At 71.4% G+C, this 55,588-nt stretch carries 50 protein-coding genes and 6 pseudogenes (1 of these 56 cut by a window edge); 27 read left to right on the forward strand and 29 right to left on the reverse strand.

The window, feature by feature from the left end:
• Positions 1–121: 121 nt before the first annotated feature.
• Together ACWDX7_RS20445 and ACWDX7_RS20450 are read right to left on the reverse strand one after the other, a co-directional pair.
• On the reverse strand, positions 122–748 hold the full coding sequence (locus ACWDX7_RS20445; RefSeq protein WP_451491793.1) for a hypothetical protein: 627 nt from the start codon (positions 746–748) through the stop codon (positions 122–124).
• Positions 749–1,002: 254 nt separating this feature from the next.
• Positions 1,003–1,785: a bestrophin-like domain gene (locus ACWDX7_RS20450; protein WP_451491792.1), complete on the reverse strand. Its 783-nt coding sequence runs from the start codon at positions 1,783–1,785 to the stop codon at positions 1,003–1,005.
• 1,100 nt (positions 1,786–2,885) lie between these two features.
• Between ACWDX7_RS20450 and ACWDX7_RS20455 the strand changes: the two genes are divergently transcribed.
• Positions 2,886–3,752 (forward strand): SAM-dependent methyltransferase, encoded by an 867-nt coding sequence (locus ACWDX7_RS20455; protein ID WP_451491802.1) that lies wholly within the window; start codon positions 2,886–2,888, stop codon positions 3,750–3,752.
• 92 nt (positions 3,753–3,844) lie between these two features.
• Positions 3,845–5,986 carry a putative bifunctional diguanylate cyclase/phosphodiesterase gene (locus ACWDX7_RS20460; RefSeq protein WP_451491801.1) on the forward strand — a complete coding sequence of 714 codons (2,142 nt, stop codon included), beginning with the start codon at positions 3,845–3,847 and terminating at the stop codon, positions 5,984–5,986.
• Positions 5,987–6,188: 202 nt separating this feature from the next.
• Here the strand turns inward: ACWDX7_RS20460 and ACWDX7_RS20465 are convergent, their stop codons facing one another.
• Entirely contained in the window at positions 6,189–7,283 is a 1,095-nt protein-coding gene (locus tag ACWDX7_RS20465) for an FAD-dependent monooxygenase (RefSeq protein WP_451491791.1), read from the reverse strand.
• Positions 7,284–7,389: 106 nt separating this feature from the next.
• On the opposite strand from ACWDX7_RS20465, the gene ACWDX7_RS20470 reads away from it, so the two are divergent.
• Complete coding sequence (locus ACWDX7_RS20470; RefSeq protein WP_451491790.1) at positions 7,390–8,034, forward strand: TetR/AcrR family transcriptional regulator; 645 nt, start codon at positions 7,390–7,392, stop codon at positions 8,032–8,034.
• A gap of 395 nt (positions 8,035–8,429) precedes the next feature.
• Here ACWDX7_RS20470 and ACWDX7_RS20475 read toward each other — a convergent pair whose 3' ends face one another.
• Positions 8,430–9,308, reverse strand: coding sequence for a LysR family transcriptional regulator (locus ACWDX7_RS20475; RefSeq protein WP_451491789.1), 879 nt, complete (start codon positions 9,306–9,308; stop codon positions 8,430–8,432).
• 95 nt (positions 9,309–9,403) lie between these two features.
• Between ACWDX7_RS20475 and ACWDX7_RS20480 the strand changes: the two genes are divergently transcribed.
• The 4 genes from ACWDX7_RS20480 (at position 9,404) to ACWDX7_RS20495 (ending at position 13,652) form a co-directional block, all read left to right on the forward strand.
• Entirely contained in the window at positions 9,404–10,108 is a 705-nt protein-coding gene (locus ACWDX7_RS20480; protein ID WP_451491788.1) for a succinate dehydrogenase, read from the forward strand.
• 14 nt (positions 10,109–10,122) lie between these two features.
• A complete protein-coding gene (locus ACWDX7_RS20485; protein WP_451491800.1) occupies positions 10,123–12,108 on the forward strand; it encodes a fumarate reductase/succinate dehydrogenase flavoprotein subunit in 1,986 nt (661 codons plus the stop codon).
• The gene (locus ACWDX7_RS20490) at positions 12,105–12,845 is read left to right on the forward strand and encodes a succinate dehydrogenase/fumarate reductase iron-sulfur subunit (protein ID WP_451491787.1); all 741 of its coding nucleotides are present in this window, start codon (positions 12,105–12,107) and stop codon (positions 12,843–12,845) included. The genes ACWDX7_RS20485 and ACWDX7_RS20490 overlap by 4 nt, the downstream gene beginning before the upstream one ends.
• A 156-nt stretch (positions 12,846–13,001) precedes the next feature.
• Positions 13,002–13,652, forward strand: a complete 651-nt coding sequence (locus ACWDX7_RS20495; RefSeq protein WP_451491786.1) for a hypothetical protein — start codon at positions 13,002–13,004, stop codon at positions 13,650–13,652.
• 231 nt (positions 13,653–13,883) lie between these two features.
• On the opposite strand, the gene ACWDX7_RS20500 is transcribed toward ACWDX7_RS20495, so the two are convergent.
• Positions 13,884–14,882 carry an LLM class flavin-dependent oxidoreductase gene (locus ACWDX7_RS20500; protein ID WP_451491785.1) on the reverse strand — a complete coding sequence of 333 codons (999 nt, stop codon included), beginning with the start codon at positions 14,880–14,882 and terminating at the stop codon, positions 13,884–13,886.
• Between the two features lie 130 nt (positions 14,883–15,012).
• Between ACWDX7_RS20500 and ACWDX7_RS20505 the strand changes: the two genes are divergently transcribed.
• Positions 15,013–15,857 (forward strand): IS5 family transposase gene (locus ACWDX7_RS20505; RefSeq protein WP_451751235.1). Its coding sequence is split into 2 segments (ribosomal slippage): positions 15,013–15,343 and positions 15,343–15,857, totalling 846 coding nucleotides; the frame shifts between segments, so codons are not numbered across the junction.
• Between the two features lie 72 nt (positions 15,858–15,929).
• Complete coding sequence (locus tag ACWDX7_RS20510; RefSeq protein ID WP_451491783.1) at positions 15,930–16,109, forward strand: hypothetical protein; 180 nt, start codon at positions 15,930–15,932, stop codon at positions 16,107–16,109.
• Between the two features lie 69 nt (positions 16,110–16,178).
• Here ACWDX7_RS20510 and ACWDX7_RS20515 read toward each other — a convergent pair whose 3' ends face one another.
• Positions 16,179–16,589, reverse strand: coding sequence for a hypothetical protein (locus ACWDX7_RS20515; RefSeq protein WP_451491782.1), 411 nt, complete (start codon positions 16,587–16,589; stop codon positions 16,179–16,181).
• Positions 16,590–16,885: 296 nt separating this feature from the next.
• Between ACWDX7_RS20515 and ACWDX7_RS20520 the strand changes: the two are divergent.
• Together ACWDX7_RS20520 and ACWDX7_RS20525 are read left to right on the forward strand one after the other, a co-directional pair.
• A pseudogene (locus ACWDX7_RS20520) lies at positions 16,886–17,026 on the forward strand (IS5/IS1182 family transposase); the annotation flags it as partial.
• A 94-nt stretch (positions 17,027–17,120) separates the two neighbouring features.
• On the forward strand, positions 17,121–17,615 hold the full coding sequence (locus ACWDX7_RS20525) for a phosphatase domain-containing protein (protein WP_451491781.1): 495 nt from the start codon (positions 17,121–17,123) through the stop codon (positions 17,613–17,615).
• Positions 17,616–17,684: 69 nt separating this feature from the next.
• Here ACWDX7_RS20525 and ACWDX7_RS20530 read toward each other — a convergent pair whose 3' ends face one another.
• Positions 17,685–17,900, reverse strand: coding sequence for a dodecin (locus tag ACWDX7_RS20530; protein ID WP_451491780.1), 216 nt, complete (start codon positions 17,898–17,900; stop codon positions 17,685–17,687).
• A 408-nt stretch (positions 17,901–18,308) separates the two neighbouring features.
• Between ACWDX7_RS20530 and ACWDX7_RS20535 the strand changes: the two are divergent.
• Positions 18,309–18,698, forward strand: a pseudogene (locus ACWDX7_RS20535) (GNAT family N-acetyltransferase); the annotation flags it as partial.
• Positions 18,695–19,222: pseudogene (locus ACWDX7_RS20540) on the forward strand (lysophospholipid acyltransferase family protein); the annotation flags it as partial. The pseudogenes ACWDX7_RS20535 and ACWDX7_RS20540, both read left to right, overlap by 4 nt.
• A 260-nt stretch (positions 19,223–19,482) precedes the next feature.
• Here ACWDX7_RS20540 and egtD read toward each other — a convergent pair.
• The 4 genes from egtD to egtA are packed head-to-tail and all read right to left on the reverse strand — an operon-like array spanning position 19,483 to position 23,955.
• Complete coding sequence (gene egtD / locus ACWDX7_RS20545; protein ID WP_451491779.1) at positions 19,483–20,466, reverse strand: L-histidine N(alpha)-methyltransferase; 984 nt, start codon at positions 20,464–20,466, stop codon at positions 19,483–19,485.
• The gene (gene egtC, locus ACWDX7_RS20550) at positions 20,463–21,251 is read right to left on the reverse strand and encodes an ergothioneine biosynthesis protein EgtC (RefSeq protein ID WP_451491778.1); all 789 of its coding nucleotides are present in this window, start codon (positions 21,249–21,251) and stop codon (positions 20,463–20,465) included. Before egtC ends, egtD begins: the two co-directional genes overlap by 4 nt.
• Complete coding sequence (egtB, locus tag ACWDX7_RS20555; RefSeq protein WP_451491777.1) at positions 21,251–22,564, reverse strand: ergothioneine biosynthesis protein EgtB; 1,314 nt, start codon at positions 22,562–22,564, stop codon at positions 21,251–21,253. Before egtB ends, egtC begins: the two co-directional genes overlap by 1 nt.
• Positions 22,561–23,955, reverse strand: coding sequence for an ergothioneine biosynthesis glutamate--cysteine ligase EgtA (gene egtA / locus ACWDX7_RS20560; RefSeq protein ID WP_451491776.1), 1,395 nt, complete (start codon positions 23,953–23,955; stop codon positions 22,561–22,563). The genes egtB and egtA overlap by 4 nt, the downstream gene beginning before the upstream one ends.
• A 106-nt stretch (positions 23,956–24,061) precedes the next feature.
• Here egtA and ACWDX7_RS20565 point away from each other — a divergent pair.
• A pseudogene (locus tag ACWDX7_RS20565) lies at positions 24,062–24,901 on the forward strand (TIGR02452 family protein).
• A 255-nt stretch (positions 24,902–25,156) separates the two neighbouring features.
• On the opposite strand, the gene ACWDX7_RS20570 reads toward ACWDX7_RS20565, so the two are convergent.
• The 6 genes and pseudogenes from ACWDX7_RS20570 to ACWDX7_RS20595 all read right to left on the reverse strand — a co-directional run bounded on the left by ACWDX7_RS20570 (position 25,157) and on the right by ACWDX7_RS20595 (position 29,262).
• The gene (locus ACWDX7_RS20570; protein ID WP_451491775.1) at positions 25,157–25,468 is read right to left on the reverse strand and encodes a hypothetical protein; all 312 of its coding nucleotides are present in this window, start codon (positions 25,466–25,468) and stop codon (positions 25,157–25,159) included.
• Between the two features lie 50 nt (positions 25,469–25,518).
• Positions 25,519–25,632 (reverse strand): annotated as a pseudogene (locus ACWDX7_RS20575) (IS701 family transposase); the annotation flags it as partial.
• 184 nt (positions 25,633–25,816) lie between these two features.
• Entirely contained in the window at positions 25,817–26,608 is a 792-nt protein-coding gene (locus ACWDX7_RS20580) for an ABC transporter permease (RefSeq protein ID WP_451491774.1), read from the reverse strand.
• Complete coding sequence (locus ACWDX7_RS20585) at positions 26,605–27,615, reverse strand: ATP-binding cassette domain-containing protein (RefSeq protein ID WP_451491773.1); 1,011 nt, start codon at positions 27,613–27,615, stop codon at positions 26,605–26,607. The genes ACWDX7_RS20580 and ACWDX7_RS20585 overlap by 4 nt, the downstream gene beginning before the upstream one ends.
• 119 nt (positions 27,616–27,734) lie before the next feature.
• A complete protein-coding gene (locus tag ACWDX7_RS20590) occupies positions 27,735–28,580 on the reverse strand; it encodes a DUF4097 family beta strand repeat-containing protein (RefSeq protein WP_451491772.1) in 846 nt (281 codons plus the stop codon).
• A gap of 157 nt (positions 28,581–28,737) precedes the next feature.
• Positions 28,738–29,262 (reverse strand): toxin-antitoxin system HicB family antitoxin, encoded by a 525-nt coding sequence (locus tag ACWDX7_RS20595; protein ID WP_451491771.1) that lies wholly within the window; start codon positions 29,260–29,262, stop codon positions 28,738–28,740.
• A gap of 498 nt (positions 29,263–29,760) precedes the next feature.
• Here ACWDX7_RS20595 and ACWDX7_RS20600 point away from each other — a divergent pair, with 498 nt between their 5' ends.
• Positions 29,761–30,219, forward strand: a complete 459-nt coding sequence (locus ACWDX7_RS20600; RefSeq protein WP_451491770.1) for a hypothetical protein — start codon at positions 29,761–29,763, stop codon at positions 30,217–30,219.
• A gap of 98 nt (positions 30,220–30,317) precedes the next feature.
• A complete protein-coding gene (locus ACWDX7_RS20605) occupies positions 30,318–32,900 on the forward strand; it encodes a YfhO family protein (RefSeq protein WP_451491769.1) in 2,583 nt (860 codons plus the stop codon).
• Positions 32,901–32,906: 6 nt separating this feature from the next.
• Here ACWDX7_RS20605 and ACWDX7_RS20610 read toward each other — a convergent pair whose 3' ends face one another.
• The gene (locus tag ACWDX7_RS20610; protein ID WP_451491768.1) at positions 32,907–35,063 is read right to left on the reverse strand and encodes a PIG-L family deacetylase; all 2,157 of its coding nucleotides are present in this window, start codon (positions 35,061–35,063) and stop codon (positions 32,907–32,909) included.
• A 546-nt stretch (positions 35,064–35,609) separates the two neighbouring features.
• On the opposite strand from ACWDX7_RS20610, the gene ACWDX7_RS20615 reads away from it, so the two are divergent.
• Both ACWDX7_RS20615 and ACWDX7_RS20620 read left to right on the forward strand, forming a co-directional pair.
• Positions 35,610–35,999, forward strand: coding sequence for a hypothetical protein (locus ACWDX7_RS20615; protein WP_451491767.1), 390 nt, complete (start codon positions 35,610–35,612; stop codon positions 35,997–35,999).
• Positions 36,000–36,116: 117 nt separating this feature from the next.
• Positions 36,117–36,416 (forward strand): annotated as a pseudogene (locus ACWDX7_RS20620) (ArsR/SmtB family transcription factor); the annotation flags it as partial.
• A 116-nt stretch (positions 36,417–36,532) separates the two neighbouring features.
• Here ACWDX7_RS20620 and ACWDX7_RS20625 read toward each other — a convergent pair.
• The 3 genes from ACWDX7_RS20625 to ACWDX7_RS20635 all read right to left on the reverse strand — a co-directional run bounded on the left by ACWDX7_RS20625 (position 36,533) and on the right by ACWDX7_RS20635 (position 38,049).
• Positions 36,533–36,838 carry a hypothetical protein gene (locus tag ACWDX7_RS20625; protein WP_451491766.1) on the reverse strand — a complete coding sequence of 102 codons (306 nt, stop codon included), beginning with the start codon at positions 36,836–36,838 and terminating at the stop codon, positions 36,533–36,535.
• 87 nt (positions 36,839–36,925) lie between these two features.
• A complete protein-coding gene (locus ACWDX7_RS20630; protein ID WP_451491765.1) occupies positions 36,926–37,438 on the reverse strand; it encodes a putative immunity protein in 513 nt (170 codons plus the stop codon).
• Positions 37,435–38,049, reverse strand: coding sequence for a putative immunity protein (locus ACWDX7_RS20635; RefSeq protein ID WP_451491764.1), 615 nt, complete (start codon positions 38,047–38,049; stop codon positions 37,435–37,437). The genes ACWDX7_RS20630 and ACWDX7_RS20635 overlap by 4 nt, the downstream gene beginning before the upstream one ends.
• Before the next feature lie 88 nt (positions 38,050–38,137).
• Between ACWDX7_RS20635 and ACWDX7_RS20640 the strand changes: the two genes are divergently transcribed.
• From ACWDX7_RS20640 to tpg, 4 genes are all read left to right on the forward strand, one after another.
• The gene (locus tag ACWDX7_RS20640; RefSeq protein ID WP_451491763.1) at positions 38,138–38,875 is read left to right on the forward strand and encodes a MerR family DNA-binding transcriptional regulator; all 738 of its coding nucleotides are present in this window, start codon (positions 38,138–38,140) and stop codon (positions 38,873–38,875) included.
• 62 nt (positions 38,876–38,937) lie between these two features.
• Entirely contained in the window at positions 38,938–41,037 is a 2,100-nt protein-coding gene (tap, locus tag ACWDX7_RS20645) for a telomere-associated protein Tap (protein WP_451491762.1), read from the forward strand.
• Positions 41,038–41,109: 72 nt separating this feature from the next.
• The gene (locus tag ACWDX7_RS20650) at positions 41,110–41,505 is read left to right on the forward strand and encodes a hypothetical protein (protein WP_451491761.1); all 396 of its coding nucleotides are present in this window, start codon (positions 41,110–41,112) and stop codon (positions 41,503–41,505) included.
• A gap of 3 nt (positions 41,506–41,508) precedes the next feature.
• The gene (gene tpg / locus ACWDX7_RS20655; RefSeq protein ID WP_451491760.1) at positions 41,509–42,066 is read left to right on the forward strand and encodes a telomere-protecting terminal protein Tpg; all 558 of its coding nucleotides are present in this window, start codon (positions 41,509–41,511) and stop codon (positions 42,064–42,066) included.
• A 175-nt stretch (positions 42,067–42,241) separates the two neighbouring features.
• On the opposite strand, the gene ACWDX7_RS20660 is transcribed toward tpg, so the two are convergent.
• On the reverse strand, positions 42,242–43,177 hold the full coding sequence (locus tag ACWDX7_RS20660) for a DUF1963 domain-containing protein (RefSeq protein ID WP_451491759.1): 936 nt from the start codon (positions 43,175–43,177) through the stop codon (positions 42,242–42,244).
• Positions 43,178–43,214: 37 nt separating this feature from the next.
• The gene (locus tag ACWDX7_RS20665) at positions 43,215–43,718 is read right to left on the reverse strand and encodes a hypothetical protein (RefSeq protein ID WP_451491758.1); all 504 of its coding nucleotides are present in this window, start codon (positions 43,716–43,718) and stop codon (positions 43,215–43,217) included.
• 482 nt (positions 43,719–44,200) lie between these two features.
• Between ACWDX7_RS20665 and ACWDX7_RS20670 the strand changes: the two genes are divergently transcribed.
• From ACWDX7_RS20670 to ACWDX7_RS20680, 3 genes are all read left to right on the forward strand, one after another.
• On the forward strand, positions 44,201–44,407 hold the full coding sequence (locus ACWDX7_RS20670) for an FAD-dependent monooxygenase (RefSeq protein ID WP_451491757.1): 207 nt from the start codon (positions 44,201–44,203) through the stop codon (positions 44,405–44,407).
• A 120-nt stretch (positions 44,408–44,527) separates the two neighbouring features.
• A complete protein-coding gene (locus ACWDX7_RS20675; protein ID WP_451491756.1) occupies positions 44,528–44,770 on the forward strand; it encodes a hypothetical protein in 243 nt (80 codons plus the stop codon).
• A 392-nt stretch (positions 44,771–45,162) separates the two neighbouring features.
• Positions 45,163–45,486: a hypothetical protein gene (locus ACWDX7_RS20680; RefSeq protein WP_451491755.1), complete on the forward strand. Its 324-nt coding sequence runs from the start codon at positions 45,163–45,165 to the stop codon at positions 45,484–45,486.
• 30 nt (positions 45,487–45,516) lie between these two features.
• Here ACWDX7_RS20680 and ACWDX7_RS20685 read toward each other — a convergent pair whose 3' ends face one another.
• The gene (locus ACWDX7_RS20685; RefSeq protein WP_451491754.1) at positions 45,517–46,557 is read right to left on the reverse strand and encodes a vWA domain-containing protein; all 1,041 of its coding nucleotides are present in this window, start codon (positions 46,555–46,557) and stop codon (positions 45,517–45,519) included.
• A 904-nt stretch (positions 46,558–47,461) separates the two neighbouring features.
• Between ACWDX7_RS20685 and ACWDX7_RS20690 the strand changes: the two genes are divergently transcribed.
• Positions 47,462–48,520, forward strand: a complete 1,059-nt coding sequence (locus ACWDX7_RS20690; RefSeq protein WP_451491753.1) for a LacI family DNA-binding transcriptional regulator — start codon at positions 47,462–47,464, stop codon at positions 48,518–48,520.
• A 114-nt stretch (positions 48,521–48,634) separates the two neighbouring features.
• Here the strand turns inward: ACWDX7_RS20690 and ACWDX7_RS20695 are convergent, their stop codons facing one another.
• Positions 48,635–51,448, reverse strand: coding sequence for a glycosyl hydrolase (locus ACWDX7_RS20695; RefSeq protein ID WP_451491752.1), 2,814 nt, complete (start codon positions 51,446–51,448; stop codon positions 48,635–48,637).
• A gap of 682 nt (positions 51,449–52,130) precedes the next feature.
• Here ACWDX7_RS20695 and ACWDX7_RS20700 point away from each other — a divergent pair.
• Positions 52,131–52,613, forward strand: a complete 483-nt coding sequence (locus ACWDX7_RS20700) for a DedA family protein (RefSeq protein ID WP_451491751.1) — start codon at positions 52,131–52,133, stop codon at positions 52,611–52,613.
• Between the two features lie 617 nt (positions 52,614–53,230).
• Here the strand turns inward: ACWDX7_RS20700 and ACWDX7_RS20705 are convergent.
• The 4 genes from ACWDX7_RS20705 to ACWDX7_RS20720 form a co-directional block, all read right to left on the reverse strand.
• Positions 53,231–53,683 carry a hypothetical protein gene (locus ACWDX7_RS20705; RefSeq protein ID WP_451491750.1) on the reverse strand — a complete coding sequence of 151 codons (453 nt, stop codon included), beginning with the start codon at positions 53,681–53,683 and terminating at the stop codon, positions 53,231–53,233.
• Between the two features lie 515 nt (positions 53,684–54,198).
• Positions 54,199–54,639 carry a RidA family protein gene (locus tag ACWDX7_RS20710; RefSeq protein ID WP_451491749.1) on the reverse strand — a complete coding sequence of 147 codons (441 nt, stop codon included), beginning with the start codon at positions 54,637–54,639 and terminating at the stop codon, positions 54,199–54,201.
• 286 nt (positions 54,640–54,925) lie between these two features.
• Entirely contained in the window at positions 54,926–55,129 is a 204-nt protein-coding gene (locus tag ACWDX7_RS20715; RefSeq protein WP_451491748.1) for a hypothetical protein, read from the reverse strand.
• 444 nt (positions 55,130–55,573) lie between these two features.
• Positions 55,574–55,588: the 3' end of a hypothetical protein gene (locus ACWDX7_RS20720; protein ID WP_451491747.1), read on the reverse strand. 189 nt of this gene lie beyond the right edge of the window; 15 of the gene's 204 nt are visible here — the last part of the coding sequence; the start codon falls outside the window, past its right edge — the gene reads right to left on this strand; it ends in the stop codon at positions 55,574–55,576.

Genomic DNA, 55,588 nt, shown 5'->3' on the forward strand with positions numbered 1-55,588 from the left:
GCACCCGCACACAACCCCCCCCGCCCCGCGGCCCCAGGGGACGCCGGGCCGGCAGCCGGCCCCCCCGGGGGGCTTGCGGCTTGTCCCGACGGCGGAAGTCCCGGCTGAGGGACGGGAGCGCTCAGTGGCTGCGCCCGGCTCGCCGGCGCCGGACCACGTACACCGTGGCGCCCGCGGCGGTGAGGAGGAGACCGACGCCCGCGCCGAGCTCCAGAGGGTTCATTCCGGCCACGCTGCCGCCGAGTCCTCCGCGTACGCCGAGGGTGGTGGCGGTGGGGGTGGCGCCGGTCGTGGAACTCGTGGTGGGCATCGTGGCCGCGCCCCCGGCGATCGTCAGATCGGCCGAGCCGGTCTCCCCGTTGCAGGTGAAGGACACCGAATACAGGGCTCCGGGCCGCGCGTCCCGGTCAACGGTGACCTGCACCGTCTGGCCACGGGCGATGCTCACGGTGTCGAACACCCCGGAGGAGGCGGTGGCGTAGGCGGCGTTGCAGCCGGCCACGGACAGCACGACCTGCCCGCCCGGGGCGACCGTGGACGGGGTGATGGCGAAGCCGAACGAGGTGATGCGTTTGGCCTCGGTCCCCGCCCAGGCCCCGGCCCGGGCGGTGGAGGCGGCGCCGATTGCGGTGGTGGTCGTAGGGGTGGCGGCGGACGCGGCGGACGCGCCGAGCATGCCGAGCGCGAGTACGGCGCCCGTGGCGCCGGCGCTCAGCAGGGCTGTGGTGGAGGTACGTATCGCACCCATGATTGATTCTCCGGAATCCCGAGGAGCAGCCGCGGAATGGTTTCCGCACATGGGGGGTCGTGCGCCTCGACGTCCGCCACGCTAAGCGCGGGTCCGGTGACCCGCGATCAGGAGCGGGCGAATGGGGCATGGCTGTAGGCCGAACCGGGGAGAGGGGGCCCGTTCCCGGTTTGCCGCCGTGCGACTCGGTTCCGGTCTGGGGCCTGCGCGAGCGGGTCGCGCGCCGGTCTTGAGCCCGCCGGATGCCGGTCGGTTCAGCCGCCCCGGCCCATGCCCAGGGCCAAGCGGGGGAACTGGGCGAGGAACGGTTCGGCGGTCGCGGAGATGCCCCGCCCGAACGGTGCGTCGAAGTCCCAGATCAGGAACAGCAGGAAGGCGATGAGCGCGCTGAACAGGCCCGCCAGCAGCAGTTCCCGGAACGACCGCCGGATCTGCAGGGTGAAGATCAGCCCCACCGTCACGAGCGCTCCGGCGATCAGGCCGAACCACACCACGCCCGGCATGGTGGCCCCGGCGCTCTGCCCCCGCGCACTGCGGGCGTCGTCCGCCACCGCCACCTGGTCGACCAGCGGCTGGTACGCCTGTCCTTCGTGGTCGGTCCGGGGCTCGTAGTCCGTGACGTCCCGGCGGATCCGTTCCAGCAGTTCCCCGCCGCGGTCCGTCAGCCGGCCGTGGTCAGCCATCTCCTTCCACTCGGTCGTCACCACGTGCGTCACGTACGCGTCGACGTCCGAGCGGATCATCTTGCGCACGTCGGCCGGGTACACCTCGGAGCGGACGCTGATCTCGTGCAGCGCCTGCGCCTCCTGGCGTACGGATTCCTGGGCGGCCCCGCGGGCCTCCCAGACGCCGGCGATCGCCAGGCCCAGCACGATCGCGTAGATCACGCCGATCATCATCGTCATGTACTCGATGACGTCGGGTGTTTCGTTCGGATCGTCGTTCTCGCCGATCCTGCGGTGGTTCAAGACGGCGATGGACACCACCACGGCGCAGGCCGCGGCCATCGCGAGGGACAGGACGAGCCATTCCGACAAGATGACTCCCAATCGGTTGCGGGTTGCGGGTGGGGCGTCGGGGCTACCGGGGGCGCAGTGCGGCGAGCGCGAGCACCGCTGGCACCGAGGTCATCAAGGTGAAGGTCACCGGTGAGATGTGGCGCTTCGCGGGTTTGCGGGACGGTGCGTGGTACGCGGGACGGGCCACCGGTGGGGGAGGCGTCACCGCGGGGGCGGGCGACGGTGGAGGCGGCGGCGTGTACTCCCTAGGGGGCGCGGGCGTAGGCGGTTTCGGTGGGGGAGGGACGGGCTTCGGTACGGGCACCGGCGTCGGCTTGGGCGGCGCGGGGGCCGGCCTCGGGGGCGGCGGTTCAGGGGCCGGGGTCGGTGGCGGCGTCGGCTTGGGCGGAGGCGTCGGTTTGGGCGGAGGAGCCGGAGAAGGGGGCGGCGTGGGGGTGGGTGTGGGCGTGGGGCTCGGTTTCGGCGGGCACGGCGGTGGCGGTGGCGGACAGGGGTGCCCGTGGTGATGCCCCTTTCCGTGGCGGCCCCAGGAGCCGTTCCGGTGGCCGGTTCCTTTCCCCTTTCCGTCACCGTTTCCCTGCCCGCCGTCGTGATGTCCGCCTCCCGGGCCGCTGGCGCGAGCGCTGCTTCCGGCCACCGCGACGATCCCGGCGGCGATCGCGCCCTCGCGGGCGTCGATCGTCGCGTAGGCACAGCTCTCGGCCACGGCCGGCGTGGCGGACAAGGCCACCCACAGCAGGACCGGGACCGCCAGCAGGCGCCTGGTACAAGATCTCTTCACCCGGGGAGCATGGGCTCGCCTGCGGCGGCACACGCCGACCTCGGCCCTGGTTCGCCTGAACGAGTGGAGGCCGGCCAGCAGAGGTTTAAGGGCCGGATTCAGGCCAATCTTCAACCGACTGTGCGGGTATCGGAAGGGCATCGTCCAATTCCCGAGAAGAGCTGCCGGTATCGATCATTGCGCGGGCCGCGGGCGGCAGCTGCCTTTGGTGTGTGACCAAGAACGGATCGCCAATTTCCGCTTTCGCTCGCCCTGTTGGGCGATGATCAGTACATTCGGCTCGGACAGGAGTCCGACCCTGGACGGACCGCAGCAGGAACAAGGCTTGGAGACCCCGATGGAGCGCCCCTCCTGGGCCCCGCCAGGCATCGACATATCGGTGCCGAGCGTGTCCCGCATCTACGATTACTACCTGGGCGGCTCTCACAATTTCGAGGTAGACCGCCAGGCCGCCCGCCGCGCCATGGAATTCATGCCGGGCCTGCCCAAGATCATGCAGGCCAACAGGGCATTCATGCGCCGCGCCGTCCGGCACGCCGTCGCCGAGGGCGTCACACAGTTCCTCGACATCGGCTCCGGCATCCCCACCTTCGGCAACGTCCACGAGATCGCCCGGGCCGCGAGCCCCGAGGCACGCGTGATCTACGTCGACCACGACCCGGTGGCCGTCGCACACAGCCAGGCCGTCCTCGGGGGCGATGACCGAACCGGCGTCGTCGCGGCCGACCTGCGCAAGCCGCAGGACATCCTGACCGATCCGGAAGTCGGTCGGCTGCTCGACTTCGACCGGCCGGTCGCCCTGCTGCTCGTCGCCGTCCTGCACTTCCTGGAGGACGCGGACGACCCGTACGCCGCCGTGGCCGAGCTGCGCGACGCGCTGGCCCCCGGGAGCCTGCTGATCCTCACGCACGCCTCGTTCGAGGGCATCCCGCTGACGGAGGAGGTCGCGGGCGGAACCGTCCAGGTCTACCGGGACATCCGCAGCCCCCTCGTCATGCGCGACCGGAAGCAGATCAGCCGATTCTTCGACGGGTTCGAGATGGCGGCGCCGGGTCTGGTGTCCATGCCCGACTGGCGGCCGGATCGTCCCGGGGCCGGGGCCGGGGCCGGGGCCGGGGCCGAGGCCGAGGCCGCGGAGGACGGTGAGGCGCCGGAGGATCCGTACGCCTTCTCGGGCTTCGGCGGAGTGGGACGCAAGGCGTGAGACTCCCGGCACAGACGGCGGCTGCGCCGGACGTCGCCGGTGCGCCCGCGGGCGCACCGGCAGTTGAGCCCCCGGCGGAACCGCAGGGGGGTCTGGAGGACCGGATCGCCCGCTTCGCCACCATCTGGGGACGGGCGATCTTTCCCGTCACGGCGACCTCGCTGACCCGCGTCGAGTTCGAACGGCACCTCGTACCGCTCACCCGGACCCTCGCCGAGGCCCTGCACGCGCGGCCCTTCGACGCCACCGTCGGCCAGCGGGTCGGGGCCGAACTCGTCGCCGTGCACTGCACCGACCCCGAAGCGCTGGCCGGGACCCTCGGCGTGGTCGAGTCGTACCTGGTCCTCTACTGCGGCTCGGGCGGCCTGGACGGCTCCCGCGGGCAGGGCGCTGAGGAGTACCGGGCCCGCTGCGCGCGGCTCCAGCACGGCATCGCGGCGGGCTACGCCCGCGCCCTGCGCGAGCGGACCCTCAGGGAGCAGGAGGCCATCGCCCGCTCGGCGCTGACGGCCCGCATCGACGCCCAGCAGGCCCTGCACGCGAGCGAGGCACGCTTCCGGGCGGTCTTCGAGGGCGCGGCCATCGGCATCGGCATCGCCGACCTGGACGGCAACATCCTGGAGGTCAACGACGCGCTGCTGCAGATGTTCGGCGGCCTGGAGGGGCACGTCCGCGGCCGCAAGGTCAGCGAGTGGGGACACCCCGACGACACCCCGCACGTCTGGAGCATGTACGGGGAACTGGTGCGCGGTGAGCGCGAGCACTACCGCGTGGAGAAGCCGTACTACCGACACGACGGCACCGTCCTGTGGACCAATCTGACGGTGTCCCTGCTGCGTGACGCCGACGGGATGCCGCAGTACCAGCTGGCCCTGATGGAGGACACCACCGAACGCCGGCTGCTCAACCTTCGGCTGCGCTACGAGGCCACGCATGACGCCCTCACCGGGCTGCCCAACCGGACGCTGTTCTTCGAACGGCTGGAGAAGGCCCTGAGCGGGGCCGGCGGCAGCCGCTTCGGCCTGTGCTACCTGGACCTCGACGGGTTCAAGGCGGTCAACGACAGCCTCGGGCACTCGGCGGGTGACCGGATGCTGGTGGAGGTCGCCGACCGGCTCCAGAGCTGCGCGACCGGACCGGGCGAGGTGGTCGCGCGGCTCGGCGGCGACGAGTTCGTCGCGCTGACCACCGGCTCGGACACCGAGGAGAAGGTCACGGACCTCGCGGTCCGCATCCTGTCCGCCCTGTCCGCGCCGATCCGGCTGGAGGGCCGGGAGCTGACGGTCCGAGGCAGCATCGGCATCGTCGAGGGCCGGGCCAAGGAGCGCACCCCGGCGGAGGTCCTGCGCAGCGCCGACATCACGATGTACCGAGCCAAGGCGGCCGGCGGCAACCGCTTCGAATTCGCCGACGCCGAGGCCGACGCCCGGGCCATCACTCGCCACGGCCTGACCAACGCCCTGCCGGCGGCGCTGGAGCGCGGCGAGTTCTTCATCGAGTACCAGCCGCTGGTGCACATGCACGACGGTAGTGTGCACGGCGCCGAGGCCCTGGTGCGCTGGTCGCATCCGCAGCACGGCGTGCTCGGCCCGGACCGCTTCATCCCCCTCGCCGAACGCACCGGGCTCATCGTGCCGCTCGGCCGCTGGGTCCTGGAGGAGGCAGTCCGCCAAGCCCGCAACTGGCAGCGCCAGCTCGGCGGAGCCTCCCTGCGGATCAACGTCAACCTCTCGCCGACCCAGCTCCACCACCCCGGCCTGGTCGCCGACACGGTGGCCGTGTTGGAGAAGTCCGGCCTTGCTCCAGGCGCGCTGTGCCTGGAGGTCACCGAGTCAGCCCTCATCGGCGCCGACGACGAACTCCTGGAGCCGCTGCGCCGGCTCGCCGCCCTGGGCGTGGACATCGCGCTCGATGACTTCGGCACGGGGTACTCGAACCTCGCGAACCTGCGCCGCCTCCCCGTCAGCGTCCTGAAGCTGGACCGCTCCTTCACCAAGGGGATGCAGCACCACCCCGCCAACCCGGTTGACGTCAAGATCGTGGAGGGCATCGTGGCCCTGGCCCACAGCCTGGAACTCGCCGTCACGGTCGAGGGCGTGGAAACCGGCGCCCAAGCGGCCCAACTGCGAGACCTCGGCTGCGATACGGCCCAGGGCTGGTACTACGCCCGCCCCGGCGCCCCCGACCGCATCTACAGCCTCTCCCTCTCGGACGCCGTGCCCACCTCCTCCTGACCCCCCCCGCTCCCCGCGCTCCAACGAACTCCACGTCTGACCCGGGCTCCCGCGTACGACCGGCCCACCCGGGTCTCCTTCGCGTGTACGACCGGGCGTCCGGCGCCCGACCCGGCCGCCCGGGTCCTCCCCGGGTCCCGTGTACGAGCCGGGCGGGACCGGGTCAGCGGATGCTGTGCCTGCCGGTATCTGAGCTCTGTGGTCAGTCGAGCCCTGCCTCCGTTCCGGTGCCGGGCTCCCGGACGCCCGCCAGCACCCGCTTGAGCCGTCGACCCGTGTCGGCCAGCAACTCGGCGGCTGCCGGCAGCCGCTCGGCCTCGTACGCGTCCAGTACGTCTTCCCCGGCGTGACCGGTGGGGCCGCCGGGCTCGGCGGGCCGGGTGAGGGCGGCGGCCAGGGTCCGGCCGAGGGCGGCCGCGTCCTGGATACCGGCATTCATACCCAGGCCGCCGGCTATCGGGTGGACGTGCGCCGCGTCCCCGGCGAGGAAGGCCCGGCCCTGGCGTATCCGGGCGGCCATGCGGACATTGACCTGCCAGGAGGAGAGCCAAGTCGCCTTCGCCAGCCGGATCCCGGGCACCCGGGCGTGGCGGTCGAAGAGTCGCTGGAAGCTCTCCAGGGAGGGCGGAAGCGGCTCACCGTGCTCGTCCAGCTCCGGCGAGGCCTGTAGTTGGAAGGCCTCGGTTCCCGGTATCGGGCAGAGCATCATCGCGCCGCCGTCGGAAGTGAACCACTGGTGCCAGTACGCCCGGCTCAACCCGGGCGCCGCCACGTCCCCGACCACCATCGACTGCTTCTCCTCGGAGCTTCCCTCGAACGGGATTCCGAGGAGCCTGCGGGTGGTGCTGCGGCCGCCGTCGCACCCGGCGAGGTACCGGCTCCGGATGAGGGACCCGTCGCCCAGCTCCGCTGTCATCCCCTCCGAGTCCTGGGTCACTGCGCTGAGCCGGGACCCGTACTCGACGCGCACGTGGAACTGCGCGAGCCGTGCGCGCAGCACGTCCTCGATCTGCCACTGTGCGATGAAGAGGGCCTCGCCGTAGTGAGTGTCGGCCACGTGCGCGCCGTCGAAGTACTTGCGGAAGACCAGGTCCGCGGTGCCGATGGACGTCATCGCCTCCGCCACCTCCAGCGCCTCGAACACTGCAAGGCTGCCGCGGTGAAGGGTCTTGCCCCGCGACTCGCGGTGCGGGGCCAACCGCTGTTCCACGATTCGAACATCGATACCGCGGCGGGCCAGGTCACAGGCCAGGGTCAGACCGGTGGGGCCGGCGCCCGTGATCAGTACGTCGGTCATGGAAGTTCCTCTCAGTGTCGATGACTCAAGAAAAGCGGCTCCCGTCGCAAAAAGCAACCCAGTAAAAAAATTAACTTGGTCATGATCCTGTGCTACGCTGTGCGACATGGAAAACACGACGGGTCTGCGCGAGAACAAGAAGCTCCGTACGCGTCGCCAGCTGGCGGCCACGGCGCTCGAACTCTTCCTGGAACGAGGCTTCGACGCCGTCTCGGTGGCGGATGTCGCCGCCGCGGCGGAGGTGTCCAAGCCCACCCTCTTCCGGTACTTTCCGAGCAAGGAGGACCTCGTGCTCGACCGGTTCGCCGACCATCAAGACGAGGCGGCGCGGATCGTGCGTGAGCGGGCCGCCGGGCAGGGCCCGGTCGATGCCGTGCATGCGCACTTCATCGCCGCCCTCGCCGAGCGGGACCCCATCACCGGGCTCTGCGACCACCCGGACGTCCTTGCCTTCGAGCGGCTGCTCTACTCCACCGCGAGCCTGGAGGTCCGCCTCGCCCACTACACCGCCCGGGAAGTGGAACTGCTCGCAGCCGTCCTGGAAGGCGAGGCCGTGCCGGCGCTCACCGCCCGGCTGGCCGCCCTGCACCTCGTGGCGGTCCGCCAGGAGCTGGGCCGGGAGAACTGGCGCCGCATAGACGCCGGGCGAAGCGCCGACGAGGTCCACGCGGATGCCGTCGCGGATGCCCACCGGGCCTTCGGGATGCTCTCCGGCGGGCTGGACCAGGTCCTGCCCATACGCCCGGCCTGACGCCGGTCCTGGTCCTGGCCCGGATCCTGGTCTGCGGCCGTGCCCCGGGTGCCCGGTCTGGCGAGCCCTCCCGAGCCTCTGCCCTAGCCCGGCGTCCGATGCCCGCCGTGTAGGGCCCGCCCCTGCCGACGGCGAGCCGCGGCCCCGCCCCGCCGGCGCCCGCCCCGCCACGCGGTCCAGGCGCCCGCCCCTGCCGACGGCGAGCCGCGGCCCCGCCCCGCCGGCGCCCGCCCCGCCACGCGGTCCAGGCGCCCGCCCCGCCAGCGCCGCTGGAACCCTCCGGGCCCCGCAGCGCCGCGCGGTTCCGGGCTGGCCCCGTCGCGCTGCGCCGTACCACCCGCCGGGCTCGCCGTCCCGCCCGGGGCCGCCGACTGGATCGGGGGCGCGTCAGCCCGTCAGCCCGTCAGGATGCGTTTCAGTTCGCGGGCCGCGCGTGGGGGAGCGACGTCCGTGCGGTGGGCCAGGGCGATCGTCCGGCGCAGGGGGGAGCCTGCCAGGCGGGTGGCCCGTAGGCCGGGGCCGGCGTGGTCCACCACCATCGCCGGGACCACCGCGATGCCGAGGCCCGCCCGGACGAAGCCCAGTACCGCGTCCATCTCGCCGCCTTCCACGGTGAACACCGGCTCGAAGCCCTCCGCACGGCAGGCCGCCACGGTCAGCTCCCGCAGGTCGTAGCCGTGGCGGAACATCACCATCGGCTCGTCCCGGAGGCCGGAGATGGTCAGAGAATCGCCGCCGCCGGGCGCGGGGAGCTCCGCCGAGGAGACCACCACCAGGTCCTCCGTCAGCAGTTCCACCGTCGACAGCGCCGGTGCGGAAGGCGGGAGGGGCAGGGCGATCAGGGCCAGGTCCAGGGCGCCCCGCGCCAGCTCCCGTACGAGGTCGAGCGAACCGCTCTCCTCGATCAGCAGCTCGATGCCCGGATGCGCGGTATGGAAGGCGCGCAGCACATTCGGCAGCAGGCCCGTGCACACGCTCGGTGTGGCGCCCAGCCGGACACGGCCGCGCCGCAGCTGCGCCAGTTCCTGGACCTCCAGCCGGGCGGTATCCGCGTCCGCCAGAATGCGCCGGGCCAGCGGCAGCAGCGCCTCGCCCGCGTCGGTGAGGGCGATATTGCCCCGCGCCCGACTGAACAGTTCCGCGCCCAGTTCCCGTTCGAGCGCCTTGATCTGCTGGGAGAGCGAGGGCTGAGCCACATGCACCCGTTCCGCGGCGCGGGTGAAATGCCGGGTCTCGGCGACGGCCACGAAGTACAGGAGCTGCTGGAACTGCATCACCCCAGCATAAGCACGCACCATAGGCGGCCACTATCGAGATGAGCTCCATCATGTCTTGGACCTTTCGGCACCTTCCTCCTTACGGTCTGGACATGGCTTTGGCAACGCGGACGGGTCGACGGCCGTCCACCACGCGCACGCTCTGGGACTCCTCCGTCGGCAAGAAGGCCGTCATGGCCGGCTCCGGCCTGATCATGCTGGGCTACCTCGTCGCACACATGCTCGGCAACCTCAAGATCTTCTTCGGTTCGGAGGAGTTCAACGGGTACGCCCACTGGCTGCGCACCCTCGGCTCGCCCTTCCTGCACCACGAATGGGCCCTGTGGATCGTCCGCGTGGTGCTGCTCGCCGCAGTCGTCGCGCACGGGGTGTCCGCGTACCAGCTCAGCCGACGGGACATCAAGGCCCGCCCGGTGAAGTACGTCCACAAGCGCCGCCGGGCCGGCTATGCCACCCGCACCATGCGCTGGGGCGGCGTCATCCTCGCCCTCTTCATCGTCTGGCACCTGCTCGACCTCACCACGCTCACCGTCAACGAGCGCGCCTGGGCGGGCCATCCGTACGAGAACGTCCTCGCGACCTTCTCCACCTGGTACGGGAACGCCGTCTACATCGTGGCGATGGCCGCACTCGGCCTGCACGTGCGGCACGGGTTCTGGAGCGCCGCCCAGACCCTGGGCGCGGGCAGCGCCCGGCGCGACCGGACGCTGAAATTCCTGGCAAACGCCCTGGCCGTCGTCCTCTTCGCGGGCTTCGTCTCCGTCCCCGTCGCCGTGATGACCGGAGCAGTGAACTGACCATGAGCGAGCTCATGAACCCCACCAGCGACTACACCCGCTACACCACCGGCGACCCCATCGCCGACACCAAGGCCCCCCGCGGCCCGATCGCGGAGCGCTGGGACCGCCGCCGCTTCGAAGCCAAACTCGTCAACCCGGCCAACCGCCGCAAGCACACCGTCATCGTCGTCGGCACCGGCCTGGCAGGCGGAGCGGCGGGCGCCACCCTCGCCGAACAGGGCTACCACGTCGTCCAGTTCTGCTTCTCCGACTCCCCGCGCCGTGCCCACTCCATCGCCGCCCAGGGCGGCATCAACGCCGCCAAGAACTACCGCAACGACGGCGACTCGGTGCACCGCCTCTTCTACGACACCGTCAAGGGCGGCGACTTCCGCGCCCGCGAGTCCAACGTGCACCGCCTCGCCCAGATCTCCGTCGAGATCATCGACCAGTGCGTGGCCCAGGGAGTGCCCTTCGCCCGCGAGTACGGCGGCCTCCTCGACACCCGCTCCTTCGGCGGCGTCCAGGTCTCCCGTACCTTCTACGCCCGCGGGCAGACGGGCCAGCAGCTCCTGCTCGGCGCCTACCAGGCGCTCTCCCGGCAGATCGCCGCCGGAAACAGCGAGATGCACGCCCGCACCGAGATGCTGGACCTGATCGTGGTGGGCGGCGTGGCCCGCGGCATCGTGGCCCGCGACCTGATCACCGGTGAGATGTCCACGTACTACGCCGACGCCGTGGTCCTCGCGAGCGGAGGCTACGGCAACGTCTTCTACCTCTCCACCAACGCCATGAACTCCAACGCGACCGCCGTCTGGCGCGCACACCGGCGCGGCGCGTACTTCGCCAACCCCTGCTTCACCCAGATCCACCCCACCTGCATCCCGCGCACCGGCGACCACCAGTCCAAGCTCACCCTCATGAGCGAGTCCCTGCGCAACGACGGGCGCATCTGGGTCCCCAAGGCGAAGGGCGACACCCGCCCCGCGGCCGACATTCCCGAGGCGGAGCGCGACTACTACCTGGAGCGGATCTACCCGGCCTTCGGCAACCTGGTGCCCCGCGACATCGCCTCCCGCGCCGCCAAGAACGTCTGCGACGAGGGCCGCGGCGTCGGCCCCGGCGGGCAGGGCGTGTACCTGGACTTCGCCGACGCCATCCGCCGCATGGGCAGGGAGAAGGTCGCCGAGAAGTACGGCAACCTCTTCGAGATGTACGAGCGGATCACCGCGGAGAACCCGTACGAGGTCCCCATGCGGATCTATCCCGCCGTGCACTACACGATGGGCGGCCTGTGGGTCGACTACGACCTGCAGACCACCGTCCCCGGCCTCTTCGCGATCGGCGAGGCCAACTTCTCCGACCACGGCGCCAACCGCCTCGGCGCCTCCGCGCTGATGCAGGGCCTCGCCGACGGCTACTTCGTACTCCCCTCCACCATCAACGACTACCTCGCCCGCCACCCGCACCGGGACGCCGTGGACGACACCCACCCCGAGGCCGCGGCCGCCCTCGGCGAAACCCGGGAGCGGCTCGCGCGGCTGCTCGCGGTCGACGGTGACCGCACCCCCGACTCCTTCCACCGCGAGATCGGCGAACTCATGTGGGAGTACTGCGGAATGGCCCGCACCGAGCAGGGCCTGCGCAAGGCACTCGACCGCATCCCGGAGATCCGCGAGGAGTTCTGGCGCCGAGTGAAGGTGCCGGGAAGCGGCGAGGAGTTCAACCAGTCCCTGGAGAAGGCCAACCGCATCGTCGACTACCTGGAACTCGCCGAGCTGATGTGCCTCGACGCGCTCCACCGCGCCGAGTCCTGCGGCGGCCACTTCCGCGAGGAGTCCCAGACCCCGGACGGCGAGGCGGCGCGGCGCGACGAGGAGTTCTCCTACGCCGCCGCCTGGGAGTACCGCGGGCCCGCGGGCAGTGCCCCGGGCGAGCACCGCAGCGCCGCCCCCGTCCTGCACAAGGAAGACCTCGTCTTCGAGTACGTCCACCCCACCCAGCGGAGCTACGCATGAAGCTCACCCTGCGCGTCTGGCGCCAGCGCAACCCCGACGCCCCCGGCGCCATGGCCTCCTACGAGGTCGACGGAATCTCGAAGGACATGTCCTTCCTGGAGATGCTCGACACCCTCAACGAAGACCTCATCCTGCGCGGCGAGGACCCGGTCGCCTTCGACCACGACTGCCGCGAGGGCATCTGCGGCGCCTGCAGCCTCGTCATCAACGGCGATGCGCACGGCCCGGAGCGCACGACCACCTGCCAGCTCCACATGCGGTCCTTCGCCGACGGCGACACCATCGACGTCGAGCCGTGGCGGGCGGCCGCCTTCCCGGTCGTCAAGGACCTCGTCGTCGATCGGGGCGCCTTCGACCGGATCATCCAGGCCGGCGGCTACATCACCGCCCCCACCGGCGCCGCCCCCGAGGCACATGCCACCGCCGTGCCCAAGGCCGACGCCGACCGCGCCTTCGAGCACGCCGAGTGCATCGGATGCGGCGCGTGCGTGGCCGCCTGCCCGAACGGGTCCGCGATGCTCTTCACCTCCGCCAAGGTCAACCACCTGAACGTGCTGCCGCAGGGCTCGCCGGAGCGGGAGACGCGGGTGCTCGACATGGTGGCCCGGATGGACGAGGAGGGTTTCGGCGGCTGCACACTGACCGGCGAGTGCGCGACGGCCTGCCCCAAGGGCATTCCGCTTCCGTCGATCGCCGCGATGAACAAGGAGTGGCTGCGGGCGGTGCGCAAGGGCTGATCGAGCCCTGCCGCCCCGTGCGTGGGGCCGGGCCCCGGCCCCGGTCGATCGGTTGGTCGGTTGGTCGGTTGGTCGGCTGGGCCGAGCGGGCGTTCGTCGGGCGGTACGCCGTGCCGCGCCTCGGCGGTGCCCGGGCCGTGCGGGACAGTGGGCCCCATGCCACAAGCCCCCGCCGGGTCCGGACCGCGCCGCCGCACCGTGCTGGCCGCGGCCCTCGCCCCGCTGACGGTGGCCGGCTGCGGCTCGGAGGAACGCCCGCGCAAGCCGCCCCCCGGCCCGCCGGGCGCACCCGTGGACGCCCTCGTCATGCTGATCCGGCACGGGGAGAAACCGTACGCCGGTGACACCGGCGAGGACGACGAGGGCAACGAGGACCCCGGATTCCTCGCCGGACGCGGCCGGCGCCGGGCCGCGGAGCTGCCGCGGCTGTTCACCCCGGCCGGCCGCGCCCCCCTGCCCGGGCCCGCCGCGCTCTTCGCGGCCGGCGGCAAGGCCGGGGCCCCGGCGCGCTGCAAGCAGACGGTCGCCGCCCTGGCCACCGCCCTGCGTACGCCGGTCCGGGCCGGGTTCGGCGTCGGGGCGGAGCCGGCCCTCGCCCGCGCCGTACTGGCCGCACCGATGCCCGTACTCGTCTGCTGGGAGGACACCGGCATCCCCCGCCTGGTCCGAGCCCTCGGCGCCGACCAGGTCCTCGGCGTTCCGGTGGCCTGGCCCGACCGTTACGACCTCGTCTGGATGTTCACTCGCCGCCAGGGGCAGTGGAGCTTCCGCGAGCTGTCGCAGCGACTGCTTCCGGGTGACGCGTAGGGCCGCCGCGCAGGCTCGTGCCTACGCCGGGCCCCCTGGCGCGTCGAGGCCCCAACGCGCCGATGGTCCTCGTCCGGTACGCCGGCCCGCCCGGTACGACGGCCCGCGCCGGCCGCGGTGCCGCCGCCCGCGCCCGGACCGTCGATCCGGACCGTAGATCCGGGCCGACGCCCCCGGGCCGTGCCCGCCGCCACCGCCATGCCGTGCTCCCCGGCCACCACCTGGCGGACCTCAGCGGCGGATGAGCCCTGCCAGCCGGGCCAGCCTGCGGAAGGAATCCAGCAGCGCCTCCCGGTCGTAGGTGGAGGTGGTGACCAGCAGTTCGTCCGCGCCCGTCAGCCGGATGACCTCCGACAGCTCCGCCGCGACCTGCTCCTCCGTGCCGTGGACGTGCCCGGCGAGCGCGCGCTCGTACAGCTCGCGCTCCTTCGCGGTCATCTCCAGGGTTTCGATCTCCTCCGCCGGCCGCAGCGGAGGGAAGCTGCCCCGGGTGCGGGAGTACGCGAGGGACCACGCCTCCGGCACCAGGATCCGCCGGGCCTCCTGCTCGGTGGCCGCGACCGCCACGGTCCCGGAGACCACGACGTACGGCCGCGCCCCCCGGGAGGAGGGCCGGAACTCCTCGCGGTAGGCCTCGATGACCTCCGCGACACGGCCACGGGTGCGCAGATCGCCCACCACCAGCGGCAGCCCGGCCCGGGCCGCGATCCCGGCGCCCTCCCCGGTGGCCAGGACGTAGGCCGGTGTCCGCAATCCCTCGGCGGGGTGGGCATGCACCTCCGGATGGGCCTGCTGGGTGCCGTCGAGCCAGCCCAGCAGCTCGGACAGCTGCTCCTCGAACCGGTCGGCGTCCCCGGTGTCCCGGCCCAGCGCCCGCCGGATTCCGCCGGTGAAGCCCACCGAGCGGCCGAGCCCCATGTCGATCCGGCCGGGGAAGAGGGACTCCAGGACCCCGAACTGTTCCGCTACCACCAGCGGCTGGTGGTTGGGCAGCATGACCCCGCCCGTGCCGACCCGGATCCGCCGGGTCGCCGCGGCCACGGCGGCGGCCAGCACCGCCGGCGCGGAACCGGCGACTCCGGGCACGCTGTGGTGCTCCGAGACCCAGAAGCGGTGGTAGCCGAGCTCCTCGGCCGCACGTGCCAGGTCCACGGTGTCGCGCAGGGCCTGCGGGGCGTCGTAGCCCTGCCGGGTGCGCGAGCGGTCGAGGATCGAGAGCTTGGGGATCACGCACCTTTCAACGTCCGGGGCGGCTGAGGATTCCCGCTAGCCCCTGTCGTCACAGTCCCTCCTGGCCCGGGCCACTTTGACGACAGGACCTAGGCCGTTTCCTCCGGATCATCTGATCGTTGGTTGATATGTGTCGTTGACTGATGCGCAGTGGGCGCGGATCGAGCCGTTGCTGCCGGAGCGGACGCCGAAGCGGGGTGGTCGGTGGCGGGATCATCGGCAGGTGATCGACGCGATCGCGTTCAAGTACCGGACCGGGACACCGTGGATGGACCTGCCCGAGCACTTCGGGTCGTGGAAGGGCGCCCACAACCGGCTGCGGAAGTGGGCCGCCGACGGGACCTGGGAGAAGGTCTTCACCGCGCTGCTCGCGCAGGCCGATGCCGAAGGCGACCTCGAATGGGTCGTCGCGGTCGACTCGACCATCGTCCGTGCCCACCAGCACGCCGCCGGGGCCCGTCAAAAGGGGCCCCGGATGGCGAGCCGGACGACCATGCCCTCGGACGGTCCCGCGGCGGACTGACCACGAAGATCCACCTGGCCGCCGACAGCCGTTGCAGGCCGCTGGCCTTCGTCGTCACACCTGGCCAGGCCGGTGACGCACCCGCGTTCCCACAGGTCATGGCTCGCTTACGGGTCCCGCGACCGGTCGGCAGGCCGCGGGCGACCCCGACCGTGGTCCTGGCCGACAAGGCGTACTCGTCTCGCGCGATCCGTGCTCACCTGCGTCGGCGCGGGATCCGGGCGGTGATCCCGCAGCCCGCCGGCCAGGCCGCCAATCGCAAACGTCTCGGCAGCCGCGGTGGCAGGCCACCGGCCTTCGACCGCGAGGCCTACAAGCAACGGAACACCGTCGAGCGGTGCATCAACAAGCTGAAGCAGTGGCGTGGCCTGGCCACCAGATACGACAAGACCGCCACCATTTACCTCGCCGGACTCCACATCGCCGCCATCTTCATCTGGTCAGCGAGGTGATCCGGAGGAATCGGCCGAGGCCGAGGCCGGCCACTTCGCCTGGGAGCCGTCGGTCGTCTCCATGCCGGACTCGTGCACGGCGACACGGTGCGGTTCCGCTGCCTGCGCGCCTGCGGCTGGTACCACGACGAGAGCCCCGGCCTGGACACGGCGGCCCAGCCGTACCGGCTCGTCCTGCCGTTCGCCCCGACCTCGCAAGACATCACCGACGCCCTCAGCCGGGAAGCGTCCGCCCGCGGTACCGCTCTGTGAGAGCGCGTCAGCGCAGCGCCCGTCGACCGACCGTCAGGAGCACGGCGGCCCCGCGGCCTGACCCGAGGGTCAGCCGATGTTAATCCAAGGGGTCCAGGCCGACGGGTTGTAGTTGGGGCCGCTGGCGCCGTCACGCCGCATCACCTCGAAGCGGATTTGCCCGTCCTCGCGCATGTCGTAGTTGCAGACGCCGGCGGAGCCCGCGCCTCCCGTCTGGTGGCACTCGCCGCTGCGTCCGTAATTGGTTTGCCACCTGACGACGACCCTAAAGCCGTCAGACTTCGTGTCCTCGACCCAGATCTTGTCGCCGTAGGCCTTGAAGCAGCCCTCTCCGGCGATCTGACCGGCGTAGTCCTTCGTAACCTCGCAGTAGGTGAATCCAGACGCGTAGGAGTCTCCCGCCGTGACGGGTTCTGCCGTGGAGATCTCGTCCACCGCGTGTGCGGGGGCGATAGCCAGAACGGTGCCAGCGATGGCCATTGCCGCGGTTCCTATGAGCCGAAATCTCACTGAGTGTCTCCAGATCGTGAAATGAATGATCATGTTCCGGTCGTTGATCCTGCCTCATCGACTGCGACACGTCCAGGGTGATCACTGGGCATAAACGAGGCATGAACTGACTTATGGCTCATATGGCGTTGCCTTCAGCAAGGGCCGCCCGTGACGGCACGACCCTGTGGTGGTGAACCGCGAGCCCGGCGCCCCGCTCGTCTCCTGCGGTGGCTCCCTGGAGATCGTCAACCTGCCGTACGGACAGATGGAGATCCCCGTCGACCCAGGCCACCAACCTCAAACGCCACGGCAGCCGAGGCGGCAGGCCGCCCGCCTTCGACCGCGACGCCTACAAACAGCGCAACACCGTCGAGCGGTGCATCAACAAGCTCAAGCAAAGGCGCGGTCTGGTCACTCGCTACGACTAGACCGCCACCATCTACCTGGCCGGACTCCACGTCGCCATCATCTTGATCTGGTCGGCGAGGTGATCCGAAGGAAACGGCCTAGGCTGACGCCATGACAGAGCGCGACACCCGCCTACCGCTGGCCGTCTTCGACATCGACAACACCCTTGCCGACACCGGGCACCGTCAGCACTTCCTGGAGAGCCGCCCCAGGGACTGGAACGGCTTCTTCGGCGCGGCGCCGGCCGACCCGCCGCTCGCCCGCGGCGTGGAGATGGTGCGGAACAGCGCGGCCGACTGTGAGGTGGTGTACCTGACCGGGCGCCCGGAGCGCTGCCGGCGGGACACGCTGGACTGGCTCGCGCGGCACGGGCTGCCCGAGGGGCGGGTGTGGATGCGCGGCGACCAGGACCGGAGGCCGGCCCGGATGACCAAGATCGATGTGCTGAAGCGGATCTCCCGGGGCCGGGAGGTGCGGATGCTCGTGGACGACGACGAGCTGGTGTGCCAGGCCGCGCGAGCCGCCGGTTTCCGCGTGGTGCTGGCGAACTGGGCGGCCGAGGCGCCGGAACTCAAGTCCGCCCAGGAGGGCGAGGGCAGGACCTGATCCGGGGAGCCGAGCCCGGACGAGCCGAGCCGGGGGCCGACTCCAACCGGGGGCCGCGCGCGGCTGTGCTCAGTCCTCGCCTTCCAGGCGGAAGCCGACCTTCAGGCCGACCTGGTAGTGCGCGATCTCCCCGTTCTGGATGTGCCCGCGTACCTGGACCACCTCGAACCAGTCGAGATTCCGGACGGTCTGGCCCGCCCGGGCGATTCCGTTGCGGATGGCCTGATCGATGCCCTCGTGGGAGGTGCCGACGATCTCGGTCACCCGGTACGTGTGGTTGGACATGGGGTCTCCCGGCAGTACGTGGCTTTTGCCTGGTTCCACCGTGCCCCACTAACAGCCGGTCCGCGAGCTTTGGGTGAACAGTCCCGACGGAGAACCCTTGACCCGCTCATTGGTCTATTCCAATTTCAAGCCAGCTGAGACCGGACTCCAGAAGGTGACCCTCGTGAAGACGCGCTTCCTCGCCCTGTGCTCCGCTCTCGCGGCCGTGACGGCCCTCACCGGCTGCGGCGAGGGGGCCGGCTCGCCCGGCGGCCTCTACAAGCAGCTGCAGTCCCTCGGTGACGGACCCGAGGACGCCGACGAGGAAACCCCGCCGCAGTCCGGAGACTTCGCGCGCGGCGCAGTCGCCCGGATCATCGCCCCGCCCGGCCAGGCCGCCGAGATCGAGGCGGCCAACCCGGCGCTGAAGGGGAGACTCCCGCCCTCGTCTGGGCCGGGCTCGCACGCTACATGGACCGCTCCGGGCACAACTGGCTCGCCGGCTGCTGCTCCATACCGCTCGCCGACGGCGGTGTCCTGGCCGCCGCCGCCCGCGAGAGCGTGCTGAGCCGCAATCTCGCCCCCGAGGAGTACCGGGTGACACCCCACCTCCCCTGGAACCCCCAAGGCATCACCGTCCCCCCGCGCACGGAGCTGCCGCCGCTGCTGCGCGGCTACCTGCGGCTGGGGGCTTGGGTCTGCGGCGAACCGGCTCTCGACGCCGGATTCGGCGGCGCCGACCTGTACGTGCTGCTCTCCCTGCGCCGCACCAACCCGCGCTACCTGAAGCACTTCCTCTCGCTCGCCCCGGGTGCATGAGCGTCTGGCTGCCCACCTCGCCCTGCACCCCCGAGACCTGCGCCCGCCACGGGGGGCGCACCGTCCGTGTCCCGCGCGCGGTGCTCCGGCTCACCATCGCCGCCGCCGTGGTCCTGGCCGGGATCCTGGGCGCGCAGCCGGTCCGGCTGCTGCCGGCCCGCCTGCGGCACGCGGTGGTCCGGGCCTGGTCGGCCGCGCTGGTACGGGCCTTCGGTGTACGGATCACCGTACGGGGAAACCCGGGTCCGGAGGGCGGCCGCCTCGTCGTCGCCAACCACATCTCCTGGCTCGACATCCCGCTCCTCGCCGCCGTCCTGCCCAGCCGCATGCTGGCCAAGAGCGACATCCGCGGCTGGCCGCTGCTGGGCCGCCTCGCCGGGCAGGCCGGGACGCTGTTCATCGAGCGCGACCGGATCCGCCCCCTGCCCGCCACCGTCGACGACCTCAGCCGCGCGCTGCTGGCCGGCGACCGCGTCACCGTCTTCCCCGAGGGGTCCACGTGGTGCGGGCGCGCCCAGGGGCCCTTCCGGAGAGCCCCCTTCCAGTCGGCCCTGGACGCGCGGGTCCCCGTACAGCCGGTGCGGCTCGCGTACCGGCTGCAGGAGCACTCGGGGCCGCCCGGTACGGATCCGCCGGCCGGCGCGCCCGCCTTCGTGGGGGACGATCCGCTGACCGCCTCGCTGTGGCGGATCGCCCGGGCCCGCGGTGTGCGGGCCGAGGTCACCCTGCTCCCGCGGATCCCGCCGGGCCGGTACGCGGACCGGCGGGACCTCGCGGAGGCGGCTCAGAAAGCCGTGTGCGCCGGGGCGCCGGCGACCGCCAAGGACAGCGCGAAGCGGCCCTCGGCGTCCGTCCACCAATGCGTCAACTCCAGGTCCGCCGCCGCCAGTTCCGCCCGTACGCCGCCCTGACGGAACTTCGCGGACACCTCCGTCAGGATCTCCTCACCCTCCTCGAACGGCACCACCAGATCCAGCGCCCGGATCTTGACCAGCACCGCGGACCGGGCCCGCAGCCGCATCTCGATCCACTCCCGCTCCCGGTTCCACACCGCCACGTGCGCGAAGTCGGCGGTGTGGAAGTCCGCTCCCAGCTCCCGGTCGATGACGGCCAGTACGTTCTTGTTGAACTCGGCCGTCACCCCCTGCGCGTCGTCGTACGCCGCGACCAGCACCGACTCGTCCTTCACCAGGTCCGTGCCCATCAGCAGCGCGTCCCCGGGCGACAGCATCGCCCGTACGGACGCGAGGAACACGGCGCGCTCCGGCGGCAGCAGATTGCCGATCGTGCCGCCCAGGAACACCACCAGCCGGGGCCCGGGGGAGTCCGGCAGGCGCAGCGCCCGCGTGAAGTCGGCCAGCAGCGCGTGCACCCGCAGCCCCGGATGCTCCGCCAGCAGCGCCTCGGCCGCACCGGTCAGGGCGCTCTCGCTCACGTCCACCGGTACGTAGGTGTCCAGCCCGGGCAGCGCCTCGATCAGGTGCCGGGTCTTCTCCGAGGATCCGGAGCCCAGCTCCACCAGGGTGCGCGCCCCGGTCACCGAGGCGATCTCCGCCGCCCGCTCCAGCAGGATCTCCCGTTCGGCGCGCGTCGGGTAGTACTCGGGCAACCGGGTTATCTCCTCGAAGAGTTCACTGCCCCGCGCGTCGTAGAACCACTTGGGCGGCAGCACCTTGGGGGTACGGGTCAGCCCCTGTGCCACATCCGTGCGCAGCGCGCTCTCCGCGGCGTGCTCGTCGAGGGTGCGGGTCAACTCGAAGTCACTCACTGTGTTCCTCTCCCTCGGCCGAGGGGCGTCTCTTTCAGGTCTTTCATGGGGGTCAGCTCCACCAGCGTGCGGTCGGCGGTCAGCAGGGTCCGGTCGGGCACCTCGCACCAGCGCGGGTCGTCGTCGTAGGGCTCGGACGCCACCACCACGCGCCCCGCCGGCACGCCGGGCAGGTACCAGAGGGAATCGCCCCAGGCCGTCGCGGCGATCGAGGCGCCGTCGGTCAGCAGCAGGTTCAGCCGGGACCCGGGCGCCGCCGCGGACAGCTCCAGGACCGGCCCCGCGAGAGCCGCGCCGAGGTCGTCCCCGGCCCGGAGGCGGGCCAGGACCAGCGCCCAGATCAGTGCCGAGTCCGTGCGAGCGGCCAGCTGGAGCAGTTCCACGGGCGCCAGCCCGGCCGCGAGCGGAGCCGCCGCGTCCGGCCAGTCCCGTACCGAGCCGTTGTGGCTGAACAGCCACGGTCCGTCCGCGAACGGCGCCGCCGCGGCCTCCCCGTCGGCGCCGAGCCGTGTGCCGTCCCGTACGGCGGCCAGCAAGGCGCCGCTGCGCACCGCACGGGCGAGATCGGCGAAGGTCATGTCGCTCCAGACCGGTCCGCCGCGCCGGTACCGGGCGGGGACCGGGTCGCCCTCGGCGTACCAGCCGATCCCGAAGCCGTCCGCGTTGACCGTGCCGCTGCGCTGCCGGCGCGGTTGCCAGGCCTGCCGGACCAGCGAGTGCTCCGGCTCGCTCACGAGCCGGCCCAGCGGCACCACCGGTCCGACATAGGCGAGATGACGGCACATCAGTCGCTCCTCGCTGTCCGGAAGCCGCAGAAGATCTGCCTGCGCACGGGTAGGTCCCAGTTGCGGAAGGTCCCGCGGCAGGCCACCGGGTCCACGGCGAAGGAACCGCCGCGCAGCACCTTGTGCCCGGGGCCGAAGAAGACCTCCGAGTACTCCCGGTACGGGAAGGCCCGGAACCCCGGATACGGCAGGAAGTCGGAGGCGGTCCACTCCCACACGTCACCGATCAGCTGGCGCACCCCCAGCGCGGACGCCCCGGCGGGGTAGCTCCCGGCGGGAGCCGGGCGCAGGTGGCGCTGCCCGAGATTGGCGTGCGCGGGGGTCGGGTCCGCGTCGCCCCACGGGTAGCGGGTCGAGCGGCCGCTGCGCGGGTCGTGGCGGGCGGCCTTCTCCCACTCCGGCTCCGTGGGCAGCCGGCGCCCCGCCCAGCGGGCGTAGGCGTCCGCCTCGTACCAGCTGACGTGCAGTACGGGCTCCTCACCCGGCACCGGCTCCGTCACCCCGAACCGGCGGCGCAGCCAGGCGCCGCCCTCGCGGTGCCAGAACAGCGGCGCTTCGATGCCGTGCCTGCGGATCTGCTCCCAGCCGGCCTCGGCCCACCAGCGGGGCTCGCGGTAACCGCCGTCCGCGATGAACCCCTCGTAGGCGGCATTGGTCACCGGCGCCGTGTCGATCCAGAACGGTGCGGTCTCCCGGATGTGCGCGGGCCGTTCGTTGTCCAGCGACCACGGTTCGGTGGAGGTGCCCATCGTGAACGGGCCGCCGGGGACGAGGACTTCAGCCGCGGCGGGCGGCTGCCCGGGCGGCGGATCCGGGTCCGGGGCGGTCAGTACGGGGGCGCCGCGCCGCAGCTGGTGCGTGATCAGCATGGTCTCGTCGTGCTGCTGCTCGTGCTGGGCGATCATCCCGAAGGCGAATCCGGCGTCGAGCAGCGCCGTGCCCTCCAGCGGGGTGTGCTCCAGCAGGTCGAAGACCCGGCCCCGCACCTCGGCCGCGTACCGGCGAGCCTCCCGGGGCCCCAGCAGCGGCAGTTTCGGCCGCTCGGCGCGCGGATGCTCGAAGGCGTCGTAGAGCGGGTCGATCCCGGGGTGCATGGCCTCGTGTCCGGCCACGCGGCGCAGCAGCCAGAGCTCCTCCATGTTGCCGATGTGCGCCAGGTCCCAGACAAGCGGGGACATGAGCGGGGAGTGCTGCGCGGTCAGGTCCTGGTCGGTGACGGCGTCGGTGAGTGCGGCCGTACGGGCGCGGGCGGCCGTCAGTGCGGCGGCGGCGCGCTCGCGCTGGCTCTCCTGGGACGGGGTTGGTGTGGTCACCCGCGTGCTCCCTTCCCCGGGGACCGGCGCTGGGGGAGCCGGTCGTCGGCCGGGCAGCGGCCGCGCAGGACGTAGCGCTGGGTGAAGGCCGCGACGGTGTCCCGCACGTGCGGGCTCGCGCCGAGCCGGGGCAGCGCCTCGGCGGCGGCGCGGAAGCAGGCGGTGGCCGCCCTCCGCAGCTCCGGATGTGCGGGCCCGTGGCGGGCGGCGGACTTCCACAGCGGATTGCGGGGCGCGGGTCCGTCACCGTACGCGTCGGCCAGCGCCTTCGTCACCCGGTACGCGGTCTCGGAAGCCTCCGGATCGTCGAACAGCGCGTGCACGACGGCCGCCGGGACGATCCACCCGTCGTCGCCGGGCTGCGCGTCGATCATGCGCAGCTCAAGGTGGCCGCGCGGCCGTACGGGTGGGAAGAGGGTGGTCAGGTGGTACTCCAGGTCCTCGGCCGTGGGCGGCCGCAGCTCCCGGCCCTTCCCTCTGCCCCGGCTCCCGCACCGGCCCTGGCCGCTGGTGCGCAGCCAGGCGCGGAAGGTCGTGCCGCGCGGCAGCTCCCACGGGCCGCCGTCGTACGACCTCACGCACATCACCTCGGTGTCCAGCGCCTGCCGGATCCACCCCGCGCGCGGCTCGGCGTCCAGGGGAGGGGCGAGGGCGCGCCGGGCGTCCAGGTCGCTCCAGACACCCTGGCGGGCACAGCGCCAGCCGGCGTACGGGCCTTCGTGGGCGGGGGAGTTGGCGAAGGCGGCCACCAGCACCGCACCCAGCAGATGCGACAGCCGCCAGCGCCGGCCGTGGCCGTGCACGCCGGGCTCCTCCTGGCCGGCGTCCACGCAGACCTGCACGGAGGCGGAGGCGGACATCATGGCGCGCCCGGCCGGGCCGGTGCGGTCGAAGTAGGCCTCCATGGCCTCGTAGCGGGGGTCGGCCAGGAGGCGGCGGTGCGGGCGGCGCGGATCCAGGCCGAGACCGAGCAGGGCCAGGCCCAGGGGGAGGAGGGCGGCCCGTACGGCGTCGAGGTCGGCCCGGAGGCCGTCCACGCACGCGGTGAGGGAGGTGGCGGGGGCGGAGCTCAGTTCCAGCTGGCCGCCCGGCTCGAAGGTCAGCGCGGAGCGCAGGGGCAGGGCGCGGGCGGCGTCGTGCGCGGCGTGCAGCCGCTCGGGGGGCAGGCCCAGCTCGGGCCGCTCGGCGTCCACCACCAGCCATTCGAGTTCGGCGCCGATGAGGCGGGGCGGACCGGTCTTGAAGCAGATGCCGTGGAGCAGGTCCTCGGCGGCGGCCTCGGTGAGGGGCACGGACCCGGCCTCGTCGGCGGGCGGGGCGAGTGGCGGCGGGGCGGGTGGGGCGGCTGGCAGAGGGGCGCCTGCCAGAGGGGCGGGCGGATCATGCGGCATGACCGGGTCCTCGTCTTCTGTCGTCGGCCGTGACATCACCCGTGCCTACCCGTCCCGTGGGTACAAATACCTTTGCCGCCAAGGGTGTGGTGCGGAAGATGGCGACGTGAGCAGCAGATTGCGCGAAATCGCGCGGGAGAACAGGGACGTCCTGGCGGCCGGCGGCTACCGGACGCGGTCGGGACGGCAGGTCTCCCTCGCCGCCGCCCTGGCGGAGGCCAAGGCGGAAGCCAGGATATATGGACCAAACCGTGTCATTCCAGGTGACGTACTCCCCGAGGGGCGCGGTGAGACGGCGGTCGAGGTCACCGGGGAGAGCAGCGGTCGCGGCCCGAAGGCTCGCGACGGACGGCCCCCGGGCGGGCTCGGTGGCGGTCCTGAACTTCGCCTCGGCCCGCAATCCCGGCGGTGGTTACGTCCACGGCGCCAAGGCGCAGGAGGAAGCGCTGTGCCGTGCCTCGGCGCTGTACGAGACCCTGCTGGAGGCGCCGGAGTACTACGAGATCCACCGCGCGGAACGCACACCTTCTACACCGACCGGGTGATTCACTCACCCGGGGTCCCCGTCTTCCGCGACAACCGCGGCGAGCTCCTGGAGACACCCTTCCGGGCCGGCTTCCTCACCTCCCCGGCTCCGAACGCGGGCACGATCCGGCGGCAGGAACCGCAGCGCGTCGCCGAGATCCCGGGGGCGCTGGTCCGCCGGGCGGAGCTCGTCCTGGAGGTGGCGGCGCTGCACGGCTACCGGCGCCTGGTGCTGGGCGCGTGGGGATGCGGCGTCTTCCAGAACGACCCGGCGGAGGTGGCCGGGGCCTTCCGGGGACTGCTGACGGGACGGTTCGCGGGGGTCTTCGAGCGGGTGGTGTTCGGCGTACTGGACCGCGACCCGGCGACCCGGGAGTCATTCGAGCGCACATTCGAAGACTTCCCCACCACCCCGGCCTGAGCCCCACACGCCGCGCCACGCGCTGGCCCGGACATGAAGTCGTGGGAGGCCGGGTTCTGCGACGGTCTGCGGACCGCGCGTTCGCCTCGTCGTCCTCTGCGGTGGCGGACGGTCTGGCGCATGCTCCGACTGAACCGGCCGCGGTGATACACCCCTCTAGCGTCCGGAGACCAGTCTGACAGCTGGCCGCCCGCCGCGGGGGTTCTGGTCCGTTGTTACGCGGACCAGAAGACCCGTGGCCCGTGGCCCGTGCGTTCAGGGAAACGAAGCTTGTCCGGCGGGATCCGTGGGGTGGCCTGCGAGGCGGCGGGCTTCGGCCGTGACCTCTGCATCGACCTGTGCTGCCGTTCTGTCGCCATATTCGAGGACGTCGTACTCGTCATCGAGTTCGGCGAGCAGCTCAGTCAGGGGCAGCTCATGTCCGTAGTGCCGGTGAATCCGGAAGGTGAACTCCCTGGGTGTCAGCTCGCCGGCGAGCATGCGGCGGGCGAGCGCTCGGGCGACGGCTTCTTGGCCGGAACTGCTGGTCACCGTGAGGCCGAGTTCGTCGAGTGCTGCGGGAAGCAAATCGTGGACGTCATAGTCCGCCTCGGCGCGTGTGCAGGCGCAAGGATACGAAGGCCTGGCATATACGCCAGCGCCGACTCACGCGGCTCCGACCTGGCAAAACGATGCACGAACCGCTCGTGCAGCGCCTTCAGTTCACCCGCCCACGATCGGGCATCAGCCAGTTACTCACCCATGAACAGACCAACGACCTACCTGCCAAACCGTCACGAGAAAGACCGTTGCAGTACGAGGACCGGCGCCGCCCGCCGCCAAGCGCGGCCGGGCGGCGTACGCCGACGCGGTGTCGGGGTACGCCGCCCTGGGCGGGGCCGAGCCGTGTGAGAGCGGCCCGCCCCGTCACGGCGGTTACTTCGGGTCGCGGTTGAACTTCGAGGCCGACCAGAAGTATCCGAGCACCGCCAGACCCAGGCACCACAGGACCGCCAGCCACCCGTTGTGGCCGATCCCGCTGCCCAGCAGCAGCCCCCGCAGCGTCTCGATGGCCGGGGTGAACGGCTGGTACTCGGCGAACGGCCGGAACCAGCCCGGCATCGCCTCCACCGGCACGAAGGCGCTGGACAGCAGCGGCAGCAGGATCATCGGCATCGCGTTGTTGCTGGCGGCCTCGGCGTTCGGGCTGATCAGACCCATGCCGACCGCGACCCAGGTGAGCGCCGTGGCGAAGAGCACGAGCAGCCCGAAGGCCGCCAGCCACTCCAGTACGCCGGCATCCGTGGACCGGAAACCGATGGCCACGGCGACGGCGCCCACGAAGACCACGCTCAGGACCGACTGCAGCACGCTGCCGACGACGTGCCCGACGAGCACCGAACCGCGGTGGATCGCCATCGTACGGAAGCGGGCGATGATGCCCTCGGTCATGTCGTTGGAGACGGACACCGCGGTCCCGACCACGGTGCCGCCGATGGTCATCAGCAAGATGCCCGGGACGATGTACGCGATGTACTGGGAGCGGTCCGCGCCGCCGCCGCCGATACCCGCGCTCATCACGTCGCCGAAGACGTAGACGAAGAGCAGCAGCAGCATGATCGGGGTGAGCAGCAGGTTCAAGGTGAGGGACGGGTAGCGCCGCGCGTGCAGCAGGTTGCGGCGCAGCATGGTGTTCGAGTCGCGCAGGGCGAGGGAGAGGGCGCTCATCGGACTGCCTCCTTGGGCTGGTTGGGCGCGCCGGTGTCGCCGGTCAGGGCGAAGAACACGTCGTCGAGGTCGGGGGTGTGCACGGTCAGCTCGTCCGCCTCGATACCGGCCGCATCCAGCCAGTCGAGGATGGAGCGCAGCTCGCGCTGGCTGCCGTCGCTGGGGATCTGCAGCGCCAGCGCCTCGTCGTCCCGGGTGACCTCGCGCAGCGCGGCGGCGGCGCACTGGTAGGCGGCCGGGTCGGCGAACCGCAGCCGCACGTGCCCGCCCGGGACGAGCCGCTTCAGCTCCTCGGCGCTCCCCTCGGCGGCGATCTTGCCGTCGCTCAGCACCGCGATGCGGTCGGCGAGTTCGTCGGCCTCCTCCAGGTACTGGGTGGTGAGGAAGACGGTGACGCCGCCGGAGACCAGCTCGCGGATGATGCCCCACATGGTGTGGCGGCTGCGCGGGTCGAGGCCGGTGGTCGGCTCGTCGAGGAAGATGATCCGCGGGCCTGCGACCAGCGTCATGGCGATGTCCAGGCGGCGCTTCATGCCGCCGGAGTAGGTGGAGGCGGGCTTCTTCGCGGCCTCCACCAGGTCGAAGCGCTCCAGCAGTTCGGCGGTCACCCGCCGCCCCTCGCGGCGCGAGAGGTGGTGCAGGTCCGCCATGAGGAGCATGTTCTCCTCGCCGGTGATCAGGTTGTCGACGGCCGAGAACTGCCCGGTGACGCCGATCGCGGCCCGCACGGCCTGCGGGTCGGCGGCCAGGTCGTGACCGCTGACGCGGATGTCGCCGGAGCCGGCGTCGGCGGTGATGAGGGTGGAGAGGATCTTGACGGCGGTGGTCTTGCCGGCGCCGTTCGGGCCGAGCAGCGCGAAGACGCTGCCCGCCGGGATGCGCAGGTCGATCCCGTCCAGGACGAGCTTGTCGCCGTAGGACTTGCGCAGTCCGGTGGCGCGGATGGCGGCGGGCGGCTCCTGGCCGTTGCCGCTCCCGGACCCGGGCACAGACCCAGACGTAGGCATGGACATGACAGATGAAGGCATGGGGTCCTCCCGATCGAAGGCTGGAACGGAGTGAAAGGCGGGCGCGGACCCGCAGGCGCGGCGCGGCGGAAGCTCAGGCGTGGGGGCGTGGTGGAAGCTCAGGCGCGGGCGCGGTGGATGTCGATGTTTCCGTAGCGCGTACGGGCGCGGACCTCGACGGTGTCCTCGGACTGCTCCGGGCCCTCGGAGGCGGTCAGCGAGTTGTGCACGCTCCCGATGTCCGAGCTGACGTCGAGCCAGGCGGCGGTGCCCTCGCGCACGCCCACGTCGATGGCTCCGTAGGCGGTCTGCAACTGGACGCTCCCGCGGGCGACTTCCACCACACGCAGCGTGCCGTTCGCGGTGGTGGCCGAGACGGAGGCGTGGGCGCGCTCGATGATGATGTCGCCGTTGGCGCCGCTGACCCGCAGGTCGCCGGTCACGTCGCTGACGCTGGTGGTTCCGTGCGAGTTCTTCAGGACGGCGGCGCCCGTGACCGTACCGACGCGCATGCTGCCGGAGCTGGTGCTGATCTCGGCGGCGCCCTCGACGCGGTCCACGGTGATGGAGCCGTGGGAGGCGGTCAGGTGCAGCGGCCCGGTCGTATCCAGGCGGACATCCCCCGAGGAGGTCTTCACACGGACCTCGCCCAGGCGCCCGTCACCGCGCACTTCCGCCCACCCGCCGGTCGCCTCGACCTGGGAGCCCGCGGGCAGTTCGACGGTGATGTCGACGGTGCCGGTACGCCCGAAGAGGTAGCGCTGCTTGGGCGTCCTGATGTGCAGCTTGCCGCCCGAGTAGGTGACTTCGGTCTGCTCGGCGGCCCGTACGTCCTGGTCCTTCTTCGGATCGCGCGGAGCCACCTCCACGGCGGTGTCGGCGCGGTCCGCCGCGGCGAACCGGATGGATCCCGCCTCCACGTGGGCGTTGACCGAGATCGGCTGGGGAGTGTCGAAAGAAGGCATGGCTGTCCCGTCCTCTTGGGTCCTCTGGAATGTTCGTGGCGCCCCCGCTGGTGGGACGTGGTGCTGGTGAACTCGTTGCGAGAGGCTGCCGGCGCGAGCTGCCCTGGCGAGGGCTGTCGTGCCGAGGGTTTTCGAGGGCTGTCGTGCCAGGGGCTGGTCAGCGCACCCAGCCCGTGAAGCTCTGGCTGCTGCTCCTGGTCTTCCCGGCGGTACGGGGGGCGGTGGCGCCGCCGGTGTCGACCGCGGCCGACACGACGCGTACGAGCCATGCGTTGACCGACAGGCCCTCGCCGGCCGCCGCCTCCTCGGCGCGGGCCTTGAGGTGGGCGGGCAGGCGCAGATTGACGCGGGCGGTGCCGCCCTCGTCGGTGTCGGCGGGGGCCGCGGCCGGTGCGGGCGCGGGAGCCGGTGCGTCGAGCGGTCCGGTCCGGTCCTCGTGCTGCGGCAGCACCACCACGAAGTCGGGGTCCAGGCCGCGCAGCCGTACGTCGACCGAGCCGGGGGCGAGCTCACGGGTGACCTCGTCCATGGCGGCGGACAGCACATTGAGCAGGGTCAGGCGGGTGGCCGACTCCAGCGGCGCGGTCAGCCGCTCGGCGAGCTCGCGGGCTTCATCACCCCCGGCCTCGGCGGCCACCGCCAGTTCCCGGTGGAGTTTTTCGACGTACGGCGTCAGGTCCATGACCCCACTATGGCATCAATGTGGCGCCATCGGCAAGCCTGACGGTGCGATGCATGGCGCCGGATCGGCCTTCGGGGCATGGGGGAGCTCATCGTTGCAGGTCAGGTGGAGGGTAAGGAGGTGCGCGTGAGTGCGGTGCCACGTGGCCACAGGCTGGCACCGCACCGTGCCGCGGGGGCCGTTCGGGGTCGCGTGGCGCCAGGTGGTGCCACGTAACTCCGCGTGGCGTCACGTAGTGCCGTACGCGTGTCACGGCGCCGTACGGGTGCCACCTGGGTCGCCCGGTCTCACAAGCTAGTGCCGGGAGCGCCAGGGCCATCCACCATCCCCTCCAGCGGTAACCAACTGCCACGAACAGGGCCTCCTGCGTGGCAGTGGCCAATGACGCGGCTTAGTCTCGTTCCGCATGCCCGCCATGGAAACAGCGTGCGGTTGCCGGGCTGCCGAGAGGTCCGCGGGGCCGGGCCTTTCCGTGATGTGCTCGCGAAAGGACACCCCATGCGAATAGCAGGCTTTCGCAGCGCCGTCGCTTTCATCTCCCTGGCCGTGGCCGTATCGGGCTGCAAGCAGGATTCGTCACCGGAATGGGAATATCCGAAGCTCAAAGCCGCATTGAAAGACTTCGGTGCGACATTGGAAGGCCGCTGCGCCGCTTCGGTTCCCGGCGGCTGCCTGCGCAAACTCGACCGGCTGAGCGCGGTCTCCGAGCAGGCCTTCGGGCACGTTCTGGAATACAAGCTCTTAGACGAAGAATATGTTGATGCCCGCAATGAGCTCGCGAAGGCGAAAGCCCGGCGTGCCGCCGCCTCCACGGAAGCCGCCTCGCGCGGCGACCCCCGGTACCCGCCTCTGCGGCACGCGGTGGCAGCGGAGGTGGCGGCCTATCGGCAGGTCCTTGAGGAGCTGGAAAGAATCCGCGTCAGGCCGCCGTCGGCTGACGTCTGGTCGCCTGTGTGACCCTCCTCCCCATCGAATGAGTCTTCCCCCATCCGCCAAGTCCGGTACCGCACAGCGAATACGCCGGGCGGCACCCTTAGCAGCGGGATACCGACGAGATGGCGTCCTCCTCACCAAAGGCCCTTTCCGCATTCCGCCCCCGCACCGATCAGGCCCTGGCCGCCTGGTGCGCGGCCCTCCTGTCCATGGGCGCCTACTGCCTCGCGATGGCCGTGCACGGCACTTACCCTTTCGGTGCTCGCTCGCGTGCGGTCAACGATCTCGGCAACCAGCTCGTGCCGTTCCACGCCCACTTGTGGGACCTGATGCACGGCAACACGACCGGCGATCTGTACTTCAACTGGTCAAGCGGATACGGCACGCCGTTCCTGGGTGACTTCTTCACCTACCTGATGAACCCGTTCTCCTGGCTCGTCGGGGGCTTCCCACGCCACCTCGTGGAATTCCCGGTCTTCCTGGTCACCCTGTTCAGCATCGGCCTTGCCTCCGCCCTGATGACCCTCTTCCTGGGCCGGCTGCACCCGGGCTCCCCATGGCTGCGAGCCCTTCTCTCCGTCTGTTTCGGCCTGAGCGCCTGGACCATCTCCGACGGCTTCGCGGACCCCATGTGGATGTGGGGTCTGGTGGCGCTCCCGCTCCTGGGCATCGCCTACGACTGGTGCCTGCATCGGCGGCGCTGGGTCGCCGGCACCCTGCTGGTCGCCCTCTCCTGGGCAGGCAACTTCTACACCGCGGCGATGGCCACCCTGGGCATGGCCCTGGTACTGCTCGTGCGTCTGCTCCTCGACGCCCGGGCGGGCCGGGAGCGGCTGAACAGCTTGCTGCGCGCCGCCTCCATGACCCTGGCAGGCATCCTCCTCGCCGCGCCGGTCCTCACCGTCAGCCTCAGGGCGAGCCGCGCAGCGCAGCCGGCGCCGGCGGCGCTCTACGCAGGACCACCCCGCGTCACCAACTACCTGGCGCAGCTGCTGCCCGGAGGGCTGTCCGAGGGGCCGCGCATCTCCGTGGGCATGCTGCCCCTGCTGCTCATCGCCACTTTGCCCTTCATCCGCCGGGTACCCATGAAGGAACGTTTCTGCTGGCTCTTCCTCATCGCTGTGATGGCAGGTTCCTTCGTCTGGGTGCCCACGATCCTGCTCTGGCACGGACAGGCGATGCCGAACGGAAGCCCCTACCGCGCCTCCATCGCCCTGACCGCCGTCCTGGTATCCGTTGCCTGGCTGGCGCTCGCCCGTGAGCCCGGCCGCAGGGAACTGCTGTGCGGAGCGGGCACCGTGCTCCTCCTGGTCCTGCTGGTCCGGGGCAGCCCGCACATGAGCCGCGGCCCGTGGCTGCTGACGGCCGCCGGCCTCGTCCCCCTGGCCCTGCTGCTGGCGCTGGACCGGTACCGGGGACATCGCGGGTCGCGCGCGGTGCTGACGGGCGCCCTGGCCGGAACGGTCTTTCTCGCCTCCGCCTACACCGTCTTCAACACCACGGTCATCCGGGACGGCTCCGACTGGTGGAGGCCCAAGCGCACCTACGACAGCGAGTCCCTGGCCACGTACGAACTCCTCAAGGCGGCCGACGACTGGCCGGCCACGCGCACGGACCCCGGGCCCCACGAGTACGCCAACAACGATCCCATGCTGCTTGCCGGCCAAGGAGGTTCGTACTACAGCAGCTACTTGCCCGCCCGCACGGCGGGAGCATTGCAGCGGCTCGGCGCGGGCTGGTACATCCAAGGCCGGCACACGCTGAGCTTCACCGACCCGGTCAGCCGGGCGATCATGGGAATCAGCAGTTATCTCGACCGGAGCACCGGCCCGCGCGGCCTCAGGCAGCGCACGGTGCCCGCACCACCGATCGTCACCGTCCGGCCTGCCGGCACGGTCCTCGACCACCTCGCCGCGGACGCCACCGTCTTCGCCCGCCAGGAACGAGTCCTCGGCGCACGCGTGTACGAGGTACCCCGCCTCCGCCCCTCACCGAGCCCTCCCCCCGGCCCCGGCCCTGGCCGTGAGCCCGGCCCCGCACCCGCCCCGGAGCCCGTCCCCGGACGTGGCTGGGCGCTGGTCGCGGACCCGGGAGGGAGCTTCGGCCGGACCTTCACCGCGCACTGCACACCGGGCACCGAGGCGTACTGGTACGCACCGTGGTTCTTCGGCCGGGTCGAGGCACAAGGCCGGACGGTCAAGAGCTTCGGCCGCCACAGCATGACGGCCCATGGCCTGATCGATCTGGGGAAGGTACCGGCGAACGGGACGATCGCGGTGACGGCCCTCTCGGGACGCGGGCAATACCTGCCCCCAAGCCCCCTGGGCTGCCTGGACCGGGCCTCGCTCGACCGCGCCGTCAGCCACCTGCGCTCCACCGGACCGCAGCGGCTCCGCGCGGGCGGACATGCGATCGAAGCCGTTTTCACCTCCCGGACCAGGGGAACCGCAGTCCTCTCCGTACCCGCCACCTCCGGCTGGCAGTGCGCGGCCGACGGGGCCCGGGCCACCACCCCCCGCACACTCGGCGGCCTGATCGCCGTCGACCTGGGCGAGGGCGCCACCACGCTGCGGTGCGCCTTCCGCCCCCCGGGCCTGCGGCTCGGCCTGGCAGCCAGCGCGGCCGGCGCCGCCCTCGTGCTGCTGGTGGCAGCCGCAAGCGCGCTACGCACCCGCCGTAGGGCGCCGAAGGACACCAGCCGCTGATGGCCGTCAGGGGCGGAGCGCGCGGTGCCAGAGGGAAGGCGGGCGAGGGGCGTCGGGCCGCGAGGTGACCGGCGGGCTCGTGGTGATGTGCAGCTCGGCGTCCAGACCGAGGACCGCCATCGAGGCCGGGCCGCCCCTCTCCACCAAGCCCGCCGGGGCGCCCGTGTACAGCATCCGGGACTCCTCCCAGACCGGCGGCCCGCCCGTAACCGCCGCACCGAACATCCCCGCCGAACTGGCCGTCCTGCCCGCGCTGCTCGCCGGATCGGCCGCGCCGGCCGTGCCGGCCGTGCTGATCGTGCCCGCGCTCGCGCGGCCTGTGAGCAGCCGGCCCGCGGCGCTCACCGCGCCGTAGCCGGCCCTGCCGCCGGCTTCGGTGACGGGGGAGAGGTCCAGGCCCGCCCTGCCCGCGGTGGCCAGGGCCGTACGGACCACACCCGAGCCGGGGCCGCGGAAGAACAGCCGTACCCCTTCACCGTCAGGGGACACCGACAGCGGGACCGTGGTCGGCGGCAGCCCGGTGGGCAGGGGGCCCTTGAGGGGAGCGTCCGGGGTCTGCTGGATCCAGGCCAGCACGCTCTTGCCGGTGGCCGCGTACAGGTGGCGCCTGCCCGCCGCATCCGTCGCAGTCACGGGCTCACCCTGAAGATCGGCCCCGCCCCATGCCTGCCAGGCGCCGAACGGGCCGTCCGGCACTGACTGCGCGCGGGCGCGCAGCGTGCGCTTCGCATCGCGCACGTACACCGTCATCCGGCCCGCCCGGTCCACCGCGACCGCAGGCCCGCTGATCGCCGAGGTACCCGCCGCGTCCGTTGCCTCGGGGGTGCCGAGTGTCTGCCACGGGCCGAACGCGCCGTTGGGTGCGGCCTGGACGGCGTACACGATGTCACGGCCGTAGTCCTGCGGCCCGGCGCCCAACGTGGTGCGCGTGCCGAACACCGCGATCCTGCCGTCGGCCAGCCGGACCGCCGCAGCCCCCTGGTCCATGCCGGTGCCGGGCAGCAGCTCGGGCCCCTGCCAGTGCGCCCCCGGGCCGCTGCGCGACCAGTACGCCATCCGCCCGTCCAGGACCGCGAACGCCCACAGCCGTCCCGCGGCGCCTTCGGCCATCCACGCGGTGCTGTCACCGCGGCTGTAGCGGATGCTCTGGCTCCAGCCGTAACCGGCGGGCCGGGCGGCCGTCTTGCGGTCCCCGCAGCCCGCGGGGCTGCCGCACCACTCCTGATGGTCCGACCAGGCGTAGGTCTTGAGGTAGCCGAGCTTCTCCTCGGCCGTCTGCGGGTCGAGCGTCGAGGGCAGGGAGGTGTTGAGGTAGCCGCTGTAGTTCTGGACCGAGAAGTGCGGCCGGTCCGCCGACTTCGCGTAGTGCTCGGTGGCCGCCTGTATGAAGCGGGCGCCGTACATGTGGTCCTGGTGGTCGATCAGCGCGCCGCCCTCTTCCCACCTGCCGGGCGTCGGGTCCTGCACCCGTATCGTGGTCGGCTCGTACCGCTCCAGCACACCCGCGACGGTGCGTACGACCTGCTCCCTGGTGTAGGAGAACGACTGCTCCACCGGCGTCCCCGAGGTGAGTTGAGCTCCCAGGGCGGCGCTCTTGCCGTCCCACAGACCGCGCAGGCTGTCCGGGTTCTCGCCGTCGATGCTGCGTGCCTCGCGCAGCTGCAGCCACACCAGGTTGATCCGCGGCTGGGCCACCAGGACGTCCACCTCCGCGAACCCGCCGCCGGCGGTGGGTATGGACGTGCGCTCCCAAGGGCTCGTACGGTCCCCGGTGGCCATCTGCGCGTAGGCGCCCCGGATGCCGTTCTGCCGGGCCTCCGCGTACGCGGCGCGGTCGGCGGGCCGCACGGGATCCTGCACGTGCCGGCCGTGGGCCTCGTTGCGGCCGTCGGACTCACCGGAGGTGAGGTAGGCGGTGGTCACCTTGATTCCCGCCCGTATGGAGCGGCTCAGGTCCGGGTTCATGAAGAAGAGGTCGTCGTCCGGGTGTGCGACGACATGCACCACGGAAACCTCGCTCACGCTCGCCCGGGCGGCGGTCCTGCCCGGCGCGCTGTCCGGCCGCACCGTCCCGTGGCCGTGGGCCGCGGCTATCACCCCGCCGGTGCCGGCGCAGAGCACGGTGAGCAGGGCAGCGAGACGGATGCTGCGGGGGAGGGACATCTGCGCGCCTTGAGGGTCGGTCCAGCGGCGAATTCCGCCGAGCAGGTGAGGCCGGTGCAGCTACGGAAAGTTGGTTCACCGCATATGCGGAATGCTTGCTTCCGGTGGCGACCCGGGCATGATTATGCACGCGCTCATGTGATTGACGCACCATCAAGTCGGATATGCAGCAGAAAGATAGCGATAAAGCCTTTGAGGCTGAATCGGTGACTTGATGGCGATTTGAAACTTTGCCCGATTCGGGAGGAATGCGTCACCTCAACGGGTCGGCGGCGCGGCCCGGCGGTCAAAGAGCCACCGCGGGTCCGGCTCGCCGCGGACAGCCACCGTCGGCGCGATGGCGACCACGGCGTGGCGTGCGCCTCCACGTGCCGGAGCCGCGGTCCGGGAGCACCGTGGAGGTAGTCGTTCGACAGAGGTGAGACAGTCATGGTGATCCCGCCTGGTCAACAGCCCCCTTCCTCCGGTGGGGGCTGGGGAGCCCGGCCGCCGCAGCCGCCGCAGCCGCCGCAGCCGCCGCAGCCGCCGAGGAAGTCACGGACGTGCTTGATCGTCACGCTGGTCCTGGGAGGCATTGCACTCCTCGCCGTCATCGCCGTCATCCTCGTCATCGCGTTCGTGGCCACGGTGGAGGACCCCAGCCGGGACGACCCTCACGGGCCGGTGGGGGATGTGAAGATCACTGCCTGCGAGGTGGACGCCGGTACGAAGTGGCCCCACGCCGACCTCGACGTCACCAACCGCAGCAGCAAGCCGAGCGACTACGTCGTCAGCGTGGAATTCGTGGGGCCGTCGGGCGAGCGCCTCACCGAAGCCCACACCGCCGTCACCCACCTGGCACCCGGCCAAGTCGCCCGCGACCGAGCCCAGAGCCTGACGCAGGTCACCGACCCCGTCACATGCCGGATCACCGACGTGACGCGGGTCGCCTCCTGAACCGCGGCGCCCGCACGGCCTGCCGGAGCCTGCTGCCGGGACCACCCCGCGCCTGAGGGACCGGGCCGGCCGTATCCGAACACGGACGTGCGGTTGTGCCTCCGGCGGCCGGTCACCGTGGCCGAGCCGAGTCCCTCGGAGCCCGTACCGCTGGAAACGGTCACCCTACGGCTGGAGGCATTCGCACATCCGGTACGCCTGCGCCTCCTGCGCACCCTGGCCCGCGGCCCGCACACCACCGGCGAACCGGCCCACGCCTGGGAACTCTCACCCCCGGAGGTTTCCCGCCACCTCGCCGTCCTGCGCCGAGCGGGCCTCCTCACCGCCCGACGGCACGGGCGTTACGTCCGCTACACCCTTCACCTGCCCGACCTGACGGCGCTGGGCGCGGACCTGCTGGCGGCCGTACTGCGCTGAGCGGCCCCCTGGCGGACCGCGGCGAGCAAGACGCAAGCCGACCCGCGTCCAGCGCGCCGGCGGCCTGCCGCGACTGCCACTTTCCCCCACAGGTCTCGGCACACCGACCGAAGCGCTCAGATACGGATCAGCCCCACCGCGAGGGCGAGACCGAAGGGCACGGTGATGTGGCAGGTGATCATCGTCGGCCATTCCCACAGGCTCATCCGGAAGCGGGCGCGCACCAGCAGGGTCCACTCGTAGTACATCGCGCAGAGCGTGAGGATCAGCAGGGGGACCCAGAGCGCGGTCCACCACCCCTCCGTCCCACCCAGGCGGACGCTGAGGAAAAAACCGCCGGAGAGCAGGGCGGTCGCCCCCCAGCCGGGCTTCTCCGCCGCCGTCTTCGCATCCTCCGCCGCCGTCTGCGTTGTTGTGTCCATGATCGGCGAATCTACACGGCCGCGGTGGGGAGCGCGCCGGCCCACGGCGCCTGCGCACTGGCCCGGCGCAGCCCGGGGGCGGTGGAGTCAGTCGAACACCGACCAGCAGATGTCGTTGCGCAACCTCTGGTCATCGAGGACGAGCTCGCGGATCGCCTCCGGCAATTGCCCACGCTGCCACTGGCACTCGATCCGCCCTGCGGCCTCCCCGCGGCCCTCCGGCGCCGCTGCACGTGCGGCCTTGATCGCGTAGGCGGCCGCGCCGAGCTCGTGCGCGGCGACGTGGGCGACCGCCCCGGCCTGGCCGGCGGCGTACGCGGCATGCCGTGCCGCGCCGCGCAAGTCCCTGGCTGCGCCCATCGCATGGCCACCCGCCGCGCGAGCCCGCATCATCTTGACCTCACCACGCACCCAGGCCCTCGCATGCTCGATCGCCTGGCGCGGTCGCGGGTCCCCGGGCCGGGCCGCCTCGAAGAGGTGGAGTACGTGCTCGGCGCAGGAGGCAGCCCACAGAGCAAGGAGCCGGTGATGGTCATCGGTGAGAATCCCACCGCGGCGGATCGTCACGAAGCGAGGGTCGCGGACCTTCGGGAGGATCATGAGTCGCGTTCCCTGCTGGGCGCGTTGGCGCGACTCCCCGCGCTGTCCTCTGCCGGCCGGTCAGCCGCCTCACGCAGCAAGCGATCCAGAGTGCTCATCAGCCGGACGACATGATCGCTGCCGCTCGCCACGGGCGGGTAGCGGCGCAGCACGTCGAGGAGGACCGGTGTCGCACGCCGCCGCGACCGTTCCAGCAGGGCATCCACCACCGCTGGGTCACCGCCCGCCTCCAACTGACCGATGCGCGCGGCGCTCGCGGAGGCCCGCAGGATATGGCCGACCTGGCCGGCCCGGGCGATGGGATGCAGGTATGCGGCCGCCGCGGCGTCACCGGCGGATCGCGCGGCCAGTCGCGCGGCTTCGCAGGGCGCGGACCGGGCGGCCCGATGCGCTTCGAAGGAAGCGACGCGCTGCGACTTCGACCTGTTGGCGCCATCGATGAACGCCCAGGCCGCCTCGATCGCCGCACGGGGGCGCGGATCATCGGGAACAGCACGCTCGAAGACCGCCAGGACGTCCTCGGCGTGCCGGACCACGTAACGTGCCACGACGCGCAGCTCGTCCATCGTCAGGTCGAAGTCGCCGGACACGGTGTGTGTGCTCTTTGCCATGTCACTGAATTGTATTCTTGAACGCCCGGTGGAGACTTTATGGCCGGTTTTCCCACCACGGGCGTCGGAACCCTCAATCGGAGGTCACATGCGACCCGTGGACCTGGCCCGTCGGCATGGCCTCTCCACGCAGGCGGTTCGCAACTACGAGGACGCCGGCCTCATCCCGCCCGCCCACCGCGGCCCGACCGGGTACCGGGACTACACCGCCACACATGCCGCCGGTCTCGCGGCCTACCTGGCGTTCGTCCCCGCCTTCGGCTACTCGACGAGCCGGAGCATCATGCGGGCGGTGACCAGCGGCCGGCTGGACGAGGCTCTGGAGCACATCGACGCCGGGCACGCGCTCCTGGCTCGCGACCGAGACGCGCTCGCAACCGTCGAAGCGGCGCAGGCCCATCTCCACGCCGCCACCCCCGATGCGGCGGTCAGTCATCGTGCGCCGTACAGCATCGGTGAACTCGCCCGCCACCTCGGGCTCAACCCGGCCACCCTGCGGGCCTGGGAACGCGCCGGGGTCCTCACCCCGCAACGTGATCCGCGCACCGGGCACCGCCAGTACCGGGGGCTGGACGTCCGCGACGCTGAACTGGCGCACCTGCTGCGCCGAGGAGCCCAGGACCTGGGCACCATCGCCACCGTCCTCGGACAACTCCGCGAGGCCGGCAGCCTCACAGCGCTCGCCAGGACCATGGAAGAGTGGCGGCGCGGCCTCAGGGCCCGCGGAACGGCCCAGCTGTACGCCGCCGGTCGGCTATCCCTCTACCTGGACGCGTTGGACTACCGGCCGACGTCACGGCACCTCCCCGAAACACCGTCCGAATGAGTTAAAGAACCGGTTAAACACCGGGGTAAGAGTTGCTAGGGTTCGGGGTGGAGGTAGCTGATATGGCATCTGAGGAAGAGCTGTTCGCGTCCGTCGACGCCCTGTTGCAGGAGGAGCCGCAGCTGCCGCCCCCCGCTGAGCGGGCCCGGCTGCGTGAGGCCGCCGGGATCACCCAGGCCCGCCTCGCGCAGGCCCTCAAGTCCACGACGCAGACGGTGAAGAACTGGGAGAACGGCCGTTCGGAGCCCAAGCCGCCGCGGCTGGAGGCCTACCGGCGGCTGCTGGACGGCTGGGCGGCGAAGTACCCCGCCCCCCGCATCACCCCCGCGGCCGCGCCCCCCGCACCCGCCCCGCAGCTGATCCCGCAGACGGCCCCCGCCCCCACCGCCACCCGCCCCGCCGCCCCCCGCCGCGCCCCCGAGCCCGCCGCCCGGCCTGCCGAGGTCTCGCGCCGCCCGGCCGCCGCCGCGCGGAAGGCCGCGAAGCCGGCGGCGGCCGACCCGCGCTTCCCGCACGGCCCGCTCGCGGTCCTGGACGGCGACGGACAGGCGTACGCCATGGACGGCATGGTGCTGGACTGCCCGGCCGCCACCATCCCGGAGCTGGTGGAGTGGACGCTGCGTGAGTCCGGCCTCGGTGCGCCCAAGCTGAACCGCAACGGCAAGGACTCCGACCCGCTGATGGTCCTCACCGGGTCCGCCGCCGTGAGGCTGGGTCTGCCGGAGCACCTGGAGGGCCACGAGCAGCGCCGCTCGCTGCGTCTGCCGCAGGACCACCCGGTGGTCAGGCAGGTCGCCAAGGCGAAGTGGCAGCTCACGCAGCGCGGCTTCGGCCCGTGGGCCCGCGTCTACCGCCCCACCCAGACCGGGCAGCGGCAGTGCGTGCAGCTCGCCGTCCTCTCCTGGGACGCCCTCGACGAGCGCTCCTGGCCGGGCGTCACGGACATGGAGCCGGCCGACATCGCCCGCGTCCTCGGCGTCTACGCCCAGCGCGTCATCACCCCGCGCGGCTCAACAGCCGTAACCGGGCTGGAGCTGATGACCGCGCTGCGCCCGCCCACGAGGGCTGTACAGGACCCCACCACCGGGAACTGGGTCTCCGGCCACAACCCGGGCAGTCTGGGGACGGCGCCGATGGACCCGGCTCCGCCGGAGGCCAGGCCCGAGCACCCCGTCGTGGTGAACTCCGGCTGGAGCGGCGGCTTCCTCAACGAGGAGGCGTACCAGTGGGTGCGCGACGTCGACCTGCTGACGGATCAGGAGTGCCTGCTGCCCTGGGCGATCGGCCTGGACCTCAACACCGCGTTCCTCGCGGCCGCGGCGAGGCTGACGGTGGGCCTGTCCGGCCCCGACCACTTCCACCGCCCCACCTTCAACCCGAAGATCCCCGGCTCCTGGCTGGTCGATCTCTCCCACATCGAGCTCGACCCTCGCCTGCCCTCGCCGTTCACGCCGACCGGCGTACGCCCCGAAGGGCCGGGCTGGTACCAGACGCACACCGTCGCCTACGCCCAGGAGCTCGGCTACGACGTCCACCCCATCGAGGCCTACCTGCGGCGCGAGACCGGGGCGTATCTGGACCCGTGGCACGACCGCCTCAAAACGGCGTACGTCGACACCCTCGCCGACCTGGGCGTCACCAAGGACCTCACCGAGCAGGAGTTCCTGGCGGCGATGGAACGGCACAAGCAGGCCGACCCTGCCCTGGCCGCCGTCCTCGCCGCCATCAAGGCGACCGTGAAGGGCGGCATCGGCAAACTCCGCGAGGGCCCGCAGGGCAAGAAGTACAAGGACGGCGAGCGGTGGCCGGCCCTGGAGCGCCCGACCTGGCGCCCCGACATCCGCGCCGCAGTCATCAGCAAGGCCCGGGTCAACATGCACCGAAAGCTGGGCAACATGGCGAAGATGACCGGCCTGTACCCGCTCGCCGTACTGTCCGACTGCGTCGTCTACCCCTCGCCGGGCGCGAGCCCGCTGGACTTCCTGCCGTACGCCGCCTCCGGCAAGCCACAGCCCGGAGCCTTCCGCCTCGGCCCCAGCCCGGGCCTGGCCAAGCTGGAGGGCGTCCAGGAGATGGCCTGGGCGGTCGACCTGATGGAGAAGGGCCTCAACCCGGCCCGCCACATCAAGGGCGGCGACGCCGTCCTCGATGACGGCGAGTAACTCCCCCCGTAACCCCCCCTGCCCCCAGCCCGCCCGCCCGTACGGGACAGATCACCGAAGGAGCCCCACTCGATGAACACCACCGACGCCACCGTCTCCCCGCGGTGGCCCGTCCCCCTCACAGGGCCCGTCCACGACCCGGCCCTGTTCGCGCGGGCGATGCGTGACATGCGCCTGACCTGGCGCGCCCGCGGTGTGCTGGCCGAACTCGCCACCGGCTACAACCCCGGGCAGGAACCCACGATCACAGAACTGGTCCACCTCAACCGCGACGAACGCGCAGCCGCCGAGGGCCGCGAGGCCTTCCGCAAGGCGGTCGGTGAGCTGCGCACCCTCGGCTGCCTCACACCCGACTCCACCACCGCCTCCGGTGTGGGGGAGCGCCTGGTCGTGGACCTCGCCCCGTCCGCCGGCGCCCACCTGATCCCCCAGCGCTACGGCCACGGCCCGTTCCCGGACGGGAGCTGACCGGTGGGGGATATCGAGGACGCGATCGAGCGGGCCGACCGGGAGGGGTTCACCCGCAAGCCCCCCAAGACCCTCAAGGCCCAGATCGGCTACCTGCTCAGGCAGTTGGGCAGCGCGAAAGCCGTCGCGGCGGAACTGGGCATCACCGCCGACTCCGTCAACCGCTACCGGCGCGGCGCCAGGAAGCACCCGCCGAACGACATCACGGCGAAGATCGAGGCGGCGGTGCGGTCCCGCTGGCAGCCCCGGGTCCGCAAACGCCGACACGAGCGGGCCGCGGCCTCGGGCGGGATCACGGTGGAGACCCGAGCCCGCTTCGGCTACACCGCGCCGGTCGGCACGACCGACGACGGCCGCCTGCGCCGCCTCACCGTCCACCTCCCCCCGACGTACGCACAGCGGCTCTTCGACGCCCGCGCGGCGGGCGCCAGCGACCACGACCTGCGCGCGATCATCGCCGAAGGCTTCAAGGACGTGTATTTCCAGGACGGCGGAGGCCGCGCCCAAGGTCTCACCGATGTCGCCATCAACGACATCGACTACATGGATTTCGACTTCTGAAACAGCCAGGGCATTCGGGCCGGCCGGTACGGGTGTGACTGAGCGCTTCAGTTGGCCCCTGAGCGTGCTAGTTGGCCCGCGCGCACTTGGCGGCCCTCGAACACTGCAGTCCGTGGTGCGTGGTCCCCGGAACGCGGGCGGCGAGGCGGTGGTGGTGTGGGAGGGCTCAGGGCGGTCAGTCCGAGTCGTACCAGTGAGCGACGGGGCGCTCCGGGCAGGCACGGCACTCGAAGATGTACACCGAGCCCACACTGCCCACGTCAAGCCCGGTGGGGTCCACAGGGACTGCCCGACCGCCGTCCTCGTCCCGGTCCTCCGAGGGCAGCCAGATGCGCCACGAGGCTCCGTCGCATTCCCGGCTCGCCACGGTGAGCAGGTGGTCCATGCGGCGGCCGCACCCCTCGCAGTCCACCCATCCCTCCCCTGTGAACCAGGACGGATACCCGCCGATCTTGATGCCCGGCGCCTCGGCGAAGTCAGAGAAGGACAGCAGCGGAATCGACTCCTGCCGTGGTATCGCCTCCCGCAGGCGGCGGAAGTCGTCCCGCCACTCGTCGGTCAGGTCTTCCGGCAGATCCCAGCTCGGGTATTCCGTCACCCGCTCCGGGTGGACCACGCACGGCGCCGGAACATGCCGACGGGCCGCAGCCGGATCCGTTGGCGGCGCCGGGAGCACTGCCTGTACCGCAGCGGAGTCGCGCCAGAACACCGCAGGCCACGGTGATGCGGGAAAGTCGTGGGTGAACGGGCACCAGAGCACCTGCAAGAGATCCGCGCCCTCAGGAAATGGCACCACGCCGGGCGGCAGGTCCGAGCGGAAGGCCTGCACGACCGGCACCATCGGCACCCTTGGGCTGCTCGGCAGGCCGTCGCTGAAGCCGCTGTGCATTTGCGTACATACCGGCCATCCCTCGTGTGCCGGCCACAGCAACGGCCCGCCCACGGAGCTCTCGGTATACGACGGCGCACCCTGCCTCGGGTGCAGACGCACCGTGTCCCGCGCCCACGCGGCGAGCCCTGGAACCAACCCCACCACGTCCACGGGACGTGGCGGCGTCCGCCGTCTCGCCACGCCTGCGCCGAGGTCCGAGTCCATCAGATGATCATTCATGGACGGAACCCTGCCAGACAGAACCTGAGCGCTGCAGTTAGCCGGACTGGCCAACTGCAGCGCTCAGCCACAGTTGGCGACTTGAGCGGGCGGCGTCGACGGCTTGGGTGAGCTGGGCGGCGTAGGCGTCAAGAAGCGGCTTCATCTGCTGGTAGTAAGGCTGCTTGTTCTGCCGGAGCCAGTGGCCGATGGTGAACCGGTCCTGGCTCCATGCCGCGTCGAGTTCGGGGTCGTTTCGGGCTTCGACTGGTCGTGGTGCGAATGGGGTTTCGCCGCAGGTGACTTGGGTCCAGATGGAGGCCGTGACGGCGAGGCGTGCGCGGTCCTCGGAGACGTAGCGGGGGCTGGGCCGGCGCTTGAGTTCGTCGGCGATCTGGTGCCATGTGTCTGGTGGCAGTGCCCAGTCGGTGAGAAGGGTGCGCCGGTGCCGGTAGTCGATCAGTGGTGAGGAGGCGAGGTCTGCGGCGATCGCGTCCGCGGCTTGTTCGTATGCCTCTGGGGTGCCCTGACGGCGGGACCATCTGGTGATGGGTGTGCCCAAGCCCTTTCCATCGATGCCGAGTCCGCGGAATTCGCAGCGTCGTTGACGGTCTTTCCGAGGGTCCGTCGGACGAGGAAGGCGGAGGTTGTGCGCCGCAGGACCGGCATGGTGAAGGCGACGGTGAAGGCGCCGGGGTGGCGTTCGGCCCACTCCAGGGGAGGAACGCCGGAATGTGCTGGGGCCGTAGTCGAGGCCTCGTTGGGGCAGTCGGCTTCCGCCCCTGCCGCTTCGGCTCCGCTCGGCCATCGTCGACCGCCGCCTTGCCTTCACCGGCCCGACAGCGAGACCGGCACCGACTCGTACCGTCCTGCCGAGCAGCACCAACCCGGAGGAACCGCCAAGACCGGCTGGCTGCCACCGACTGCCACCGACTGTCCCCCCGAGCCTGATGACGATCCGGCCGGCCCTTGACATCAAGGCGCCTGTTATGGCTGGTCAGGGCGGTGAAAGGGCCCTTCTGACCCTCGGTCATAGTGGGTGACATGGACTATGACGTAGTGGTGGCCGGAGGCGGCCCGGTCGGGCTGATGCTGGCCTGCGAGCTCCGACTGGGAGGCGCGCGGGTGGCCGTACTGGAGCGCCTCACCGAAGTGGACCCGACGATCAAGGGCGGGGCGATCACCACGCCCAGCGCCGAGGCGCTCTACCGCCGCGGCATGCTCCCCCCGCTGGCCGAGGTGCAGCGGTAGGCGATGGTCCGCTTCCGGGCGTTCATACGCGAGCGGAACGGCAGGGACCGAGGCAGGGACGGAGACGGCGGCGGGGACGCGGGTCAAGCGCTCGGGTTCGTCGGGCACTTCGCCGGGATTATGCTGCGCGCCGACCTGGTCGACCGTACGGAGCCGGGCTTCGGCGACGCCGGACCCGCAGCCGAGATCAGTCTCGTGGCGCAGCAGGACATCGAGCGGCTACTCGAGGAGTCCGCACCCGAAGCCGCCGTCGCCACACCCGCTGTCGCCGTCGTCGCGCCGGCATCTGGCCCCGGCGCCCCGGAGGCCAAACACACCTCTGCCGCCAAGGCAAAGGCAAGGATCGATTACCTCCTGGCCTAGTTTCAGAGCCAGTCCCTGGCCCCAGGTGGAGTGCCCCGAGCGCAGCGAAGGCGAACGGCCTGGAGGAGCGGGGCGACGGCCACCCTTGGCCCGCTAGGAATGCCTGGTGCTGTCGGAACTTGCGAACATCTCGCTCCGGCCCCGACACCTCGGTGCCTCCCGAACCGGTGTCGAAGTGCTGCCCTTCCCATGTACGGAGCCAAGCTGTCCGTCACAGAGCGCTCGACCCGTTGTCAGGTCCCTCCGGGCCGCACCAGCCGCCGTCGGCGGTGAGGTTCGCGCGCCTGGTCTCATCTGCTGGGGACCAAGGATCCCGCCCATCACCCGGATCCCTCCTCCAGTTGCCACCGGGCGGATTAGACTCCTCGGTGCCGATAACGGGGAGGCGCTCGGTGGACGCAAGGGATGTGCTCGACTCCGCCGCCGGCGGATGGTGGTACCCGGCCGTGGTCATCGCGCTGGTGATCGCCGGCGCTGTCTGGAAGGCGGTGTTCCACTTCGACCCCGACAGGCCCGGAGAGACCGTTCTTCCGCCGTGGCTGCTCACCGGCGGCGCCGCCCTGGCCGCACTGCCGTTCATCGTCAGGCTGCTCGCGGTCGGCGACATGGGCGAGGGCACCTTCGGCCTGTGTCTGGTGGTGGTACTGGCAGGGATGGGCCTCGCCACCACCTTCAAGCAGCAGGCCGCGGCGTCCCGTCGCCCACCGCGGCCCTAAGGGCTGTCGCGCAGGCCATCCTCCACGGCGTCAGACCATGAGCAGGAGCCGCGTGTGCGGCACGAGCTTCCGGTTCACGCTCGTGCTCTGTACGAAGATCGTGAAGTCGTCGTTGTGGTCGGGCTTGACGCGCACTTCCACGTCCGGCAGGCCGAGCAGGGCTCGGGCCTGGGGCCCCGTGTAGACCCGGTCCGTCTTCTTCTCCAGCACCGCGATCTGCTTGCGTGCCTGGATCTTCTCCGACTTGCTCAGCTGGTAGAACGCACAACCCGTACGGTAGGTGTGCCCGCATTCGGTGACCCAGTCCCGGATCGCCGCGTCACGAGCCACCGGGATCAGCTGGTACTCCGACGGATCCACCGGGGCGAGCCCCGCCGCCTCGATGGCGTCCTTGTTCACCACCTCCGCGCCCGTGGAGAACACCGCCCGCGAACCCCGGATGCCCTGGGAACGGCCCACCATGAACTTCTCGGTGGCCTCCCGGATGACCTGCCCGGCCTCCTCCAGACCCCGCGTGCTCGTGGCGTCCCAGACGGCGATGTTCTCCTTCGGGAAACCGCACTGCATGGCCTCGCGCTTGCCCATCTGGTCCGGCACGAGCACGGCCAGCGTCCAGTTGTCCTGCTGCGTCTCTATCATCTCGGCCACGGCCCTCACCAGCTCACGCGGACCCCTGACAGGGGCATCCGGGCAGCGATGACTCGCGTTCTCCTGCCCGTCGGTGAGTACGAACGTCAGGAAGCTGTGGTCTCCGTACAGTTGAGCCGTCTGCGCCAGCTCCCGCTGTGACTTCAGCGCGGCCGCCAGCAGAGCCGTCATCCCACCGACCCGGTACAACTGCTTCAGCGACGGCATCCGCAGCACGTCCTTGTCGTAGATGACGCACTCCACCTTGTCCGCGAAGACGTACACCGTGACGCGCGTTTCCTGCTCCAGTTCCCTGGAGCGGCGGGCAAGATACTCGATCTGCTGATCGGCGACCTCGACGACCTTGCCGCTCAGGTGCGACATGGACGAACTGGCATCCAGCACAAGAGCAACGTGATTGATGTAGTTCTGGCTTCCGGACATGACCAGCTCCCCCTCATTCCGACTTGATGCTCCTACCGTCTCACCCACCACTGACAATCGACCTCGGCTCCCAGCCCGGCCGGCCAGAGGCAGGTGCAGCCGGCGCCCAGCCCCCAACTCCGGGCACGGCCATGGCAGTCTGCGCCTCCCTGCGCCTCCCTGCGCCTCTCCGTGACTGGCGTGCCCGGCAGGCCCAACAACCTGCCGGCGCCGAGTCCGTGGCCGTGCCGACACGGGCTCCGCCGGCACACCGACGCAAGACGGTCCTGATCACCCAGGCCTTCGTGCGGTCCCCCTGCCCAGGCTGATACACCGTCACGTCGCGCCGAAGCGGACCATACGAGCCTTGAGCGGAGAGCGAAAGGGCACCTCAACAACCCTGCGCATCCGCCACTGGCGCGACACAACCGGGTGGCCTACGCACCGACTTGGTCCGCATCACCTCTCTCCGCGGCCCCGAGGCGTGTCGTCCCGGAGGGGTGAATTCAGCAACCCGGCCGCTCCCGGATTCCGCCAGGGCCGCTGGGCTGGGCGGATGGCCCGATGACCCCTCTTCCGGTCGTCCCCCGCTCATTCCTGTGCACGTGCTTCGAGGAGACTCCCCTTGGTTACCGCTGACCTTCCCGGCCCCATTCACTGCTGCGCCGAACGCTGGGGGAGTGGCGGATCACCGCCCGCACCGACAACACGGCCGGCAGCCAACTCCTCGGACGCCCATAGCGGCCGCTGCGGGTCAAACGCCTGGGCGGGCGCAGCCGCTGATGGGCCCTGGCCGGTCACCGGGCCTACGTCGAAGTGACCGCCGGCCAGGCGACCCGTTGGCGCGGAGAGCGCTCTCATAAGATCGGCCGACCGGCTACCCTGCCCCTGTACCCAGGTCTTACCGCGCCGCCGAGGAGCACCCTTGCCCCCCACGCCCGAACCGGCCCCCGGCTCCCGCCCCACCCTGGAAGCCGTCGCGGCCCGCGCCGGGGTGTCGCGGGCGACGGTCTCCCGCGTCGTGAACGGCGGCGCCGGAGTGCGCGAGGCCCTGGTGGACAAGGTGCGCCGGGCGGTCGAGGAGCTCGGCTACGTCCCCAACCACGCGGCCCGCACCCTGGTGACCCGGCGCAACGGCGCGGTCGCGGTGATCATCGCCGAGCCGGAGTTCCGGGTGTTCTCCGACCCGTTCTTCAAGCAGCAGGTGCGGGGCATCAGTCGCGAACTGACCGCCCACGACTCCCAACTGGTGCTGCTGTGGGTGGAGGGCCCCGGCGACTACGACCGGATCGGCCGGTACCTGGGCGGCGGCCATGTCGACGGCGCCCTCGCCTTCTCCGTGCACAACCACGACGAGCTGCCCGCCACCATCCGGCGGGCGCAGGTGCCGGCGGTGTTCGGCGGGCGGCCCGGCTGGCCGGGCGCGGCCGGCGCCCTCGCCGTGCCGTACGTGGACGCCGACAACCGCGGCGGCGCCCGGGAGGCAGTGCGGCACCTGCTCTCGCTCGGCCGGCAGAGCGTCGCGCACATCGCCGGCCCGTCCGACCAGACCTCCGCGATGGACCGGATCGACGGCTACCGCGACGTCCTCCTCGACGCCGGTCCCGGGCTGATCGCGCAGGGCGACTTCACCGAGGACAGCGGGGCCCGCGCGATGGCGGAGCTGCTGGACCAGCGGCCCGGCCTGGACGCGGTGTTCGCCGCGAACGACCTGATGGCGGTCGGCGCCCTGCGCGTCCTGCGGGAGCGCGGGCTGAAGGTGCCCGAGGACGTGGCACTGGTCGGCTTCGACGACATGACCTCCATCGCGGAGACCACTGATCCGCCGCTGACGACCGTCCGCCAGGACATCGAGGGCATGGGCCGGCTGATGGTCCGGCTGCTGATGCGCGTACTGAACGCGCAGGGGGCCGAGCCCGGAACGGGCACCGCTCCGGGCTCGGTGATCATCCCTACGGAACTCGTACGACGGGCGTCGGCCTAACCGTAAGGCCCAGCCCTACGGGGCCCGGCCGTACGCATCTCAGCCCTACGGGAGTCAGCCGTACGGGTCTCAGACGTACGGGTCTCAGCCCTGCAGGTCTTCGCCCCACGCGGCTCAGCCGTACGGGATGACCAGCACGGACCGGTCAGTGCCGGTCTGGAGCTTCGCCGTGCCGTTGCCGATGGCGTGCCACACCTCCAGGCGTACGCTGCCGCCCTTCAGGTCGCCCAGCGCGCCGGTCGCCGACTTCAACCCGCGGGCCTGGCCGTACTCCTCCCAGCCGGCCACCGGGTCGGTCGCGAAGTAGTGGTACGTCTCCGTCCGCTCGAAGGTGCCGTCACCGGTGAGGTCGTAGCTGACGCGGGCCTGCTGGCCGAGGCCCACCGCGGTGCCCGCGTCGACCTGGAGGCGGAAGCCGGTGGCGGCGCCCGCCTTCAGGGTGCCGTTGACGCCCTTCGCCTCGTACACCAGGGGCTGGTGGGGGGCGCCGTCGTGGTTGGCGCCGCCCGCCGAGGCGATGGTGTCGCTGCCGGGCGCCGCGCCCGTGGCGGTGGTGAGGGTGCCGCCGGTGCGCAGCTGGAAGGTGTCGCCGGTGGACGGATCCGGCCCCGGCCCTGGCCCGGTACCGGTGCCGGCGCTGGTGGCCGTCGAACGCGCCGGGACGGTGAGCTTCGCGCCGTCGGAGAAGGTCACGGTGCGGGCGGTGGATCCGTGGTTGTGGGCCGCGTACGTCCGTACCGTGCCCTTGGTGAAGACGGCGGAGGTCGCCATGTCACCGGTGATGGTCGCCTCGGGCGCGCCGAGCGCGTCCATCGTGGCGATCCAGTGGTAGGTGTGCGCCTTGGACTCGCCCGCCTCCGGGGTGTACGAGGCGTGGCCGGCGTCCCACTTGGCCTTGGCGGCGGCGGGGTCGGCGAGTGACTGGAACTCCCAGAGGATGTCGCGCCATTCGACGGCCGGCCCGCCGTTCTGGCGCTCCATCTCGGCGATGTTGCGGCGGACGGCCGCCTTCTCGCCGCCCAGGTGAAGCGAACCGCCGGCCACCGGCAGGACGTTGATGCCGTGGATCTCCTCGGGGTTGGCGGTCCACCAGGTGGCGTAGGCGGCGCCGCTTCCCCACACCATGCCGGCGGTGTCGTGCCCGAAGGAGGACGGGAAGACCTGCTGGCCGGCGTCGAACCAGTACTGGGCGATCGCCTCGGACTCGGTGGTCAGCAGGTACACCCCCAGGTCCCGCAGCGCGGTGTCACCGGTGGCCGAGCCCCACAGGATCAGGCCCGCGCTCAGGTTGGTGGACTCCGACGATGACTCCTGGTTGTTCCCGGCGGCGAAGCCCTGGTGGCCGGAGGCCCAGCTGTGACCGGCGTACACGTCGAAACCGCGCAGGAACGGGAAGGCGGTGTCGGTGCGGCTGGGGTTGGCGGCGTCCCGCACCAGGGTCTTGACCATGCCGCCCCATGCGGAGTCGGCGGCCCAGGCGGGGTCGTACTGGGCGACGACCGCGGCCGCGTAGACGTAGTACGAGTAGTGGAAGTGGTGGTCGTTGAGCTCGGTGTCGCTGCCGTAGGAGGCGGGATAGCCGGTCAGCGTCTTCCACATCCGGTCGTAGGAGAACTCGTTCGCCCCGCCCACCGTGAACCAGTCCTGCAGCCGGCCCTTGAGCAGGCCGAGCAGCTTGTCGCGGGTGGCGCTCTCGCCGATCTGGTCGGCCAGGGGTACGAGCTGGGCGAGGCGGCCGAGGGCCTTGCCGGTCCAGTAGGTGTCGGTGGCGCCGGCGAACGGGTCGGCGGCGTTCGCGGCCTCGTTCAGGTAGCCGCGCAGCCGGGCCGTGTCGACGGCGGACGACTTCGGCAGCCCGGGCAGTACGGCGGCGGCCCGCTGGCTCGTGGTGAAGGTGGTGGATGCCCGGACCTTCATCGTGCCGCGCGGTGAGACGTAGGTGTACGGGGTCAGCGCGTCGGCGGTGTGCAGCCACTGGTGCCGGTAGAGGGCCTGGAGCGTACCGGTCTGGGTGCCCTCCTGGGGCTGGGTGGTGAGCGTGTACGTGGCCTTGACCGTGCCTGCGGTGTAGCTCCAGGCGGCCTCGGAGCCGGTGACGAAGCTGTAGGCGTACGTGCGGTAGGCGGCCAGCGCGTCCGGGGAGGGCAGGACCGCCACCGAGAAGTAGTCCTTGCCGCCGAGCCCGGCCGTCAGCGTGGAGCCGGAGACGGTCCAGTCGGTGCCGGTGGGGGCGAAGAGCGCGTAGTGGTGGCCGGAGACGGTGATGCCCAGCACGTTGCCCTGGTCGGCGAAGACGGTGGGGGCGGTGGCGGTGGTGATCCGCGCGTCGCCGCCGGTGCCCTTGGCGTACACGAACGGTGAGCCGTGGCCGATGGTCGTGCGCAGGGTCCGGGCGCCGTCGGACCAGTAGGGGGTGACGGTCCAGTCGGACCAGGCGTCGGCCTTGGTGTCCGGTGAGTTCAGGCCGGTCAGGCCGAGGGTGAGGTCGCGCTTGTGGGCGAACTCGTACTGCCTGCCCTCGCCGACGATCGCCGGCGTGGTCGGGTAGCCGATGTCGAGGCCGGCGGCGGTGGCCTGGTAGGTGAGGGGGTGGCCGTACATGGGGGTGGACCAGGGGTTGTCGCCGTACCGCTGGAAAGCGAGCGAGGACCACCAGTCGTTGGTGGGCACCGGCTTGCCCTGGGCGGCGGGGGTGAGCTTGGGGGTGACGGGCGTGCCGGTGTTCGTGGTGGGGCCGGAGGTCCCGGGGGGACGGGTGTCGGAGTAACTGCCCGCTCCTACGGGGACGGTGGCGGCCGCGGCCGAAGGGGCACCGGCAGCGGTGAGGCCGAGGGCGGCCAGGGCGGCGGCGAGGACCAGTGCGGCGGGACGTGCGGCTCTTGGGCCTCTTGGGGCTCGTGGGGCTGGTCGGGTGCTGGGGGATGGCATGTCGGCACCTCGGATGGATGGCGGCAGAGCGCTCCGAGAGCGCTCTCAGATGCCCAGGAACGTAAAACTCCTGAAACAGGGCTGTCAATACAAGGGAGGGATGTCAATACAAGGGACACCTACCGAAGTTGACACCCACAAGAGACCCCGTCATGCGTTCCGGTCTTGACGGGGAGCGGGCACTGTGGCCCGCTCCCGACCTCTTTTTGAGAGCGCTCTCAGATATGCTCGCGCTCACCGGGGCCCTGCCCACCGCCTGCGGGGATCCGGCGGCCCGGAGAGGCGCCCGCCCAGAAGTGCACGGGCGCCCCTCCGCCTTGCGTCAGTTCGCCCCCGGGCCAGGATGCACCGGTCCACGGCCCAGTACCTCGACGTGTTGCGGTGACGACGTCTGGCCGCCCCGTTTCTGACTGGCCGCGGCGGTCGTTCCTCCGGTAGCCCGGCGCCCTGTATCCGCCGTATGTGCATTCGGTTAGGCTGACCTTGCCTGGCGTGCGGGCGTGCAGGTTCGGATTCCGGCGCCGCGGGTGGCAACCCAGTGGACGGAGCGGGCAGAGGCAGGGCGCAGGTGAGAGACGGTGACCAGGCTTGTGCGCGTCGTGCGCCCGGTGGGGCGGGACGCTCGTGCGGTCGCGGATGACGGGGGGCGCGGGTTCCGGCCCGGCGCACGGGGGGAGTCGTCGTGGATAAGATAGCGCTGACGGCCGGAGCCCTGTACGTCATCGTCCTGCTCCGCGCCGGTGGGACGTTCGCCGTCGGGTGGCTCGCTGGCGCCGGTGCCCGGCGCAGCAGGTTCGCCGGGCGGATCTCCTTGGCGAAGCTCCGGCGCGCCGAGCTGGCGATCCAGCGGTGGGGCGCGCCGGTGGTGGCCGTCTCCTTCCTGACCGTCGGTTTCCAGACCGCCGCCAACTTCCTCGCGGGCAGCATGCGCATGCCCTTGCCGCGCTACCTCCCTGCCCTGTTCGTGGGCGGAGCGGCCTGGGCGCTGATCTACGCGACTGCGGGGCTCGGCGTGCTTGAAGTACTGGGAAGGCTCTTCGCCGAGCGGACGGCCCTCGGGGTGTCCGCCGTGCTCGTCCTCCTCCTCGCGGTGTGCGGGGTGGTGGTGTACCGCAGAAGAAGGGCGGCGCCGTCCTCCGGCGACACCGTGGCCGAGGAATCGTGAGCCCGTCGGGCGAGGGCGGGTGCCGCAGCGGGAGAGATGCGCCGGGGGTCCATCAGGTGCGAGCCGGCGCATCCGGTCCTCTCCCGACCGGCTAGTGGAGCTACTGGTTGGCGTCGCGGAGCTTTCGCAGGATCTCCGTTACCGCGGCCACCTCGTCGGCTGTGAGCACGTTGTGGATGTGGCGTTGGGCCGAGGCCAGCCCGGCGGGGCCCCGCCTGCGCGCCTCCGCCAGGCCTTCCTCGGTCAGTGTGACGAGGATGGCGCGCCGGTCGTTCGGATGCGCACCGCATGGTCGTCGAGGTGGGGTACGCGCAGGCGTGGGATCCGCAGACTCGCGTGCCCTGGCGGCCGATATCCGTGGAGGAAGCCCGTGAGCGGGATTACCCCCGCCCCGCTGCCGTATTCCGTCTCCTCGGGCGCCCACGTCCCGGCCCCGAACAGTGATCCACGACCTCGAACCCATCGTGGACCGGCAGCCCCTTCGCCGTCACCTCGCCCTGCGCGCCGAGCTGCAGGCGGACGCCGTCGCCCACCACTCGCCGACATAGTCGGCGCGTTCGAGGACCGGCGGCTGGCGGTAGCTGAGCCGGATCATCCAAGATCAGGCAGAGTCGAGCTCAGGTCTGGCACTGCGCCGTGCCGGCGGTGGACCAGCCGCTCCAGGCGGCCCCGGCGGCACGGGCGTGTACTCGAATCTCGACCTTCACAGGCCCGCACACCCGAGTCGAGCTTCCCACTTCCGTGGGCCCCACTGTCCCACCCGCCGGGACATGGGTGCGACCGCTGCCAAGCTTCACCCAGTGACCACCGGAGACGACACGGAAGAACGCCTCGTAGGAGACGTCCACCGCCCTCGGCCCCGTGTTGCGCAGCTTGACGTGCGCCGTGATCTCACGAGTGATGACCTTGCCTTCCTTTCCCCGTTCGGCGCTGATGCAGCCGTTGACGGCCACCCGGCCGGTCGACACACCACCGCCGCAAGCGACTGCCGCAGCGTGAGCGTTCGCCGGAATGGTCAGCATGGTGAGCGCTGCCGCGCTCAGGATGGTGCCAATTCGCCTTGTCTGCATAATCCTGCCCCCTTCGATCCTGCATTGCGTCAGAAAAATCTGACACGTGGAAGGGTGCACGGCAACGCGTCATCGAGTTCTTCAGCCGAACGGGAACAACCGTCGAACACCCTCCCCCGGTTGGCCAGCGTGGGCTCGCTGGGTAGGGCTCCCGGTTTCCGCCGGATGGCGTGCGGTCTTATAGGACCGCTCTGTTGGGCCGTTCCTGTCAGTGACCTGGCACGCCCCTACCTGCCCGCACCACGTAGCCGATCGCATCCTCGCCGAGGACAACTGACGGTACTGTCTCCGGCGAACTGCAGCCCCGTGAATCTGCCCGCCCGCGTCACCGCAGTGGCCTGGGCCCGACAGGGACACTCCCGGACCGCAGTCGCGCCACCGTCATGTCAGGCGGGTGGCAGCCGTCCGGCGGCGAAGTCGGCGAACGGTTCCTGGGAGTTCAGCGAGCGCAGCAGCGGACCGAGCAGGCGTCGGGTGATCGTGCCCTGCGTACGGCGGCCGCAGCCGGGCGGGCCTCAGGCTTTCCGATCAGCAGGCATTATGGCGAGGGCCTCTACCTCCAGCATGAGCTCCGGCCGGTACAGGGCCGCCACCTGTACTGCGGTGCTGGCAGGTGGACGCGCGGTGTCGATGTAGGCGTCGCGGACGGCCCGTACCTCCGGCAGTATGGCGACGTCGGTGACGTAGAAGGTGAACTTGGCGACCTCGGCGAAGGTGGCGCCGCCCGCCGCCAGGCAGCGCCGCAGGTTCTCGAAGACCTGACGGGCCTGCGCGGCCGCGTCGCCGTTCCCGACCACATTTCCCTGGTGGTCAAGTGCGACCTGCCCGGATATGACGACCAGCCGGCCTTCGCCCACAACCACATGGCTATACCCGTTCCCCGGGGCGACCCCGTCTGGCGGAATGTGGGTGAGCACGGTCTTTTCTGACTGTGACACAGGTGACCTGACCTCCATGAACGAAAGGGTGACGAGGCAACGGTATAGGGCAGCAGACTCTGCCCATTTCGGAGCACGTTGGGTCGCGGGACGCACGCGGGGCGCGTCTCAGCTTCCCGCATCGGCGGGGATGCCCCGACAAGAGTGGGCTTCGAGCGACGCCGCCTTCGACTGGCATCGCCGCGGTTCGGGGGTGGGGGCACGCGACATCACGCGACGAATCCCAGTAGCCGTCCAGCCAGCCCGGAAATCGTTCCGTGCGTGCGACCTGCGGCGCATTGCTCCAGGCGGCTCCGCGGCCGGGTCACTTTCCGTCGGTGATGTAGTAGTCGTTGTCGAGGTACTCCAGGGTGTAGCTGCCGAGGTCGGTCTGGGAGAAGGTGGCGGAGTCCCTGACCGCTTCGAGGGGCATCTCGATCTTGTCGGGGGTGCGCACGGCGATGCGCTGCGGATCGACCGTCGCGGTTTGCAGAGCCTTCTTCTGCGCCGGTGAGATCATCTGGAACACAACGGCATACGTCGACGTGCAGGGACCGTACCCCCCTTGTCCTCTGCCTTCTTCGTGCCGGGCCCGGCCACTTCGCATACCGTGCCGATGTCCTCACGGCCGAGGGCGTGGAGGTACTGCTCGTACCTCTGGATCGCACGCTCCTTCGTCCTCGGCGCGGGCTGGACAACGGTCGGGGTGGCCGACGGCTCTTTGGCCCACGTGGATGCGGACGGCTGCGACGGCTTCGCGTCGTCCTCCTTCGATTCCCCCGGACCGCACGCGCACGCCAGCAACGCCGCGCATGCCGAAACCGCCACACTCACCATCGTCCGCGTCCTCATCCGGTCCCCTCCACCAGCCGACTACACCTCAAGAGGTCACGCAGGATCCGGGGCAGTGGTTCGCGATCCGGTCCACGGGTCGTGGTCGGTGCCGCGCTCGACGTGGTCCCACCGACGCCGGTCATTGGACCGCCCG

It is taken from the genome of Streptomyces sp. NPDC003034, from assembly GCF_053591375.1.

What these genes read in the sequence shown, in the direction of transcription:
- ACWDX7_RS20445 (WP_451491793.1), bottom strand. Translation starts at nt 748, where the DNA reads ATGGGTGCGATACGTACCTCCACCACAGCCCTGCTGAGCGCCGGCGCC.
- ACWDX7_RS20455 (WP_451491802.1), top strand. Translation starts at nt 2,886, where the DNA reads ATGGAGCGCCCCTCCTGGGCCCCGCCAGGCATCGACATATCGGTGCCG.
- ACWDX7_RS20465 (WP_451491791.1), bottom strand. Translation starts at nt 7,283, where the DNA reads ATGACCGACGTACTGATCACGGGCGCCGGCCCCACCGGTCTGACCCTG.
- ACWDX7_RS20470 (WP_451491790.1), top strand. Translation starts at nt 7,390, where the DNA reads ATGGAAAACACGACGGGTCTGCGCGAGAACAAGAAGCTCCGTACGCGT.
- ACWDX7_RS20475 (WP_451491789.1), bottom strand. Translation starts at nt 9,308, where the DNA reads ATGCAGTTCCAGCAGCTCCTGTACTTCGTGGCCGTCGCCGAGACCCGG.
- ACWDX7_RS20480 (WP_451491788.1), top strand. Translation starts at nt 9,404, where the DNA reads ATGGCTTTGGCAACGCGGACGGGTCGACGGCCGTCCACCACGCGCACG.
- ACWDX7_RS20485 (WP_451491800.1), top strand. Translation starts at nt 10,123, where the DNA reads ATGAACCCCACCAGCGACTACACCCGCTACACCACCGGCGACCCCATC.
- ACWDX7_RS20490 (WP_451491787.1), top strand. Translation starts at nt 12,105, where the DNA reads ATGAAGCTCACCCTGCGCGTCTGGCGCCAGCGCAACCCCGACGCCCCC.
- ACWDX7_RS20495 (WP_451491786.1), top strand. Translation starts at nt 13,002, where the DNA reads ATGCCACAAGCCCCCGCCGGGTCCGGACCGCGCCGCCGCACCGTGCTG.
- ACWDX7_RS20515 (WP_451491782.1), bottom strand. Translation starts at nt 16,589, where the DNA reads ATGGCCATCGCTGGCACCGTTCTGGCTATCGCCCCCGCACACGCGGTG.
- ACWDX7_RS20525 (WP_451491781.1), top strand. Translation starts at nt 17,121, where the DNA reads ATGACAGAGCGCGACACCCGCCTACCGCTGGCCGTCTTCGACATCGAC.
- ACWDX7_RS20530 (WP_451491780.1), bottom strand. Translation starts at nt 17,900, where the DNA reads ATGTCCAACCACACGTACCGGGTGACCGAGATCGTCGGCACCTCCCAC.
- egtC (WP_451491778.1), bottom strand. Translation starts at nt 21,251, where the DNA reads ATGTGCCGTCATCTCGCCTATGTCGGACCGGTGGTGCCGCTGGGCCGG.
- egtA (WP_451491776.1), bottom strand. Translation starts at nt 23,955, where the DNA reads ATGCCGCATGATCCGCCCGCCCCTCTGGCAGGCGCCCCTCTGCCAGCC.
- ACWDX7_RS20580 (WP_451491774.1), bottom strand. Translation starts at nt 26,608, where the DNA reads ATGAGCGCCCTCTCCCTCGCCCTGCGCGACTCGAACACCATGCTGCGC.
- ACWDX7_RS20585 (WP_451491773.1), bottom strand. Translation starts at nt 27,615, where the DNA reads ATGCCTACGTCTGGGTCTGTGCCCGGGTCCGGGAGCGGCAACGGCCAG.
- ACWDX7_RS20590 (WP_451491772.1), bottom strand. Translation starts at nt 28,580, where the DNA reads ATGCCTTCTTTCGACACTCCCCAGCCGATCTCGGTCAACGCCCACGTG.
- ACWDX7_RS20595 (WP_451491771.1), bottom strand. Translation starts at nt 29,262, where the DNA reads ATGGACCTGACGCCGTACGTCGAAAAACTCCACCGGGAACTGGCGGTG.
- ACWDX7_RS20600 (WP_451491770.1), top strand. Translation starts at nt 29,761, where the DNA reads ATGCGAATAGCAGGCTTTCGCAGCGCCGTCGCTTTCATCTCCCTGGCC.
- ACWDX7_RS20605 (WP_451491769.1), top strand. Translation starts at nt 30,318, where the DNA reads ATGGCGTCCTCCTCACCAAAGGCCCTTTCCGCATTCCGCCCCCGCACC.
- ACWDX7_RS20610 (WP_451491768.1), bottom strand. Translation starts at nt 35,063, where the DNA reads ATGTCCCTCCCCCGCAGCATCCGTCTCGCTGCCCTGCTCACCGTGCTC.
- ACWDX7_RS20625 (WP_451491766.1), bottom strand. Translation starts at nt 36,838, where the DNA reads ATGGACACAACAACGCAGACGGCGGCGGAGGATGCGAAGACGGCGGCG.
- ACWDX7_RS20630 (WP_451491765.1), bottom strand. Translation starts at nt 37,438, where the DNA reads ATGATCCTCCCGAAGGTCCGCGACCCTCGCTTCGTGACGATCCGCCGC.
- ACWDX7_RS20635 (WP_451491764.1), bottom strand. Translation starts at nt 38,049, where the DNA reads ATGGCAAAGAGCACACACACCGTGTCCGGCGACTTCGACCTGACGATG.
- ACWDX7_RS20640 (WP_451491763.1), top strand. Translation starts at nt 38,138, where the DNA reads ATGCGACCCGTGGACCTGGCCCGTCGGCATGGCCTCTCCACGCAGGCG.
- tap (WP_451491762.1), top strand. Translation starts at nt 38,938, where the DNA reads ATGGCATCTGAGGAAGAGCTGTTCGCGTCCGTCGACGCCCTGTTGCAG.
- ACWDX7_RS20650 (WP_451491761.1), top strand. Translation starts at nt 41,110, where the DNA reads ATGAACACCACCGACGCCACCGTCTCCCCGCGGTGGCCCGTCCCCCTC.
- ACWDX7_RS20660 (WP_451491759.1), bottom strand. Translation starts at nt 43,177, where the DNA reads ATGAATGATCATCTGATGGACTCGGACCTCGGCGCAGGCGTGGCGAGA.
- ACWDX7_RS20670 (WP_451491757.1), top strand. Translation starts at nt 44,201, where the DNA reads ATGGACTATGACGTAGTGGTGGCCGGAGGCGGCCCGGTCGGGCTGATG.
- ACWDX7_RS20675 (WP_451491756.1), top strand. Translation starts at nt 44,528, where the DNA reads ATGCTGCGCGCCGACCTGGTCGACCGTACGGAGCCGGGCTTCGGCGAC.
- ACWDX7_RS20685 (WP_451491754.1), bottom strand. Translation starts at nt 46,557, where the DNA reads ATGTCCGGAAGCCAGAACTACATCAATCACGTTGCTCTTGTGCTGGAT.
- ACWDX7_RS20695 (WP_451491752.1), bottom strand. Translation starts at nt 51,448, where the DNA reads ATGCCATCCCCCAGCACCCGACCAGCCCCACGAGCCCCAAGAGGCCCA.
- ACWDX7_RS20705 (WP_451491750.1), bottom strand. Translation starts at nt 53,683, where the DNA reads ATGCAGACAAGGCGAATTGGCACCATCCTGAGCGCGGCAGCGCTCACC.
- ACWDX7_RS20710 (WP_451491749.1), bottom strand. Translation starts at nt 54,639, where the DNA reads ATGGAGGTCAGGTCACCTGTGTCACAGTCAGAAAAGACCGTGCTCACC.